Consider the following 54150-nt stretch of genomic DNA (forward strand, 5'->3'; position numbering starts at 1 on the left):
GGGAGACCTGATGAGGGTGCCTGTAACGGGAATAGAACACTGCCCCCGGGCACCACAATAAACTTCTAATAATTTGATTTTTTTTGCATAACTCCCCTAGTGTTCCAGAGATATCCACCCAAATACCCACCTTGTGAGCGTAAGCAGGCTAGCGACAATGGAGCAATGCAACCTTAACCGCTTCCGGATGTTTCAATAATCGATAGCTGCATCGTATCTTTTGGTTGCCCTGGGCAAATCGAAGATCCAGTAGATTGCCCACACTGTACGCGGTGGCGTCCACGGTCTTGCCTAAAGATTGTGGGGCCGCAGCCGCGAATGGCACATAAGCCGGTTGCTGGTTGAGGGACTGTTCCAAACTCTTGATCCCAGGTTTTGGCTAAAGCGGGTATTGTAGCCATTTAGGTCGAGAGCATTGAATACTTGTATGACCCACGGAGAACTCTCAAGAGCTTTTGTTGTCTCAGCCTCGGTGTCTTTGGCACGACAATACACTACCTCCTAATCATTGACCTAAAAGTAAAATCAATTCTCGCAAGCTGAGGAGCAACGCGCCAGAAAAGGACACAAGCCTGATCGATTAGGATCGCGCCGTGACTTGGCGGCTCTTCGCCCACCTCAAACGCATCCTCGGGATCGGACGGCTCCGATTTCGTGGCCCATGCGGTACAGATGACGAATTTCTCCTCTCCGCCACCGCCCAAATGCGAACTGTCGCGATGGCAGCTATCGCTCGCACTGCTAAGCTTTGCTTCGCGGAAGGCTACCTACGGGAAGAGGAAGTGAATTGACGCTGTTTAGTAGAGTGAATCAGATATTCCCTCAGCGACTGAAACGCCGCGTAGAGGATCGGGATCATCAAAAGACCTAAGGTACTGTCAACAATCATGCCAAAGAGTACAGGATAGCCAATAGATACGCGTGCCGCAGCTCCCGCGCCGCTGGACAATACAAGGGGCAATACGCCGATGATGAAGCACAGACCCGTCATGGTGACCGGGCGAAACCGGATTTCTGCCGCTCTCAGGGCGGCTTCACGGATACTGGTTCCGGACAACCTTTCTTGATTGGCGAATTCAACGACCATGATGGCTTTCTTGGCAGCCAATCCGATTAGCAACACCATTCCAATCTGAGCAAAAATGTTGCTCGTGATAAACGGGAAATAGGCAATGGGTACAAGCGCGCCTAATAATGCAAATATGGCTGAGGTGATAATCGACAGCGGCAGTATCCAGCTCTCATACAAAACAACAAGAAACAGGTAAGCCAAAACCAAGGCCGACAGCATGATGAAGGGGACCATGCCTTGAGACTTGACCTCTTGCTGGGTCACGCCCGACCATTCGATGCGAAAGCCGTCGGGCAGCGTTTTGTCGGCGATCTCTTGCATAGCCTGGATGCCCACGCCCGAACTGACACCATCTGCCAACTGCGCGCTTACAGAGGCCGCCGTGAACAGGTTGTATCGCGGGATCGCATCCGGTGCGAGAACCGGTTCGCTGCTCACGAAGTTTCGCAAAGGCAGGGACTCACCAGCGCTGTTTTTGACGTAGATGTTGTCCACATCATCCAGAGTTTGACGAAACTGCGCGTCGGCCGAGATGACCACCCAATAGACCCGTTCCGACAGGATGAAATTATCCACGAAGAAGGTGCTGAGATTGGCTTGCAATGCGGTGAAGATGTCCGAGACGCTTACGCCCAGTGTTTCGGCGCGATCCCGGTCCACAGACAGTCGATATTGCGGGGTCTGACCCGAGAAGCTGCCATGTGCGCGAACGAATTCTGGCGCGGCGTTCAGGGCTGTGACGAAGGCACTCATGACAGAATCAAGCTGAGCACCATCGCCCTTTTCAAGATCCAGAAGCTCGACCGAGATACCACCTGTCGATCCAAGCCCGTGGATTGTTGGGAAGGGAAACACGTAGCTTTCTGCCTCGGGCAGAGTAGCCAGTTGTTGGTCCAGATCCTGCATAATCGCATCCCAGTGCAGATCCGGGCTGGTGCGTTCGTCCCACGGCTTAAGCGTGATGATGGCCATTCCGGCATTGGATCGGACACCCGTCAGCATGCTGGCGCCGGACACTGTTGTCACGGTGTCCACACCGGATGCTTTTTCAATCACCTCGCCGGCTTTGGCCATAAAAGCCTGGGTTCGTTGAAGGGAAGCACCATCTGGCAGCGCCATGGCGGCCAGCAAAACACCGTTGTCCTCTTGCGGGATCAAACCGGTAGGAACGGTTTTGAAGAGGTAAATGGTAGCCCCTACAGAAGCGGCAAAGACAAGCAGCGAGAACGCGATGTACCTCAACATCAGCGAGACAAGCCGCATGTATTGCCGCCTGATCCAAAACACCGCCGCAGGCACAAACTGCAAGGGGCCAAATGGTTTCACTCCTGCTTTCAGTACCATGGCACAAAGCACTGGGGCCAGGGTCAGTGCGTTCACGGCAGACAGCACAAAAGCGAAGATGATCGTCGCGGCGAACTGGTAATAGATCGTTCCCGTCACTCCGGGAAAGAAACACACCGGAACAAATACGGCCGCCAGCACAAAAGTGGTCGCGATGATCGGGCGATTGACCTGTGACATCGCCTTGAGCGTGGCATCGCGCGGCTCAAGCCCCTCATCGGTCATGATCCGTTCGGCGTTTTCAATGATGATAATGGCGTCATCGACCACCAAAGTGATGGCTAGAACCAAGGCAAAAAGCGTGATCATGTTTGCGCTGAAGCCAATCGCGTAGATCAGCGCGACTGCACCCAATAAAGAAACGGGGATCGCAATTGCGGGAACGATGGTCGCCCTGAAACTGGCCAGAAAGAAAAACGTAACTGCGATCACCAATCCCGCAGTCAGCGCGAGCGTTTTCATAATGTCTTCGATCGAATCGCGGACGGCATCTGTCACGTCATACGTGATCTCGTATGAGACACCTTCGGGAAATTTCTTCGAAAGCTCATCCATCAGGTTGTGGATGCTGTCCGAAATCTCCAGCGCGTTGGCCGTGCTTTCCTGATGCACGGCAATTGCCGCCGTATCCTTTCCGTTCAGTTGCGAGGACCCGGCATAGGTGGCTGAACCAAGCTCGATCCGTGCCACATCCTCCAATCGGGTAATCGAACCATCATCGCCCGTTGAAATGATGATCCGACCGAACTCTTCGGCGTCTCGCAACAATCCTTCGGCCCTAAGCTTAAATTGAAAATCCGTACGCTCACCGCCAAATGGCGGGGCTCCGACCTGTCCGGCGGCGGCTACAACGTTTTGGCTTTCAATCGCATCGGCGATCTCTGAAGCGGTGATATTAAGCGCTGCCATGCGAACCGGGTTGATCCACACCCGCATGCTGTATTCCAACTGACCAAATTGCGAGACCCCACCTACTCCCTGCAAACGCTGTAAGGGATCGTGCAGGAAATCAGCCGCGTAGTTGCTGAGGTACAACTCATCCCGCAACCCGTCCGGCGAGGTCAGGTTGATCACAAGGATCATGTTGCCGGATTGCTTAGTCACCTCGATGCCTTGCTGTTGCACAACGGAAGGTAATTCCGCGCTTGCCAAAGCGATGCGGTTTTGCACTTCGACTGCCGCAACATTGGGGTCCGTTCCCAACGCGAAGGATACGCTCAGGTCGTAGCTGCCATCGTTCGCGCTTTTGGACTGCATGTACAACATGCCGTCGATCCCGTTCACGCGCTCCTCGATGGGCGTAGCCACGGATTCCTGAATGACTTGCGCATCCGCACCCGGGTATGTTGCGGTCACATAAATCTGCGGTGGCGTAATGTTCGGATATTCCGAGATTGGCATGAGCCGGACGCAGACCGCCCCAAAAAGAATCATCAGAATCGCGATGACAGCAGCGAAATGCGGGCGATTGATGAAGTAGTGAGAGATCAAGCCACGACCTAACTCTGACTATCGACCGGTTTCACGACCAATCCGTCGTGAATTTTCTGTAGCCCCTGCACGACCACCCGATCGCCGTTTTCAAGGCCAGAGTTCACTTGAGTTCTGGTTGCAGTTTGAGTGCCAATTTCAATATCTGTCCGGCGAACCGTGTTTTTGTCATCGACGGAGAACACGAAATAGCCTTGCTTGTCGAATTGCACCGCATTGCGCGGCACGGTCAAAACCTTGCTGTCGTCCGAACCGCTCAGCGCAACGATAACAAGCTGACCAGGAATGAGAAGCCCATCTGGGTTGGAGAACGTAGCCCTTAGCTCGACAGTATCGGTATCCTGCCTAACGACGTCGCCCACATAGGTGACATTGCCTTCCGTGTCGTAAGTCTGACCGTCAGCGAGTGTAATCTGCGTCGCCAGTTTGATGCCTTGCCGCGAAATCGATCCATTGTGACGTTCGCGCAGCAATATGGGCTCACTGATAAAAAAACTTACCAGAATAGGATCAACGCTTGTGACGGTCGCCAGAACACCGCTGTCGGAACCCACGATGTTGCCCGCATCGACTGCTGACAAGCCAATGCGCCCGTCCAGAGGGCTAACGATCTCAGTATGATCCAGATCGATCTGCGCTATTTCAAGTTTGGCCTGTGCCTGATCCACTGAGGCCTGAGCCTCGTCGAACGTAGCTTTTGCTGTGTCCAAAACGGACTGGGGCACATCACCTTTGTCGAATAATGTCTGTTGCCGATCGAGTTCCGTTTTGGCGCTGAGCGCAGATGCTTGAGCGCTTTTTAAAGAAGCCTGGGCGGCATCAACACTTACTGAATATTTCCTTTTCTCGATGCGGAACAGCACGTCGCCCTTGTTGACAGTGCCACCTTCGGAGAAATTGACCTCTTGCAGGACACCATCCACTCTAGCCCGAAGGTCGACACTTTGATCAGCGACGACACGACCCACAAATTCGTCCTGTTTCTGTAGATCCTGAAGAGTTGCCGGCGCAACAACCACACTGGGTGCCGGTGGTTTAGACTGCGCAGCTGCGGAACCCACCAAACCGATGGCGAACAAAGTGCAGAGTAGCTGGCTGGTTATCGTCATCCGATGCTCGCTTATTCGCAATTGCATGGCTGCAAGATTATTATTCATGGCCGTGCAAATCGACGCAACGCAAATCTACTTTGTGCGATTGATCTAATTGAGAGGATTCTACAGCGTGCGTCACTTAAGGCAGGTCACCGTCCGGCCCGGTATAGGGGGGGCGCCAAGAAAAGCTGTCGATGAACATTACCACGTCGTTCAAGGCCTGAATGTCATCCCCGTGAATTGTGTTGTAGCTGTATGTAACTTTTTCACCGTCGACTTTCGGGGATGAAATCTCGATGATCAGCACATAAGAACTCCCTTCGATCTCACCGGACAAAGCTGCATTTGGCGGGTCAACGTCAAAGCTGTTTTCGCCTTGGCTCCAGACATCAAAAAAATGGTCACGGGTGATTACACCGGCGCTGCGGTAGGGCCTGTCTGAGAAAACCGAAATCTCATCGTCGACGCCGTACAGAACAAGCTTTCCATCTTTGAGATCAGCTTTTGTGGCAGTTTCAACAAACAAATAGGTCTTGTTGTATGCTTCTTCCGTCAAAGCAATTGGCGGAACCAAAGCAATGGTTCCGGCCAAAGCAAGAAGTATCTTTTTCACTGTCTTTCTCCTTGGCCTAAGGTTTCAGAGTGGCGTGAACGCTGCCGCTATCCCTAGGACAAGCTGGGAAGTAAGTATTCCAAGTTGCGGCTAATTTCTTTTTTCCTTCACAAAAACATTTGGTTGGAATCTCAAGCTTCTGCCCAAACAGTGAACTTGAACGACGTTCACAAAGGATGAGTGATCTTCTCAATCTGATTGTGTGCCCAACACCCCGGAATCTGCATCCAACTTAATTGTATTGCCGCCTCCGGTAAAAGCATTTGCCGCAAGATCCCACCCGCCTTCGATATCTGCCCACGGACTTTCATCGATCACGAGATAGCTTTGCTCGAGGACGGGTACCGCGGAACCTTGCAGGATTGTGTAAGAAAAAGTCAGTGTGTCACCAGATTGCCGGGGGTCCGAAAGTTCGACAACTAGCGCGACAGGTTTGCCATCCGCCTGGCCCATCAGTGCCGCGTTTGGTGGATCATCGGCAAAACTGTCCTGCCCTTCACTCCAGACTTTGAGCAGTTCAGAACTTGGTATGACCCCAGCGGCGCGGTGCGGGCGATCTGCAAATACGATCATGTTTGCGTCCGGGCTTTCAAGTGTCAGTGTTCCGTTGTCCAGCGTTGCCACGCTGGCGTGCTGAACAAACAGAAAGCTGGCTTGGTCTTTCGTTTGTTCAGCAAATGCAGAAGTCGCAATGACCCCCGCTGCCAGAGTGGTGGCAATGCCTCTGCTCATGATGCCTGCCTTAAACATGCCTTTGACCTTTTTTCCGCGCAAAGTGTTTCAAACGCTAAGTGAGGTGTCTTCGGCACCCTCTGGAAAGGGTGCCGCGAAAGGTGAGCGCACTTAAGTATCTCAGTTTGACGAGACGCCCTGCGACAGGATTCCCATACCCACATCGCCATTCAGCTGCGTCGATTGTCCTGCGTCCCCGGTGGAAACGGCCGCCAGATCGGCCATTGTCTTGTAAAACTCCGCGAACGGGTTGTCGTCGATGACCAAATAGCTTTGTTCTATGGACTCGACCTCAGCACCTTCCAAGACCGTGTAACCGAAGACCAAGTTACCATCTTCCCGCATTGGGTTGGTCAGCTCAACAATTATCGAAACAGGTTGGCCTGCGGATTGCCCAACAAGCGCTGCGTTTGGCGGGTCCTCTGCAAAGCTGTTTTGCCCTTTGCCCCAGATCTTGATCAGTTCAGAGCTTGGTACCGCAACTGCAAGTCGGTGCGGACGATCAGCAAAAACGATCATGTTGGCATCTGCGTCGCGCAGCGTCAGCGTGCCGTCATCCAGGGATGCAGAAGGCGCATGCTGAACGAAGAAAAAGGTTTCCTGAGCAGGTTTTTCTTCTGCTACTGTAATCGCCGGCACCAGTCCGGCAACAAGTGCAGTAAGCGAACTCCCCAGCGCTTTCAGTGCCTGTTTCATAGGGTTCCCATCCAATTCATGTTCGTTTCGGCCCGATCGCAACCACCACGTTGTTGGGCTTCTGCGCAGCGCGCTCCACCTTTGCCAAAGGGTACTGAGCCGAACACAATACGACATATTGCTTCAAGCTTTGCATTTGCAGAAAGAGTGGAGCCATTTCCCTTTAGCGATCCTTCAAGCTTGCGAGCAGCACAACGCCGCCTGCCTATGCGCTATCAGCCAATACCTTTTGAATCACGTGCACGACGTCTCAAGTTTGCTTGCTGAGAGTGCCACTCAACAAACCAAAGGCCCTCACCTTCTGCTGTGGAAATGTTCCCTGGCGATAATGCTTCATTATTCCAAATTTCTGAGATGTGGCTGTAAACACCCTACCATGGCGATATCGTAACTCTTGAAAAAAGGCAGATAGTCATCCGCTGCGAATTGTAAGAAGCCTCGGCTGAACCAACACACACTGGGCGTTTGTTCGCAGGCTCTACCGCCCTAAAACGCAGATTGGCCGGGGGTAGGTGTTATGTGGAAGGTCCCACTTGTTTTTGCCAACGCGCCAAGGTTTTCAAAGAAGCCTTTGTTTGGTTTTTCGTTGGTCAGTGTTCGATGCAAGTGAATCGAATTGTGATAAGCATCCACTTCACCCGGTTTGTTGTATTCGGAGCCTAAAACATCGCTCGGTTTACAGTCGTACCGGCGACGGAAACTTCGAACAAAGCTTGATGTATCCAGAAAACCCAAACGAGTTGCGACAGATGTGACTGCCCCTCGTGTTGGCTGACTGCTGGCGAGCGTATCCCTTGCGTATTCCAGGCGGAGATTGGTCAAATAGGCCTGCAGTCCGCCGTCTGCGCGAAACAGGCGATATAGCGTCGATCGCGACATCCCGACCTCGACGCACATCTCATCAATATTCAAAGGCAGCGAGAGCGGGCGCGAGAAGATGTATTGTTCTGCGCGAATACGCTTGGCTCTTTCGATATGAACGTCTTCCGAATTGAGCTCCTCGCGATCCGTAATCGCGGCAACAAGCAGAGACGCGAACAGGTTGATTGCTGAAGCATCACATGTTTCCGATTTGTGCGATATTTCGTTCGCCAGATGCAAGAAATTGGCGATCATCAATCGCCCGACTGATGTTTTACTGTCAAAATGCGTCATTGGCCGCAGAGGATAGCGCGTGACTTGAAGGGCCGATTTCCTGAATGCCAAATAAGTGACCTTGGAGCGCTCGCAGTAACAATACCGGGTCGCAGACAAATCCATTACCGTGAGAGAGCCGGGCGCAACGCGGGTGGTTTCTCCATTCACTCTCGCGACCGTGTGTCCCTCATGCTGGTAACGGATTACAACACAATCGAATTCGTGATTGTTACCTACGAGTTCCGCCGGAGACATGGCCAACTGGCAGAACACGGCGCCCTCCAACTGACGAGAGAAAACGCTGAGTTCCAGATTCCGTCGAGAAACCAAGGGCCTGCCCAAGCGCCAGAAGTCCGCCATGAAATCGTCCCACGCATCGCGTCGTGCTTTTTCCGGGAGCATCGAGATATTCAGATCCGGTTCGAGGCTATCCATCTTCGTTCTCGTTTCGGCATAGGTTCAGCTAAAATACTTGTTCGTATCATACTTGCTTAAGGTTGAGCCGATCAACGTCGACTCGTTCTTAAATTTACCTACTAGAGCATCTCCGCCAAAATCTCCATCTTTCAAGCATTGAGGCGAAGGAGTGCTAAAAGTTGTCGGGTTCTACCTGGTTCCTATGCTTCGACACTGCTTTTTTCTACTAGCGGAAGATCCGTTGTGACAGTGTCTTACCAGAGAATTACGTTGTTGCAGCGATTTTCCGGTTTCGCAGGTCGCACCGCGACAATTCCGAACATTTACCCGCAACTCGAGATTTGAATTCGCTCGCGGCGAAATGTTGGTTTGGGTTTCACCTAGGTTCATCCTGATGAATGACCGCTATATGGGATTCCGGCGCAGCGCGGAAAACGATCCAAGGCGGGCGCGAGGATTGTCTGCGTCAGCATTCGCCGTGCTGTCAAAAGGCGGCTTTGATCCCGCAACTCTTCTATTACGCCTAAAGCTCAAATTGTCGCAGCCCTAAGATCTGGCAAGTTATTTCACCCCGTCGCGAATTGGCTCGCGGCTAAGTCTCCCCAATATAACTACCCGCAAAATTCAGGCCCGTGTCAGCGCCCAGAACCGCAAGGGTAGTGCGACGGCCGCTGCCAACAGACCCAGAGTATAGCCAATCCACACGCCGATCGCTCCCAGATCGAAAAGGAACCCCAGTGCATAACTCGCTGGCAAGGCAAGCGGCCAATAGGCTGTCAATGTAATAATCGTCGGCAAATTCATGTCCGACATTCCCCTCAGCGCACCCAACGCAGTACCCTGAACGCCATCCGCAACCTGTAGCATTGCCACGATGAAGAACAACGTGACCGCGAGGTCAATGACGCCTGGGTCATCCGACATGGTTTCCGCCAGCATCCGGCCCGCAGTAATGAAAGCGATGGCGGCGACCGCCTGCCAGAGAGTGACCATCACAAAAGACGCCTTTAAAATCGGTCTGAGCCTTTCCCGATTGCCTGCGCCGACCGCAAGACCCACTCGGATCGAGGCCGCACCTGCCATGCCAAGCGGGATCATATAGGCCAGCCCCGCAAGCGCATTAACGATTTGATGGGCGGCTAGCGCCTCGGCCCCCAACCATCCCATCATCAGACCCACCACGGCGTAGGCGCCGCCCTCACCTGCATAGCCAAGACAGAGCGGCAGGGCGTCTTTGGCCTGTGACCAGACATCCGCCAATGCAACCGTCACCCGTTGGCGAAAGGCGGCCAGCCCGGGTGCGCGTATCAATACATAGATCCCGGCAACCAGCGACGTACATTGCGAGAGTATGCTGGCCAGACCAGCGCCCAGAATTCCAAGATCAAAGATGTGAATGAAGGCATAGTTTGCGGGCACGTTGAAGAGGACGCCCAGATAGGACAGCGCAACAGCCGTCCAAGGCCGTCCAACGGCGTCGAACAGAGCTTTCAGCCCGAAAAACAGAGTGAAAGGCACGATCCAGATCGCCATCGACATCCAGTATGGCAGCAGGATAGCCAGAACCTCCTTCGGTTGCCCCAAAGGCCCCAGCAGCGGATAGAGCGCCATCATCACCAACGCCGCGCCGCCGCCGCCCAGAAGGCACAGCAACAGCCCGCTGCGCAACGCCAGCGCAACCCGCGCGGCATCGCGTGCACCTTCGGCTTGACTGATCTGTACGGAAATAGCCGTGATCACGCCCCAAAGAGCGGAAATCAGGATGATTAGAACGGCTGTGGTCACACCAGCCGCCGCCAGCGGGACCGTTCCCAGCGGAGAAATCATTGCCGTATCTACGACGCCGATCAATAGCGCTGCGGCCAGACTGACCATCAGCGGAACGGCCAATCGGATCAACGGCGTGAACTCGGCGCGAGTGGGCGCCTGCGAAATCAGGATTTGGTCTGTCATGGGTCACCTGCCGGAAAAGATCCGGCGAAAAAGTCGCGGTAAAAAGCTTTAGGCTCAGAATGAAGAGGGGCTGCTCAGCCCTGCGACGGGAACACCATGAAATTGGTCCTTTTGGGGGACAAGATAACAGGTAAGGTTCTAGGGGAAGAATTGTCCGGCGTCCAGATCGCTTTTGCAGGCTGTTTGTCGAACACTGCCAAGCTTAGGAATGAGCAAAGTTCACCGGAACGCGGTGAGGCTTTGGTCAAACGATCATTTAATTGGCAGCCACGTGGGCAAGGTCACGCAGAAATTTGGCACTTTGATCGTCGGCCGGAAAAAATAGTTCAATCTTCATATCGTCTAGCGTGACATCCGTGACTGTGCTGAACTGCGCAATGGTTCCAAACAGGGAAAGCCGCTGACCACCAAAGCGATAGATAGTAGAAATTGTCGGCCCAATCGCCGGGTCTCTGCGGGCGTGCCTCTGTAGCGATAAGGTGTGCGCCGCGGCGTCCAGTGCGGGTATGCCGCCTGCATTGGCGCTTTCAGCGCGCAGCCGCAACATCGTGTGATGCGCAACCTCGGGCCAGTTGTCGACAAGCTCAGGCATCAGTGGACTGGTCAGCAGGTCCAGCAGGCTTTGCCCCTCGCCGATCCCGAGTGGCTTGAACAGTCTTTGGGCACCGCTGTTGAGCATTACTATCGTCCAGAGCCGGTCTAATACCATTCCAGGGTAAGGGGCATGTTGCTGCAAAGTCCATTCGACAGCGTCCCGGATGGGCGACATCGCTGTGTCATCCATTGGTGTTGCCGCAAAACGTGGTGCGAAACCTTCGGCCCGCATCATTTGATTTCGGGTTTCGACCGGTAGGTTCATGACCTCAGACAGATGAAGGATCATGTCCGGGCTGGGCCGGGACCGCCCGGTTTCAAGGAAGGAGATATGGCGCGCGCTGACCTCAGCTTCGACCGCAAGGTCCAGTTGGCTCATCCTGCGTCGCTTTCGCCACTCTTTCAGCATGCCGGGATAGGGTGTCATGCGCCGAGCTTAACAAGGTACCCGACAGAAATCACTTACCTCTGAGGTAATTGATTTGCTCTCGTCGTAAGTCGCATGAAGAGCATATACCGAAAGGAGAAGGTCATGACCCAACAACAGTCAGCAATGCGTATTTCAGGCGGAGTTCTTGTTGCAACTGGGGTGCTCTTTGCTCTGGCCGCGCTGCCGTTTCTGCACCCCGTAGCGCATATCTTTCTGCAAATCGCGTATTGGCCAATTCACGCCGTTCCTGCGGAATTGACGGTTCCGTTGCCTTTACTGCTGGTTATCACCGGTGGCCTGACGGTCGGCCTGGGCGGAATGCACTGGGCGCTGGGAACATACGTTGCCCCGGTTTCGGCGGTGGCTGCGACCAAGACCGCTCAGATTACGGCATGGTCCTGGTTTTGTGCCGACAGTTTAGGCTCTATTCTAGTAGCGGCGCCCTTCAACGTCGTACTAAACCTGTCCTTTCTGGTGCTAATCTTGGTATCCTGCCGACCCGGCACAGCAAGCAAACACACAACATCCTGACGTGAAGTGGTACTCAATGGGTTTGAAAAGTACGACTGGCTATTTCAGAGTACCATTGATGGTCGATGCTACTTCAACGACAGTTTTATGTCGGACAGAGTCCTTCGCCATCTCCATACATGCCTGGTTGGGACATTCCTTTGACGCCTTTGTGGGTCAACTTTCCATTGTCGATTGTCCACCCTTTGTTCCACCTTTGGGCCCGCGCTTAAAAACCTAACAAATACAAGGGTACAAACTACCGGGACTATTTCTTGCGATACAACAAGATATAGTGCGAGACAAGTCGGGACACGCTTTATGTGGACCTAGGCTCCACCAAAACCTAACAATACAACTAGATAGCAAGCATTAGAGCGGTGTGACACACAGGTGTGACACAAAATGAAGCTGCATGCGTATCTCTCACTGTCCAGGCACGGCATTTATTACTTCCGTTGGCCGCTGCCCGACACACGACCAAATCCCCGTACTAGACCAAACACAACACGTAGGACCCTTCGCGTTTCGTTGCGTACAAGATGCCCCAAAAGAGGCTGGTACTCTGGCACGGCGTCTTGCAGTGTGCGGCGACACAATAACAAAGCACATAGAACACTCGGGCATGAACTACGGCGAACTACGCACAAAGGTTCATGAGCACTTCACGGAAGTACTAAAGAAGGCAAAGGCACGTCGGGATGAACTCGGCCCCTACACCGAACTAGAGAGAAAACGTATCGCCGACACCATCCGTCTTCATGAGGCAGACAACGAAGACTTTTGGGGCATGATGCAGAAGGGCTACGCAACATAGCAGTACCAATCCTTTTGCGATGCATCACCTACTCACAGTCGCAGCCATTGTCATCGAGTGTTCCCGCATTTCGCAACCCGGTTTGCAGGGTCCGAACCGACATTCCCAATGTTGCCGCTGTTTCCGGAATACCAAATTCGGAATCTGCAAAGTCAAAAGGCCGCTAAAAGCTGACCTTGTGTGCCTATAGTGAGATGAAAAGCTTGGCTGCTGCAATCACCGACATATGATGCTGGCTAGAGATATATGTACTGAATGGAGTTAAAGATGTGCTTTTCAGCTACGGCAAGTTTTGTCGCTGGGGGAATATTGTCCGTTGCCGGTGCAGCTACCATGATTTCTGCATGCAGACAGAAGTTGGGGCGTGGCCTAATATTCCTGTCATCTTTTCCGTTAGTTTTCGGTTTACAACAAAGTCTTGAGGGTTTGGTCTGGCTCGGGATGTCCGACCAATTGTCTTTGAGACTATTAACGATAGTAAACTATGGCTTCATTTTTTTCGCGTTTTTCTATTGGCCTGTTGCTGGCCCAACTGCAGGTTTTCTGATCGAAAAGCGAAAGTGGCGTAAACACTTATTCGGTGGACTTATCATTGGTGGTTTGGCTGTGGGAACTTACCTTATGCTAAAAGCAATCAATAACCCCGTACTTCCCACCTCTAGCGATGAATGGGGAGGGCATATTTTGTACCTACAAGGTATGACCCTTATCCCAAACATCCAATACATCTACTTCTTTACTGCATGTACTGCGCTAGCAGCCTCATCGAACCCCACCGCTTTCAAGTTTGGCCTAGCGCTTACAGCGTCGTTTCTCGTCACGCTCTTCGGTTATGAATTGTTTGTTCTACCTTCGGTGTGGTGTTTCTTCGCTGCGCTTTGCAGCATCGTCATTTCATATGACGTTCTTCGAGGTAAGACTGTACAATACATAGAGAAGCAGAGTGATGATCTCCGGGCCATTGTCTAACGGACGTATCACGGTTGCTGTCAGACTAATTCGAACCAATCTCAGTTTGCTGCGGAAACTGCGAACCTATCCGGTGATCGCGTACATTCGTGAAATTCAGCGTGCCAACGGGATAAATTGAGGACAGAACCATGAAAAAGATCATAATGCTCGCACTCATGGCTGCCCTTCCCAGCGGCGTACTGGCGCATTCCAAGGTCGAAGAAACAACCCCTGCCAACGGAGCCACAATAACTACTGTGCCCGCTGAAATTGGCCTCAACTTCTCTAAGGACATACGGCTGACACGGATAGAGATGGCCCATGAAAAACACTCGGCAGTAAGCCTAGATTTGGGCGACCAGACAAGTTTTGGTCAAGAGTTCACGATCCCTCTGCCGAGCAATGGAACCGGCACCTATGTCATCGAATGGCGTGGTTTAGGTGAAGACGGTCATGCCATGCAGGGCGAGTTTTCCTTTACCGTGGAATGAGCATGCCAGACATTTGGGGTATTGCCACGATCCTCGCAAAGCTGGGGCTCTACATCGGCTTTACGGGGTCCACCGGGCTTGTAATTGTTAGTTGCCTCTATTCCGGCGTTGTCGCACCGATAAACCTCGGGATAAAGCGCCAAGCTAGGGCTTTAGGATGGCTCGCTCTCGCCGCAACGGTTGTTGGTTTCATGCTTCGTGGAGCCGCCTTAACAGGCGGAGTTGACGGCATGGTCGATCCAGAGATGCTTGGTCTACTTTGGCAGACATCCGTGGGTGAGGTCCTTGTTTACCGCCTCGTAGGCGCAGTGATGATCCTTGTGGGGCTGTCTGTTCCTCGCGTTGGTCTACCGATTGCTCTGTTGGGTGGCACAGTGGCATTGTGGTCCTTTGCACAGATAGGGCACGTGCCCGAACTAGAGAGTTTTGGCGTTCAACTCTTGCTCCTGTTGCACCTGCTATCTGTAGCCTTCTGGGTGGGCATCTTTAGCCCGCTGCGGAGTATGGCTCTAACGCCTGAACACCTGACAGATGCTGCTGAACTAGGTCATAGATTTGGGCAAACTGCTGCATTGGTTGTACCGGCTTTGATCGGTGCGGGCCTATGGATTGCTTGGTTAATTGTCGGCAGTCTCCAAGGGCTCTTGTTTACTGGCTACGGGCGGGCACTGTTGCTCAAAGTGTTTCTTGTGGCGTTGCTGATGATCCTCGCCGCTGCAAACAAGCTCCGATTGGTTCCCGCCATGCAAAGTGGAAAGGCTAGGGCAGCGCGGCACCTCGCCCGATCTATCGAGGTTGAGGCAATAGTCGTATTAGTGGTTTTGGCGACGACGGCGACACTCACCAGCGTATTAACACTTCCGAATTAAGGTAGGTAGAGATGAACAAACACCTGTATGCACTCGCTATATGCAGTATTGGTACTAGCGTCGCTGCAGATCATGAGTTGATAGACAGAGACCTTGCGAATGGGCAGGAACTCTACGCAGAGCACTGTGCCTCATGCCATGGAGTTAATCTGGAAGGCCAACCCAACTGGCAAACACCCGACGATGACGGAGTGTTGCCCGCTCCACCACATGACGTGACAGGGCACACATGGCACCATGATAACCAGCTACTGTTCGAATATACCAAACTAGGTGGAGCAGACGCATTGGCAACACGTGGCATTAAAGACTTCAACAGGGGCATGCCCGGCTTTGAAAGCATTCTAACTGACGAAGACATATGGAACGTGCTGGCCTACATACGCTCCACTTGGCCCGACGATGTTCAGCAAATGCAGGCTAGCCGCAACCTGCCGCACCAGTAGAAGGCAGTAGTCCGGTGTAGGTTTGGGCATGCACAGTTCGACGTAGCAGGTTGCGCACTTCAAAGTGTGACAATAGGGTGAGACACACTACAAACCAACACACCACAATAGTGTTTACTATCAGTACATTAGGCGTTCGGCGGCGTTTCCCCTAGCCTCCACCAAAACCTAACAATACAACTGGATAGCAAGTATGAGAGCGATGTGACACTCAAGTGTGACACAAACGAAGCTGCATGCGTATCTTTCACTGTGCCGGCACGGCATCTATTACTTCCGTTGGCCGATAGGTTGAAGCTTAGCACCAGAATAGTCAGAGCTTTTGACGCGTGGAATTTGCGCTTGGTCGCCCGATGCAGCACATCGCGGTCATTTCCAGTGAACACATATGGTTGGCTGATCGATACATTGCAGTCAAACTACCTGATCCAGCCCGGTAATATTCCGCCGCTCCAAAATCACGGCGTTGCTATTTGGGGCCGATCAGGCATTCTGGACGGAATTAGAAGAGCAGTTCTTTTGTGCAGGTATGGATTATGCGCAGTGTCGTTACGCTGGCCGTTCTGGCCTTTGTTGCCCTGTCGTGCGGTCGCGGTGGCCCGCCGCCGCAGCGTCTTGAGCCTCAGGCTTTTGCGGATACGACCAGCCCGGCTTTGATCTTTCCAAAATTTGCGGATGCTGATCCGCATGAATGGGACGGGCGTCATCCCGGGCTTTACCCGGTGCATGGGTTGGATGTGTCGCGTTGGCAAGGGGCGATTGACTGGCGCACCGCGCGGGCCAATGGGGTGAGTTTTGTTTTCATCAAGGCGACCGAGGGTGGCGATGTGGCCGATCCGATGTTCGACACCCACCGTAAAGGGGCGCAGGCCGCAGGTGTGCCTTGGGGCGCCTATCACTATTACTATTTCTGCCGATCCGCGCGCGAGCAGGCGCGGTGGTTCATCAAGAATGTGCCGAAAGGCGCGGACCTTCCGCATGTGCTGGATATGGAATGGACACCGCATTCCAAGACCTGTCGGATCCGCCCCGATGGTCGCAAAGTACGGGCCGAGGCACAGCGATTTCTGGACATCCTCGAACGTCATTACGGGCGCAGGCCCATCGTCTACACGACCGTCGATTTCTTTGCCGACACGCAGATCGATCGCCTGCCCAAGACCGAATTCTGGCTGCGCTCCGTGGCCGGGCATCCGCGTCAGGTCTATCCCGGAACAATCTGGCGGTTCTGGCAATATACGGGCACCGGTCTGGTCCCGGGTGTCGACGGGCGTGTGGATATCAACACGTTCAACGGCCCACCCGAGATCTGGGCCCGGTGGAAGTCAGGCGGCTAGTCGGATTTGTCGCCCGCGTGTTTCGCCCAAAGGTCGGGACGGCGCGCGCGCGTGATCTCTTCTGACATTTTCTGACGCCATTCGGCGATGCGCCCGTGGTGGCCTGACATCAGAACCTCGGGGATGTCGCGCCCGTTCCATTGGGCCGGGCGGGTATATTGCGGATGTTCCAGCAGGCCCGAGGAAAAGCTCTCCTCCTCGGCGGAGGCCTGATTGCCCAAGACGCCGGGGATCAGTCGCACGGTGGCGTCGATCAGCGCTTGCGCGGCAATCTCACCACCCGTCATGACGAAATCGCCCAACGAGACTTCCTGGATGCCATAGTGCTCCAATACACGCTCATCCACACCTTCGAAACGTCCGCAGAGCAGGGTCATGCCATCGCAGCGCGCGAGGTTCTGCATCATTTGCTGATCCATTCTTCGGCCGCGCGGGCTGAGATAGATCAGGGGCCAGTTGCCGCGGATACCCGACATCGTGTGCTCAATCGCGGCGCCCAGAACATCCGCGCGCAGCACCATGCCCGCACCGCCGCCCGCAGGGGTATCATCGACATTGCGGTGCTTGCCGATGCCGAACTGGCGCAAGTCAACGGTTTCCAGTTGCCACAGGCCTTCCTGCAAGGCTTTGCCGGTCAGGCTTTCACCCAGAACGCCGGGGAAGGCGGTGGGAAACAGGGTGATGACCTTGGCCTTCCAAACCCCGTGCAGATCAGGCGTCGGGGTCATCAACTCGCGCGGCTTCAGCGTTGGCCGGATCGCCTTGCGGCCATGAGACTTGCCAAGAGGTTTGTCGGATGTTTCGGTCATCGGGTACGAGCCAGATCCTTTTGCGCGTTTTCAACCAAAGCCGTCTTTTGCAACTCCAGCGCCGCATCGTCCAGCCCCGAGCGGTTCAACTGCAACAATTCTTCCAGAAGATCTTCGGGCAGGCGCGGGTTCACGCGTGTTGGCGCAAGCAGTTTCGACTTAAGCTCTGGGGGCAGATCCAGAAACGCGGCAAACGGGTCGCCAGCGCCGAAGGCGCGATATTGCAGATCTTCCAGCCATTCTGTTTTGACCCGAGCGTTCTCTATGTGGTCGCGGATCTGCATCGCAGCCGTCTGCGGTGACGGAACCTCGGCCATCCGGTCACGATAGGTTTCGAAATCCTGCACCAGACGGGTGCGCAACAGGTCGTGCGACCACAGGCTGCGCAACCATCCGCCGCGCTGGCGCAGCGACAGGTAGAGGGTGATGTCGACCTCATCGCCTAGTCGCTGCTGGATCAGTTCGACCAGACAGGTGGCCAACTCGGGTGCAGCTTCATATCCCACCGCTACATTACGGCTGGGGCGCAGGCCCGAGAAATTCTCTTCACTCAGGATCAGACCGCGTTTCTCGCCGAAATCCAAACTGGCCAGAAAATCACGCATCTTTTCGCGAAATTCGGATAGGGTGCTTGGCAGGCCATAAACCGAGTGTCGTGTCGCCGCTTCGGACAGGCCGGTTTTGCGGGTCCGATAAGGCAAGACCAGCGCATGGCGGGGCCAGATCAGCTCGCGGTTTTCAAACAGAAAAGACTGTGCTGCAGTTGTGCCCGTCTTGTGCAGACCCAGATGCAGCAGCACGCGGCGCATTACAGCAGACCTTCGGGTGGGTCGGCGATGATACGGCCTTGGTCCAGATCGACAGTGGGTACAGCCTCGAGCGTGAAGGGCAGCAAGACGGTTGACTTCAACCCTGCGCCCTCAAGCTCCAGTAGATCCGCCGCGCCGTGGTTTTGAACTGCCTTGACCCGCCCCAGCAACGTACCGCCGGTGTCATAGACCGAAAGGCCGATCAGGTCTGTGTGATAGAACTCATCATCCGGCAGCGAGGGCAGTTGATCGCGGCGGGCATAGAGACGCAGGCCATTGATCGCGTCCGCCTGTTCCTTGGTTTCAATGCCACCCAGTCGGGCCGCAAACCCGTTTTTGATCGGGCGGGTTAGGACCAGCGGAAAGCGTTCGCTGCCGTCTTCGTTGCTCAAAGGCGAGTAGGTTTCGATATCCTCAGGCACAGCGCAAAAGCTTTTCACCCGCACCTCGCCGCGTACCCCGTAAGAACCGGCAATGCTGCCCACACAGATCAGATCACTCATTTGGCGCGCCCGTCGTCAAACATATTCCGTTTCGCCATTGCCCAAGCCCCTCGCAGGCTTCACGCTGATTGCTGCGTTCAAAGAACACGCCCACAATAAATGCGATCAGCAGCAGGATGGGAAGTCGTATCAATCCGAACATAGGATGTTATCGTTTCTCAATCGTTAGAGTGTTGGCGCGGTTTTCCCAGCCTGCGCGTTCAAGTTCGGGCGTGTCCGAGCTGCGTTCTGGCCAGCCGATGCAGAAATAGCCGATCAGGCTCCAGTCTTCTTCGACCTTCAGGTCGTGGCGCAGACGCTCTGGGTCGAGGATCGAAACCCAGCCCATGCCCAGCCCTTCGGACCGAAGGGTCAGCCAGAATAGCGTAATGGCGGAAACAACCGAATAACGTCGCATCTCGGGCATGGTGCTGGCACCCAGCCCGTGTCCCTTTGGCGTTGCCTCGTCACAGAAAACGGCCAGATGAACCGGTGCCTGTTTCATGCCCGAAAGCTTGAGGCTGCTGTATAGCTGCGCGCGTTCGCCGGTGTATCCGGTCAGGGCCTGTGCATTGGCGGCCTCAAAATTTTCAAGTGCCAGCGCCTTTGCGTGCACGGAGTCGACGCGAAGCAGCCGCCAGGGTTCACTAAGCCCCACAGAGGGCGCCAGTTGAAACGCGTCGAGGCAGCGCGTCAGCACTGCCTCGTCTATCGGGTCGGTGCGGAACCGGCGTACATCGCGCCGGAGCCGCATCAACAGATCGAACTGCGTGCGAAAATCGTCGGTGAAATCCTGATCTCGCACGCGCCCGCCTGCTTATTCTTCTGCTGCGACAGCTTCTTCTTCAGCCGGTGCAGCAGCGGCTTCAGCCGCCTCAGCAGCTTTGGCCGCTTTTTCTTCGGCGCGTTCCTGAGCTTTCTTGCCCGGGGTACCCTTGTTGGGGTTGTTACGCTCAGCCTTGTCACGGGCACCGGCAGCTTCCAGCATGCGGGCGATCCGGTCGGTGGGCTGAGCACCCTGATCCAGCCAGTACTGGATGCGCTCCATGTTCATTTTCACGCGCTCTTCGCTGTCTTTCGGCAGCAGCGGGTTGTAGGTGCCCAGCTTCTCGATGAAACGACCATCGCGGGGCATACGGCTGTCAGCCGCAACAATGCGATAGAAGGGACGTTTTTTCGAGCCGCCGCGGGCGAGACGAATTTTCATTGCCATGGTGGTATCTCCTTTGAATGGCGCATCCGGGGCAAGCCCGGTTTAGTTCTGGTGTTTCTTATGGTGTCGGATGACTTCCTGAATGATGAATTTCAGGAAAGCCTTGGCGAAAGCGGGGTCCAGATCGGCCTCTTTCGCCAGGTCTTCAAGCCGTGCGATCTGCGCGGCTTCGCGCGTGGGATCAGACGGGGGAAGGTCATGTGTGGCCTTGAGCTTGCCAACGGCCTGGGTGTGCTTGAACCGCTCGCCCAGTGTATAGACAAGGATCGCATCCAGCCGGTCGATGCTTTCGCGATGCTCTTTCAACAGCGTGGCAGCTTGGGTCACGGGGTTGGTCATTGGCCGGTCCTTTCGGTCGTCAGATCAATCTGCGGGTGACGCCAGATCTGGGCTGTTTTGCCCAGCAATGTGCCGTCGCACTCGTAGGTGGCGCCAAGACGTTCGGCCAATCCGCGCGAGCGGTCATTGGCGTGGGCGATATAGCTCATGACGCCGTTCAGACCCTGATGTCGGGCAGCATAGTCACGCGCGGCCTGCGCGGCCTCGAACCCAAAACCTTTGCCTTCGGCTTCGGCCATCAGTGCCCACCCCAATTCAGGCTCGGCCCAGCCGGGGGCAAAGATCATTCCGGCCCAACCAACGAACTCTCCGCTCGATTTCTCGGTCAGGTGCCACATTCCGAATCCGTTCAGCGCCCAGTGTCCCAAGCGTTTGGCCAGCGACTCCCAGCAACCGATCTCATCTTTTGGACCACCCACCATATGGCTGCGTTCGGTCGCAAAGAAGGCGGTCATTGCGGGCAGATCATCCTGATGCGGTGCGCGCAGGATCAAGCGGTTGGTCTCAATGGAAGGGATGGTGAAAGAGGTCATGCGTAAGCCTCCATCCCGCCATCACCGGGGTCGGGCAGATGACGATAGACCAATGTGACACCGTCTTGCTCAATGATCTCGCGTTCCAGCGTGGCGCCCAAACGTTCTGCAAGGCGCTGTGACCGATCGTTGCCCTTGGCGACAAAGCTGGCCAGCGTTTCCCAATTCAATCGTTGGAACGCAAAGCGCAGCGCAGCGCTAGCAGCTTCATGGGCAAAGCCGTGGCCTTCACCTTCCTCGGTGAAGATGAAACCAAGTTCCGGTTCAGGATCTTCGGGTTCAAACCCCAGGACGACGAACCCCAGCAATGCGCCATCCGTCTTCAAAGTGACAGACCACAATCCATGACCGCGAAGGGCCCAGATAGCGATCATCTGAGTGAAATCGTACCACGCATCTTCGCGCGACATCAGGGTCAGATAGCGTGCGCGCGGGCTGGCGACGATCCGGGCATAGGTGTCAAAATCCGACAATCGCGGTGCGCGCAGAACCAAACGCTCTGTTTCGAGTGTCGGGATAGCACCCGCCACCCGTTCGGCCAGTTCAGCCCCCTGGGCATTTGGCGCGACTTCGAACCCAAAGGTCATTGAAAGACCTCCGGGTTCACGCGTGAGCACAGCGATATGCAGCGGTAAACAGCCAATTACTTCTTCTTCCCAAAGCCGCTGAGCCCCGGTGGCAGAGCCATGCCGCCACCCAGGCCGGGCAGGCCGCCGGGCATCTTGCCGCCCATTGCCTTGGCCGCCTGTTCCAGCGCCTTGGGGTCCATGCCTGCCGCCATTTCTTCGGGCGAGGGGCCGCCTTTGCCGAACATGCCTTTCATGGCGTGTTTCAACATCTTGCCTTTGCCCATCTTGCCCATCTTCTTCATCATGTCCGACATCTGCCGGTGCATCTTAAGCAGCTTGTTGAGGTCGCTGACCTCCATCCCCGAACCAGCGGCGATGCGTTTCTTGCGGCTGGCTTGCAACAGCTGCGGATTGGCGCGTTCGCGTTTGGTCATCGATTGGATCATGGCGATCTGCTGGCGCAGGATTTTGTCGTCCAGACCGGCGGCATCCATCTGTTTGGCCATCTTGCCCATGCCGGGCATCATGCCCATCATGCCTTGCATCCCGCCCATCTGGATCATCTGTTCGAGCTGCATTTTCAGGTCGTTCATATTGAACTGACCTTTGACCATGCGCTTCATCATGCGCTCGGTCTGTTCAAGCTCCATCGTCTCCTGGGCTTTTTCGACCAGAGCAACGATGTCGCCCATGCCCAGAATACGGCCTGCGATGCGGTCCGGCTCGAAGGTTTCGAGCGCGTCCATCTTCTCGCCCAGACCGACAAAGCGGATGGGCTTGCCGGTGACCGCGCGCATGGACAGTGCCGCACCGCCGCGTCCGTCGCCATCCATCCGGGTCAGAACAACGCCCGAGATGCCGACCTTGGCGTCGAACTCCTCGGCCACTTCAACGGCGACCTGACCGGTCAGGCCATCGACCACCAGCAGAGTCTCGCGCGGATCGACCACGTTGCGGACCTGCTCGACCTCGTCCATCAGGACTTCGTCAATGTGGAGGCGGCCGGCAGTGTCGAGCATATAGACGTCATAGCCACCCAAGGTGGCCTGCTGCTTGGCGCGTTTTGCGATATCGACCGGTTTCTGGCCTGGCACGATCGGCAGGGTATCGACGCCCACCTGTGTGCCCAGTACCGCCAGCTGATCCATCGCCGCCGGGCGATAGACATCGAGCGAGGCCATAAGGACCTTCTTGCCCTCTTTCTCTTTTAGCCGCTTGGCAAGCTTACCGGTTGTGGTGGTCTTACCAGAACCCTGCAGACCGACCATCAGGATCGGGGCAGGCGGGTTGTCGATCTTGAGTGCACCGGGATCATCCTCGCCCCGGAGTGTATCGACCAGCGCGTCATGCACGATCTTCACGACCTGCTGGCCGGGGGTGATCGATTTGGTGACGGCTTGCCCAGTGGCTTGTTCCTGCACCTTCTTGACGAATTCACGCGCAACCGGCAGCGAGACATCCGCCTCCAGCAGGGCAACACGCACCTCGCGCAGCGCGGTTTTGACGTCCTCTTCGGACAGGGCACCCTGTTTGGTCAGCCGGTCAAAGACGCCAGAGAGGCGTTCGGATAGATTTTCAAACATGCCTTCGGCCTCCTATGCCGGTTATCTGGTGGCACCCCTTACGTAAGTGGCACCGGTTCAATCCACAATTACCCCCTCCCACCGAATTAGGTGCGGGGGACGTTCCAAATGGCTTGCCCCTAACCCACTGGCTTAGATGTGGAGGCAGGCCAACTGGCATTGCCCCCACGGGCGAAACTCGCTGGTGGGGGGCGATCCCTGAACGACTCAAGGGACCGGAAGGTCAAACGCTTCCGGATGTTTGGGCAGGGCTTTATGCGGATTGGCTGTCTGTGTCAACCTTGCGGGCCGGAAGCCAGCTGTTGACGGCATCAACCAGCCTTTGCGCCCCGCGTCCGCTGTAATAGGTCTCGACAATGGGATGGCGACCGGCGCTCATACCCTTGTCCAAAATCAGAACAGGCCGGTGGACCTTGGAAGAGCTGCCTCAGCGTGAGGTGCGCGATGTCTCAACCTCGGCATGGGAAAGATCCGAAAGCGCATGTTCAACTGTCTCATAGCCGAAAACGGATTGGCGGCGTATCAGGATTGTTTTGGATGGGCGGTCCATTATGACCTGAACCCGCCGGACCATGGCACAGAAGATTATGGCCCCCATGCCGCCACCAAAGAACGCGAACAAGATGCCGAACCAGACAGGCTTGTTGCCGTCGCTGACCATAAAGATACCCGCGCCCAGAAAGGCGAGGATAAAGCCAATAAGCATCAGGCCAATCAGCCAGGGAGTGTTGGACAGGATCAGTTGGTTTGGCGTATCGCGGAGTATCTTCATAGCAATGCGGTCAAAGAGTTGGGGGGAATAAAACCCGCCTTGCGGCGCGTGTCTCCGACGGAGGTATTTTTGAACAAAAGAAGAGAGGCCTAGAACCCTGCCAAAGCTTTGGTCAGGGCCGCAGTGACATGTGCGGCGGAGGGGTTGATGAAAAGATGGCCATCTGCCTCGAACACCGGATCGTCCAGGTGATCGGGGAAAGCCAGCGGGAGTTCGGTGCAGGCCAGGAGGATAGCGGTGCCGGGTGTTGCGTGTCGGTTGCAAAAGTCTAGCAAACGGGCATGAGCACCATCTGAAGCTCCACCATAGAAATCTGTGTCGATCATCGCCTGCATTTCGGCGATCTCTGTCTCAGGCAGGCGCGGGTTGGCGGCGATGCCGTGATTTGCCAGATGATCTGCATAGTTCGTCGCCTGCATCGTGACGGTTGTGCCTAGTACAAGAGCCTCGGAAGCACCAGTGGTCTTGGTCGCCTCGGCCGTGGCGTCGAAAATGCTGAGGATTGGCATGGAAACTCCCTGCCGGATCGCATGCAGGCGTGCATGGGGCGTGTTTGAGGCGATGATGGCGAAATCGCAGCCTGCACTTTGCAAGGTCAAAAGCGCGTTGCAGAACACGGCGTCAAATTCTGCCCAGCTGTCTTCGTCACCCGCGATGCCACGCAACGCGCGGGTTTGCGCCTGCACAACGGATTCGATTGTGATTGGCGGTATCGGCAAGGGTGAGCCGTGGCCGCGTTCGGCGAAATAACGTCCTGCGCCCTGGGCGATGGCGCGGTAGTAATCGACGGTGGAGGCCCATCCCACACCGCCCAAGATGCCGATCTTCTTCATGGGAAACGTCCAGGCTGCTCACTTCGATCCAAAGCGCAGACTGGACGCAAATTTGAGGGAGGTCAATCAGGCTGCCAGTTCAGATAGCGCTTGTTGCGCCTTGTTGAGCGAGCCTTCCGCATCCAGTGCCATTTGGTCAGCGGCGATCACATCAACATCCTGAATGCCGATAAAGCCCAACACGTGTTTGGCGTAATCGGTGGCAAAATCAATCTCGGACCCAACGGCAGTGCCGCCCGAGGCGATGGCCAGAATGGCGCGCTTGCCTTGCAGCAGCCCTTTGGGGCCGTTTTCGGAATACGCGAAGGTCAGTCCAGCGCGGGCGACCAGATCAATCCACGCCTTGAACGCGGCGGGGACGGAAAAGTTGTAGATCGGAAGGCCAATCACAACGGTGTCGGCGCGCTGCAATTCGTTGACCAGTTCATCCGACAGTGACAGGCGGTCTCGCTGGACATCGTCACGCTTATCAGCCGGGGTGAAATTCGCGGTGATCCAGTCTTCGGTCAGCAACGGCAAGGGTGTAGCAAGGTCGCGGCGAATGATGCGGGTTGCGTTGAGGTGCTTGACGATCTTATCGGACAGGTCTCGGGTGGTGGATCCTGTGCGCCGGGCCGAGGCGTCGATATGCAATACGGTCTGTGTCATCAGCTTTGTCCTGTGGTTGTGGTGATGCAGCTGATGTCAATATGATTGTTGCATTCACGAACAAAACCCAAGTATACCAACAGTTGCTGTTAGAATTTGCACAGCTTCCAGGATTTGCACGTTGAAAGAGATGCAATGGACAATTGGGACGAAGTGAGAACCGCTTACCACGTTGCACGGATGGGCACGGTCAGTGGCGCCGCTGATGTGCTGGGCGTGCACCACGCAACGGTTATCCGGCATATTGATGCTATCGAGATGCGGCTGGGTGTAAAACTGTTTCAGCGCCATGCGCGTGGTTACACGCCGACAGATGCCGGAGAGGATCTGCTACGCGTGGCCCAAGCCACCGAAGATCAGTTCAACCAGCTTGTCGGGCGTATGAAAGGGCGCGGTGACGATGTCTCGGGCGAGCTCGTGGTGACTTCGCTTGCTTCGTTGGCGCCGCTGATCGTACCGGCCTTGACCGAGTTTCAGCAGATGCACCCAGGCTTGATCGTGCGCTATCTGACCGGCGATCGCTTGTTCCGATTGGAATATGGCGAGGCGCATGTGGCAATCCGGGCCGGGTCGGTGCCCGACCAACCGGACAACGTGGTGCAGCCCTTCATTCCGCAGGAAATCGGCCTATATGCCAGCCGGTCCTATATCGAGAGAAATGGTGCCCCATCCAGCGTTGAAGACTTTCCCAACCACGTGTTTGTAAGCACTGATGATGAAAACAGCCGGGCACCGTTCTCGCGCTGGCTTCGGGAAACGGTTCCGGCAGACACCATAACGTTCCGGTGTACCAACAACTTCAGCATGCGCGAAGCGGTTGTGGCAGGCGCGGGGATCGGGTTCATGGCCCGGTGGGAGGCCGCGCGACATCCGGATCTTGTCGAGGTTATGGACCCGGTTCCGGATTGGTCCGGGAAACTGTGGCTGGTCACGCATGTCGATTTGCATCGCACCACAAAGGTACAGACCTTTTTGACCTTCCTGAAAGAAAAGGCAAAGGGCTGGGTTTCATGACGGATCAGGCCCGTGGCCACCTGGCCATGCTGGTTTTCTCCGGTCTGGTGGCCGGTAGTTTTTCTTTAGGATCAATTGTTGCAAATCAGATAGCGCCGTCCGCGATCACGGCGGCGCGCTTTGCGATCGCAGCGGTTTTGATCGGTGTCGCCGCATTGGTGACGACAGGCCTGCCTCGTAGCGCGGCGCAAGCCCCGTGGCGATACGCGGTGCTTGGTGGCCTGTTCGGGACCTATTTCGTGCTGATGTTCTATGGCCTCAAGACAGCCAAGCCCGTCAGCGCGGCAGCAGTGTTCACCTTGACACCGGTGATGTCTGCCGTTGCGGGCTGGGTATTGTTGCGACAGGTTACGACACCGCGCATGGCTTTGGCTTTGTCCATTGGTGCTGTCGGAGCCCTTTGGGTGATTTTTCGCGCGGATTGGCAGGCCTTTCGCGCATTCGAAGTCGGGACGGGTGAGATCATCTTTTTCTGGGGCTGCGCTGCGCACGCGGTCTATACTCCGATGGTGCGTAAACTGAATCGCGGCGAGCCCGCGGTTGTGTTCACCTTCGGTACATTGATCGCAGGCTGTGTCATGCTGACCGTCTTTGGATGGTCTGACATTCGCCAGACCGATTGGGCCAATCTTCCCCCTATCGTCTGGATCACTCTGATGTATCTTGCGGTTTTTGCCACCGCCTCAAGCTTTGTGCTGGTTCAATTCGCAGCGCTGCGCCTGCCTTCGGCCAAGGTTATGGCCTATACCTATCTGATCCCCAGTTGGGTGATTTTGTGGGAGATCGCCTTGGGCCGTCCAGCGCCCACGGTGCTGATCCTGGGTGGTGCCGTTATGACAGTGGTGGCTTTGTTGCTTTTGTTGAAAAGTGATGCGCAGGTGTCCGGTGAGAAAACTGTTACAACAAGCTGAAGGGATCCGGGCGCGTATCGACCGCTAAGATCGACCGCGAAAAGCTTACGTCAAATCATATGCCAACTGCAGAATTTGTTGAGCCAGATCAAGGCGACCTTTGTCCAGTTTACCTATCTTGAGTTAATGGGAGAGGAGGACAAATATGTTCAGTCATATCATGTTACCCGTCGATCGAAATTTGCCACCTGAAGTCCGAAAAGCAGCGGATATCGCCGCAGAAATGGCCAAATGGCAACATGCGAAAATTACCCTGGTCAGCGTGTCGGGTGTTCATATGGGCACCGCCTCTAAATCCGAGGCCGAGTTTGATGCCGAACTTGCTGCATTTACGGAAAATCTGGCAACAAACAGCGGTGCGGAAGTCATCGTTCGCAAGATTCATTCGGTCGATGTGGCAGCCGAGGTTGACAGAGACCTGACGCGAACAGCCGAGGAAATCAATGCCGATTTGATCGTGGTTGGAACTCACGCACCGCGAATTACCGACTATATCTTTTCAAGCCATGCCGGATATCTTGCCAAGCACGCAAAAATGTCGGTCCTGGCCGTGCGGTAGACGCGTTCAGCTTTCGTCGGTGGGCAGTTCGACCTCTAAAAACCGCTCGAAGGCGTCCAGGTTCACCGGTTCGAACTGCCCGAACCCCTGCATCCAAACCGAAGCCGCGCGCAGCGCGTCGGGTTCCAGCTTGCACCATTTGACGCGCCCCCGCTTTTCCTGAGAAATCAGCCCCGCCCTGGTCAAGATAACCAGATGTTTCGAGATCGCGGCCAGTGACATCTCGAACGGCTCCGCCACGTCGGTGACCGCCATATCGTCCTCCAGCAACATCGCCAGGATGGTGCGGCGGGTGGGGTCGGCAAGGGCCGCGAAAACGGTGTCGAGATCATTGGACATGAGCAGGCTCAACCACAGTGCTTGGGTTTGGTCAACCATTTGGTTGAATATGCGGTTTCAGGCCTTTGGCGCGTCGCCGCCGCAAACTGGCACCGTTTGCTCTTCTGAGGGAGTGGGAAATAATTATGTTTTTCAAGGATTTAACGTGTGGCAATCTGGCGGCTCAATGGCGTTGACTCTGGGCGGCTTCACCCTTAGCACCTAGCCTCAAGACAGCGCGAGGAAACCGTCCGTGACCGATGACGACCAAAAGCAGCGTATGGCGCAGCTTGAGGCCAAGATCGACGCGGCGAAAAAGGCCAATGAGCCCAAGACCCGCGCTGATGCTGACATATCCGGGGGCGAGCTTGCCTGGAGGATGGTCATCGAAATGGTATCCGGTCTGGGGATCGGATTTGGCATCGGATACGGGCTGGACAGCCTGTTCGGGACGATCCCGATCTTTCTGGTGCTGTTCACATTGCTGGGCCTTGTCGCGGGCGTGAAGGTTATGCTCCGCAGCGCGAAAGAGGTTCAAGAGAAACAAGCGGCAGCAACGGCTGCCGAGAAGGACGAGAGGGACTGAACGTGGCAACTGAGACCACCGCAGCAGAGGGCAGCAGCCTGGTTTTCCACCCAATGGACCAGTTCATCGTCAAGCCGTTGTTCGGCGACGGTGCGGTTGGCATGTTCACGATCACCAACGTGACCCTGTGGTTGTTCCTGGCTATCGTTGCCGTTGTTCTGTTGCTGGTTCTGCCCACGTCGAAGCGCGCTATTGTCCCCAGCCGGACCCAGTCGATTGCAGAGCTGACCTATGGGTTCGTCTACAAGATGCTGGAAGACATCTGTGGCAAGGACGGCGTCAAGTTCTTCCCCTATGTCATGACCTTGTTCATGTTCATCGTCAGCGCGAACTTCCTGGGCCTGATCCCGACTTCGTTCACCACCACATCGCATTTCGCTGTTACCATCCCGCTGGCGCTGGCCGTGTTCCTGACCGTCACCGTCTTGGGCTTCGTCAAGAACGGCACTGCGTTCTTGGGCCTGTTTTGGGTTTCCAGCGCGCCTCTGGCGTTGCGGCCCATCCTGGCCGTGATCGAGCTGATCTCGTACTTTGTGCGTCCGGTCAGCCATTCCATCCGTCTTGCCGGTAACGTTATGGCGGGCCACGCCGTGATCAAGGTTTTCGCAGGCTTTGCCGCGGTTGCCGTGATTTCGCCCGTGTCGGTCCTGGCGATCACCGCAATGTATGGTCTTGAGGTCCTGGTGGCCTTCATTCAGGCCTACGTATTCACCATTCTGACCTGTGTTTACCTCAAGGATGCGCTGCATCCGTCGCACTAAGGTCCGAACACCCAACATCGAAACTTCCAATTCGTAAGGAGATACATCATGGAAGGCGATCTCGCACATATCGGCGCAGGCCTGGCAGCAATCGGTTCCGGCGCAGCCGCAATCGGGGTGGGCAACGTTGCAGGCAACTTCCTGGCCGGCGCTCTGCGCAACCCTTCGGCGGCTGCATCGCAGACCGCAACCCTCTTCATCGGTATCGCGTTCGCAGAAGCCCTGGGGATCTTTGCATTCCTGGTCTCGCTGCTGCTGATGTTCGCCGTATAATCTGCGGAACCTGATCCTTACGCGCAGGTGGGCCCACGCCATAGTGGCCCGCCTGTTGTAAAGACAACGTTCCGACGGAGGACATCATGGCGACTGAACCCATTGCCAAAGAAGTGGCTGGCTCGTGCGTTGACTCCTATGGCTCTGCCATCGGGATGCCACAGCTCTGCTTCGATTGGTTTCCCAACCAGATTTTCTGGCTGGTCATTACGCTGGTCGTCATCTTTCTGGTCCTGTCTCGCGTGGCTTTGCCGCGTATCGCGGCAATCCTGGCGGAACGTCAGGGGACCATTACAAATGACCTGGCTGCGGCCGAAGATCTGAAGGCCAAGGCGGTCGAGGCCGAAGAGGCCTATAACAAGGCGCTGGCTGATGCCCGTGCCGAAGCGCAGCGTATTGCTGCCGAAGCACGCGCCGAAATCCAGGCTGGTCTGGATGACGCGATTGCCAAGGCGGATGCGGAAATCGCTGCAAAAGCGGCCGAATCGGAAAGGGCTATTGCCGACATCCGAGCCGGCGCGCTGGAAAGCATTCAAGTGGTTGCCAAGGACACGGCGGCTGAACTGGTAACCGCGCTGGGCGGCGAGGCAGATGCCAAAGCCATCGACAGTGCTGTAGACGCGCAGATGAAAGGATAAGTGACATGCGGAACACTCTTGCCCTTATCCTGACCTTCGGCGCAGCCAGCCCGGCCTTTGCAGCCAAAGGCCCGTTCTTTTCGCTAGCCAATACCGACTTTGTGGTCCTTCTGGGCTTCATCGTCTTCATCGCGATCTTGTTCTACTTCAAGGTCCCCGGCATGATCGGTGGTCTGTTGGACAAACGTGCCGAAGGCATCAAGTCCGAGTTGGACGAGGCGCGCGCGCTGCACGAAGAAGCCCGCAGCCTGTTGGCCTCGTATGAGCGCAAGCAACGCGAAGTGCAGGGTCAAGCCGATGCCATCGTGGCCGCTGCCAAAGAAGACGCGGCGCTGGCCGCGGAACAAGCCAAGGTCGATCTGGAGAAATCCATCGAGCGTCGCCTCGCAGCTGCGCAGGACCAGATCGCATCCGCCGAGGCGTCTGCTGTGAAAGAGGTTCGCGATCAGGCGATCTCGGTCGCGGTTTCGGCAGCCAACGCGGTCTTAGCCAAGCAGATGACAGCGACCCAGGCCAACAAGCTGATCGACGCATCCATCGCGGATGTTGGAGAAAAGCTGCACTGATCTGGCGCCACATACGAACGAAACGAACCCGGTCCAATGACCGGGTTTTTTCTTGTACTAATTTCTTCAGGTTCTGGAACAGCTGATCAGCGACCGATGAACATCAACTGCTCCGGTTGACCTGTTGCAGGCGTTGCTGTGCGATGGCTTCGTTTCGGTTGGCTTTCTGGTAGTCGGCCATACACCGCTCCACATAGCTCAGGTGCTGTTCCACGGCCTGACGCGCGCCTTTGGGGTCGCGTTCTTGCAAGGCCGTGTTGATGGCGCGGTGCTGGTCCAGGATTGCGTCGCGGGTGGTGCGCTGATGGAACATCATTTGCCGGTTATAGAACACGCCCTGACGCAGCAGGTCGAACATCGAACGCATCATATGCAGCATCACAACGTTATGGCTGGCCTCGATGATCGCCATGTGAAACTGAGCGTCCAGTTGGGCCTCATCTTCTGCCGAATTGTCGGCATGGGCGGCCTCCATTTTGTCCATCAAGGCTTGGATAACACGCAAATCACTGTCTGAACCCAATCGCGCTGCGCGTTCGGCGGCCAGCCCCTCCATGTCCCGTCTGAACGAGAGATAGTCGAACACCGCTTCGTCATGGCTTCCGAACAGACGGATCAGCGCTGGGGAGAAGGCAGAGCCCAAAACTTCGGCCACGTAGATGCCGGAACCCGCTTTTGCGGTCAGCAAACCCTGCGCCTGCAATTCCGAAATCGCTTCGCGCAGCGACGGGCGTGAGACCCCAAGGCGCTCGGCCAGTTCGCGTTCTGCCGGCAGGCGCTCGCCCGGGCGCAAAATGCCCCGCAGGATCAGAAGTTCGATCTGCCGCACCACGGCAAGCGACAGCTTTTCGGTTTGAACTTTTTGAAAGGGCATCCGGTCTTCATTCGAAATTGGTCAAATCATATGACCACGTTAAGCGGCGGTGTTCAAGACATCGGGCGTGTTGGAAATTTAGGTCATAAATATTGACTTATATAGGGTTCTGAGTAACTTGACCTGAAACGTCAGGGCAGAGGAGGCCTGAGTCGATGGATCACCTTTTTGCAACCCGTATGTCCCGCATGAAAGCGTCGGAAATACGTGAGCTGTTGAAGCTGTTGGAGCAACCGGACATCGTGTCTTTTGCCGGTGGCATCCCCGATCCGGCCTTGTTTCCGGCCGAGGCTTTTGCGCAAGCGTTCCAGGCGTCTTTGACCCCTGACCAGCAAACTCAGGCGCTGCAATACTCCGTCAGCGAGGGGTATCCCCCGCTGCGCCAATGGTTGGCCGAACACATGGGCCAGATGGGTATCCCCTGCGATATCGATAACATCCTGATCACCTCAGGCTCGCAACAGGCGCTGGACTATCTGGGCAAGCTGTTCCTGTCACCGGGCGACACGGCCCTGGTTGGATGGCCCACCTATCTGGGCGCAATCAACGCCTTTAGCGCTTATGAGCCACGCTTTGACCAACTGAGCGTCGACGGCAATATAGGGGCTGCACAATACAGGGCCGCCGCTGGCGAAGGTGCCGTCAAATTCGCCTATCTCTCGGCTGATTTTGCCAACCCTACAGGGGAAACCACTGATTTGCGGGGCCGTAATGCTGTGTTGGATCTGGCCGAGGATCTGAATTGTGCCGTGATCGAAGACGGGGCCTATCAGGCGCTGCGCTATGATGGTGAGCCGATCCCACCCGTGCTGGCGCTTGAGATCGCGCGCAAGGGATCCATCGAGGCGTGCCGGACGATCTATTGCGGCAGTTTCTCGAAAACCCTTTCCCCAGGGTTGCGCCTGGGTTGGGTGGTTGCGGCCAAGTCGACCATCTCGCGGTTGGTGTTGCTGAGACAGGCGGCTGATCTGCATTCGTCCACCATCAACCAGATGGCCGTGCATAAAGTGGCCGAAAGCTGTTTTGAAACACATATTCCCAAGCTGCGCAGCGCTTACAGCGCCCGTCGTGACGCCATGCTTGCAGCTTTGGACGAGCATATGCCCGAAGGGGTCGCATGGACTCAGCCGGAAGGTGGCATGTTTGTCTGGGTGACTTTGCCGAAAGGAACCGATGGTGCGGAACTGCTGGAGAAAGCGCTGAAGACGGTCAAGCTTGCCTTTGTTCCGGGGCAGGCGTTTTTCCCTGATGGCAGCGGGGCAAATACGATCCGGCTGAGCTTTTCCAACTCGGATGAAGATACGATCCGCGAGGGTGTCCGCCGGTTGGGTCAGGTATTGCGGGCGTAGTGCCCGAAAGGTTCTATTAACCAAATTCGCGCACAAAAGCGGGCATGATCCGCTTTGTCGCAATTTTCCTGCTGGCAGCCTGTTCCGCAGGCACGCCGCATTTCCGGGACCTACCTGCCACGCGCGTGGCTGTGAATGGCAGCGTCTTTGACGTGCGCGTGCGCGGGCATCTGGCCGAGGCCGTGCGGGTCAACACCCAATACGCGCCCCGTCTTGGGCCCATACGCCAACGGGCGGGCTTGGCGATGATGCAGGTTTCGGGCTGCCCCATCCTCGATGTGTTGGGCGACGCCGCTGTAACTGTCGGTGTGCTGGGTTGCGACCGTGAGGCCGGGGAAAAGCTGTTGCTGGCGGCGATATCGCGTCGCAATTACGAATGCATCAACTTCGGCCGCTCAGAGGATCTGGGCTATGACCTGTTCGAGTGTTCACCCTATTGAAACACGCGTGTTCTTGCGTATTTCGCCAAGATATTGTGGATAAGTGCCACTGGCAGGCCATATCCTGCGGGTTCCCGTTGACTCTGGCCCTGTCGGTTGCGCAGACTTCGGAGCTACAGGAATCATGGGACCCGTTCGTCATTGCGTTTTAGCAAACTCAAATTGACCGGCTTCAAAAGCTTCGTTGATCCGACCGATCTGATCATCGCGGACGGGCTGACCGGTGTCGTCGGCCCCAATGGGTGCGGCAAGTCGAACCTGCTGGAAGCGCTGCGCTGGGTGATGGGGGAAAACCGCCCGAAATCCATGCGCGGTGGCGCGATGGAAGATGTGATCTTTGCCGGGGCCGCCACACGGCCCGCGCGCAACTTTGCCGAAGTGGTCCTGACCATGGACAATTCGGAACGCCTCGCACCTTCGGGGTTCAACGATAATGACCAGCTTGAGATTGTGCGCCGCATCACCCGCGACGTGGGCAGCGCCTATAAGACCAATGGCAAGGATGTGCGCGCGCGCGATGTGCAGATGCTGTTCGCCGATGCCTCTACCGGTGCGCATTCGCCTGCCTTGGTGGGACAGAACCGCATTGCCGAGCTGATCAACGCCAAACCCCGCGCCCGGCGCCGCATTCTGGAAGAGGCCGCCGGGATTTCGGGGCTCTACCAACGTCGCCACGAGGCGGAGTTGAAGCTGAAAGGCACAGAAGCCAACCTGACCCGTGTTGATGACGTGCTGGAGCAGTTGGGCGGGCAACTGGCGCAATTGGCGCGTCAGGCCCGACAGGCGGCCCGGTATCGTGAGATCGGAACCTTGCTGCGGCAGGCCGAGGGGATGCTGCTGTATCGCCGTTGGAAAGAAGCCGATATCGCGCGCCAGAAAGCCGAAGACAAGCTGCGGGACCGTATCACCGAAGCGTCGCGTGCCGAAGCGCAGGCGCGCGCGGCCTCTGCCAAGCGTGCCGAGATCGAAGAGACTTTGCCACCATTGCGCGAGGAAGAGGCTATCGCCGCTGCAGTCCTGCAACGCCAGCAGGTCGAACGGGATCAACTGACCGATCAGGAATCCCGCGCGCGGCAGACCATCGAGACGCTGACCAACCGCATCAAGCAGTTGGGTCATGACATCGAGCGTGAGACGGGTCTGAACCGCGATGCGGGTGAGATGATCGAGCGTTTGGAATGGGAAGCACGCGAACTGGCCAAAGCGGCCGAGGGTCAGGACGAAAAGCTTGCCGAAGCGGCTGAGGTTGCGCGCGAGGCGGCCTCGGTCTTGCAGCAGCGTGAGGACCATTTGTCTCAAGAGACGGAAGACCTGGCCCGGCTTGTGGCGCGACACCAATCGGCGCAGCGTTTGGTCGAAGACAGCCGCAAGACACTGGCCCGGTCTGAGGGGGAGGAAGAAAAGGCGCGCCTGGCAGTGGAGGATGCCAAATCGGCGGTGAACCGCGCGGGTGAGGCCTATGCGACGGCACAGAAGGACGAAGACGCGGCGCGGAGTGCGGCAGACGCTGCGGAAACCGCGCTGACGGCGGCTGATGAGTTGCGCAACGAAACGCAGGCGCGCGAGGCAGACGCGCGGGCCAAACGGTCAGAGGCGGAAGGCGAGTTGGGCGCGATCCGCGCTGAAACGACGGCATTGGCCAAATTGGTCGAGCGGGACACTGCCGAAGGCGGTCAGGTTCTGGACCTGTTGCGCGTGGTGCCGGGGTTTGAAAAGGCGCTTGGTGCCGCTTTGGCCGATGACTTGCGCGCCCCTCTGGTCGAAGGAGATGGACCGTCGGGTTGGGTGGAATTGAGCGGCTATGATGCTGATCAACCGTTGCCTGACGGTGCCGAACCACTCGCACTGCATGTCTCGGGCCCCGACCGGTTGAGCCGTCGTATTGCGCAAATCGGACTTGTGGATGCGGATCAGGGCGCGCGCTTGCAATCGGCCTTGAAGCCTGGTCAGCGTCTGGTGTCGCGTTCGGGGGATTTGTGGCGCTGGGACGGGTTCCGCGCCTGGGCCGAAGATGCGCCCAGTGCAGCCGCGCTGCGGTTGGAGCAGTTGAACAAGCTGGAAGCATTGAAGCAAGAGCTTGCGCGGACCGAAGCGCAGGCCGAAGGCGCGCGCGCGGCGCATGAGACATTGTCGCAGAAACTGGCTGAAGTGACCGAGGCAGACCGCAAAGCGCGTGAGGCCCGGCGCGCTGCCGATCAACGTATGGCCGAAGCAGCCCGTGCGCTCAGCCGCGCCGAGGCAGATCGTAATCTTGCGCAGGGCAAGCTTGAGACCCTGTCATTGGCCGTCGACCGCCACAAAGAGGATGCCATGTCCGCGCGCGCGCAGCTGCGCGAGGCCGAAAACGCGCTGACGGGTCTGGGTGATCTGGACACAGCGCGCAGCCAGTTGGAAGACATCAAACAAACGGTTGAGGCGGCGCGGATCACCATGCTGACCCATCGCTCGACCCATGACGAACTGCGCCGCGAAGGCGAGGCACGCACGCGCCGTAGCCAGGAGGTCACCAAAGACCTCAGCGGTTGGCGGCACCGGCTGGAAACGGCGGAAAAGCGGATTTCGGAACTGGCAGAGCGCAAGGAGAGTTCGGAAGCTGAGCTGTCGCAGGCGATGGCTGCACCTGACGAGATCGCCGCACAGCGCGCCGAGTTGAACACTTTGATCGAAACCGCCGAAGCCCGCCGCAAAGAAGCTGGTGATCGTTTGGCCGAAGCCGAAGCGCAGCAGCGCGACGCGGTTCTGGCCGAACGTGAGGCAGAACGGCTTGCCTCGGAAGCTCGCGAAATGCGCGCAGCCGCCGAGGCGCGAAGCGAAGCGGCGAAAGAAGGTGTTGTTGCAGCCGCCGAACGGATCGCCGAAGACCAACAGCTGACCCCCAACCAGTTGCTGAACCAATTGGATGTGAACCCCGACCAGATGCCCGCCGCAGATGCGCTGGAGGCTGAAGTCAACCGCCACAAGCGTCAACGCGATGCGATGGGGGCGGTGAACCTGCGCGCCGAAGAAGACAGCAAAGAGGTGCAGGAGGAGTTCGACACGCTCACCAGCGAAAAGGCCGATCTGGAAGAGGCGATCAAGGCGCTGCGCAGCGGCATTGCCAGCCTCAACCGCGAAGGGCGCGAACGTCTGCTGACCGCGTTTGAGCAAGTGAACTCGAACTTTGCGATGCTGTTCAAGCACCTGTTTGGCGGTGGCGAGGCCAACCTAGTCATGGTCGAAAGTGACGATCCGCTGGATGCCGGGCTTGAGATCATGTGTCAGCCGCCAGGTAAAAAGCTGTCGACCCTTAGCCTGCTGTCGGGTGGTGAGCAGACCCTGACCGCCACGGCGCTGATCTTTGGCGTCTTCCTGGCGAACCCAGCCCCGATCTGCGTGCTGGACGAAGTCGACGCTCCTCTGGACGACGCCAACGTGACCCGGTTCTGTGACTTGCTGGATGAGATGTGCCGCCAGACCGACACCCGGTTCCTGATCATCACCCACCATGCGGTAACCATGGCCCGGATGGACCGGCTGTTTGGTGTGACGATGCAGGAACAGGGCGTCAGCCAGTTGGTGTCGGTCGATCTGAAGAAAGCCGAGCAGATGGTGGCATGAACCATCACCACAACGTTATGAGCGGTTTCCGATCGCTTAGGCTAAGCTGATCTCATGACCCGATTTCTGTTCCTTGCCCTAATTGTCGCCTCACCCCTAAGCGCCGCGGAATGGCCCACCAAACCCGGCGATGTGCCCCTGTCGGTGCAAGATTTGGAGGCACTGGCAGGCCGTACGCTGACTTTCTATGACGATGGTCAATCGAAATTCTCGGCCGGTGGGGCCTATTCCTATACCTATGCCAGCGGGGAATCTGCCTTTGGCACCTATTCCATCGCCGAGGACGGGAGCATCTGTATCGACTATCGCAATGGGTTCAGTCGCTGCGACCTCTATGTCCGCAGCGGTGATCGGTTGATCCTGATTGACCAAAAAGGGGATCGCTATCCGGTGCGGCCGGAGTGACACAGGGTTTAACAACGCACCCGGCGCGTGGAATCTGGACAGTTGCGCATCGAAGGTGGTGCACATTGCCACCGGAAGGATCTAAGCAGTGACGAATGACAGCGATGAACGGCTTGCGCGGGCAAAGAGGCGCGCATCACATGGGCGGCAGCAGGATGAAGGCGTTCTGGTCATCCGTACCATCGCTATGCCAGCCGATACCAATCCGGCAGGGGATATCTTTGGCGGGTGGTTGATGTCGCAAATGGATCTGGCGGCTGGAAACATGGCGGCGCGGGTGGCGCAGGGACGGGCGGCCACGGTGTCTGTCGAGGCGATGCAGTTTCTTCAACCGGTCAAAGTGGGGGATGAGGTGACGCTCTACGCCACACTGGTGAAAGTGGGCCGTACATCCATCCGCGTTCATGTGGATGTCTGGGCCCGTCCCCGGCAATCGGACAATGGGCAAAAGGTAACGGATGCGGATTTCGTGTTTGTTGCCCTGGATGAGGACGGAACATCGCGCCCGATTGACCTGGAGGCTTGAGCGAGGTGCCCCGCTAGAGACGGTTCAGCAATTCGGTCGTGGGCCACGCATCTGCGGGCAAACCCAGCCGGACCTGCTCGGCCTGCACAGCCGCCCGCGTTCCCGCACCCAGAATGCCGTCGATCTTGCCGACGTCATGGCCACGGGCTTGCAGCTTGGTCTGCAATTGCTTCATTTGCCCCCCAGAGAGCCCCGGAGCGGGATTGCCTGCGTCATAGATCTGAGCTCCCTCTAGCCGTGTGCCGAAATAGGCAGCGGTCAACACATAGACAAAGCTTTGGTTCCATTCGAAATAGACGTCGAAATTCGGGTACGCCAGAAAGGCAGGCCCTTGGTGCCCTTGCGGCAGGATCAGGGAAGCGGGCAGGTTGCTGAGCGACCCGTTGCGCGCCTGTACACCCATGGCCTGCCAGTCTGAGACCGGGCGCGGTTTTCCGGGGCCAGACAGCGACCAATCCATCTGCGCAGGCACGGTAACCTCTTGCAGCCAGGGTTGACCCGGCTTCCAGCCCAGATGCGACAGCATCTTGGCCCCTGACAGCAGCGCATCCGGGGCAGAGGTTTTCAGCGACACCTTGCCGTCACCATCCCCGTCGATGCCGTTCTCCAGAATGTCGCGGGGCAGCATCTGGACCATGCCGATCTCACCCGCCCAGGCACCCGTTGTGCGGGCAGGGTCGAAATCACCGTTCTGATAAAGCTCGATCGCGGCAAAAATCTGAGGCCGGAAGAGCTCGGGGCGGCGACAATCATGGGCCAGGGTTACCAGCGCGTTGCGGGTGTTGAAATCGCCTTGAAACGATCCGTAGTCAGTCTCGAACGCCCAAAAGGCCAATAAGACACCGCGTGACACACCATATTCGCGTTCGATCCGGTCAAACTCCGCGTCATACTTGCCCGACATCGCCTTGCCTCGATCAATCCGGTTGGCCGAGATCAGGCGGCGGGAAAACTCGATGAACGGTTTTTGGAACACGCCTTGTGCGCGGTCTGCTTTCAACACGGCACCGTCCTGTTGCACACCTTTGAAAAACGCGTCGACGGTTGCTTTGTCAAAGCCTTGCTGAACAGCCTCGGCCTTCAACCCTTTGACGAAGCTGTTAAACCCACCGCCACATTGGGCCAGGGCAGGGGTGGCAAGCAGGGTGGCGGCGATCAGGCCTGTAAGAAAGCGCATCAAGATGTCCCGTCAGAAAATCAGTGTGATCCCAACCCACACTGACAGCGCGCCAAGCGCAAGCCCCCAAACCTGCCAAAGCATGGTACAAGCGCGAAAAACCTCATGCGGGCCGATCTCACGCTGGGCGTCACCATTGACCCAGGCCAGATCGCGCATCGTGCCATCATAGCTTCGCGGCCCGGCCAGCGCGATCCCGAGCGCGCGGGCCATAGCGGCCTCGGGCCATCCGGCATTGGGTGAGATATGGCGTCGCGCGTCGGCAACGATCTCGCGCCAGCGCGACCATGTGCCCGACAGCGACATGATCATCACGCAGGTCAGGCGCGCGGGGATCAGGTTTAGCAGGTCGTCACATCGGGCAGCGGCCCAACCGAAGGACGCGTATTTTTCGCTGCGGTACCCGATCATGCTGTCGGCTGTGTTGACAGCCTTGTAGATCAGGATCCCGGGCAGCCCGCCCAGCAGAAACCAGAATGCAGGTGCGATGACCCCATCGCTGAGGTTTTCTGCGGCACTTTCGATGGCCGACCGCGCGACCTGAGGCTGGCTCATGGCGCGCGTATCACGTGAGACGATCATGGCGACCCGACCGCGTCCTTCTTCTAGCGAAATCTGCAGTCCGTTGGCGACATCGCGTACGTGCGTGACCAGCGATTTCTGGGCCAGAAGAATGGCGCAAACGAGGATTTCGACGATTGGTCCCAATTGTGCCAACAGGGCTCCGATACCCCAGCCGCAGATGATCAACAGAGCTAGTACCGCAGTTCCTTTCACGCGTTTGCCTGATCCGCGATTCAAGCGCTGGTCTAGCCAGCCAATACAGGTGCCGATGAGAACGGCGGGGTGGCGAATGCGAGACCAAAGCCAGTCCGGCTCGCCCAACGCGGCATCGAGGCACATCGCGGCGATCAGCAAAAGCGCGGTGGTCACAGCGCGGCCTCAAGCCGGTCCCAAGAATCTGAGGGTGGCAGGCCCAGGCGCAGGTAGGTGTCGGAATAGGGGAAGATCCGGCTCCAGATATGTGCTTGGGCCAGGCGGTCTTGCCACGCGAACGCCCTGTCGACGCGATACAGGCGAAAGAGGCTGGTGCCTCCTACGACTTGTGCTCCGTGTGCGGCCAACATCGCATCCAAACGGTCTGCGTCTTGGCTCAGGCGAGCGCGTGTCTCCTCGGCCCAGCTCAGGTCGCGCAAAGCGCGCTCTCCGATGCGCAAGGCAGGGCCCGAAACGGCCCACGGTCCTGTCAGGTCATTGAGCCAATCGATGACACTTGGTTGACCAATGGCAAAGCCCAGGCGCAGACCCGCAAGCCCCCAAAACTTGCCAAAGCTCTTTAAAACGATCACTCCCGGTCGCTCGGCCAATTGGATCAATGTCTTGTCCGGCGTCACATCGCAAAAGCTTTCATCGATCACGGTCAGCGCGGCATCCGCGTCACTGGCCGTCCACAGGCGGCCATCTGGGTTGTTGGGGTGCACCAGAACCCGCGCTTCCGCCGGGCCTGCTTCCTGAACGTTCCATCCATGCGCCACAAAAGCTGCAGCATGTTCGTTATAGGTGGGTGTTGTGATCCGCACACGCCCCGGGTCCGCCAGTGCGGGAATGCGCGCGATCAGAGCCGAAGCGCCAGGTGCGGGTAGAATTGCAGCCTGATCCGGTACGTTCCAGAAGGCGCGGGCCGCGCCGCTTATGGCCTGGAAAGCATCATGGTCGGGTAGCGCCGTCAAATCCGCGCCAGACAGTTCGCCGATCGGATAAGCATGAGGATTGATGCCTGTCGATAGGTCAAGCCAGTCCCCGCGGATGCCACCATAACGCTCCATCGCAGCGGCGAGCCCACCGCCATGGTCGCGTGTTGCGCGTGGGTTCAAACTGTCAGAGTGGTTCATCGTACAATTCGTTGGATTTGGCCGGATTTTCCCGTTTCAAGCGGATTTTCGCCGTTCGGGCAAGCAAATCCGCGCGAGCAGGGCCAGTGACAGGTCATGTTAACACTTTGTTAAGGATTTGGCTGGATCACGGACCTTGGGGGTCGGCATAACGCATCATATCACGTGCCGAGGTAGTTGCAAATGAAAGTACTGATTGTTGAGAGTAATCCTGACCTCGGTCGGGTTTGGAAAAGGCATCTGGAGAGACAGGGTGCCGAGGTCACTTTGGTGGGAACTCAGGAAGCCGCGATTCTTGCACTTTACGGAACGGATTTCGAGATCATCGTGCTGGACCTGGTTCTCGAGACCGGCAGCGCTCTGGCTGTTGCCGATTTCGCAAGCTATCGCCGACCAGAGGCGCGCGTCATCTTTGTTACCAACACAACCTTTTTTTCGGACGGGTCAATCTTTTCCCATAGCGCCAATGCCTGCGCCTATGTTCAAAGCAGTACCCCGCCCGAAGACTTGGCCGCGATGGTCGAGCACTATGCCGCGGGGCGCTGATCCCGCATGTGTGGTTCCAGGTAATCCAACTGTGGATTGACCGGAATGATCCGGTGCGGATTGATGCTTTCGTGGCTAAAGTGATAGTGACGCACGATGTGGTTCATATTCACCGTCTCGGCCACGCCCGGCCACTGATACAATTCGCGCGTATAGGCCCATAGGTTCGGGTAATCGATCAGACGCTTGCGGTTGCATTTGAAATGCAGGTGATAGACCGGGTCAAACCGGATCAGGGTTGTGAACAGGCGCCAATCTGCTTCGGTCACGCGCTCGCCCATCAGGTAGCGGTTTCGCACCAGGCGATCTTCCAGCCAGTCCAAGGTCTCGAACAACGGCGCAACCGCATTGTCATAGGCCTCTTGCGATGTGGCAAAGCCGGATTTGTAGACGCCGTTGTTGACGTTCGAATAGATGCGGGCGTTCACCTCTTCGATTTCGTCGCGCATCGCTTCGGGCCAATAGTCGTCGGTGTTTCCGGTGATCCTGTCAAAGGCTGAATTGAACATGCGGATGATTTCCGAGCTTTCGTTCGACACGATCGTTTCCTGCACCTTGTCCCACAGGATCGGAACGGTCACGCGCCCGGAATAGGTAGGATCAGCTTTGGTATAGATCTGATGCGCGAAGTCGAGCCCATAGAGATCGTCGCCTGTGGCACCGTTTTCGTCGGTGTCAAAAGTCCAGCCTTGTGTCAGCATGTCGGGATGAACAACCGAGACGGAGATATGATTGCTCAGGTCTTTGAGTTCACGGAAGATCAGTGTGCGATGCGCCCAGGGACAGGCATGGCTGACATAGAGGTGATACCGTCCGCTTTCCGCCTTGAACCCGCCTTTGCCCGAAGGTCCGGCGGCCCCATCGGCTGTGATCCAGTTGCGAAACTGAGCTGCAGATCTTTTGAAAGCGCCATTATTGGATTTGGTGTCATACCACTGGTCGTGCCAGATGCCGTCAACAAGCAGCCCCATCTTTCGTCCTCCGATTGGTTGAAGTCGAACCTAGGTCTTGGCTTTGTGTTTTCCTACCGGAATTGACGCGCAGATTGCCTGCAGCGATGCACACAGTCGAAAAGGTCCTGCGCGTGTTCATTGGATTCTTACCTGGATGGGGTCAAAATAGAGTGCGCTTGGGGAGTTTTTTGAATGAGTACCTATGTTTCAAAAGAAATTCACGCTGAATTGGACGCTGCGCGAATCGCATCCTTGAAAAAAGCCAGTCGCCTTCGTGTCGAATTTGGCGACAATGCCTATAAAATCCTTTCATTGTGGAAAGATGGCTTTGCGGTTGAGGCGGCATCAACACCGCGCCTGCGCGGATTGGTCGACATTTTTGATGGGGCAAATCACCTGTATCAATGCCTGATCATCGCGGATGAAGAACAGGCGGGTGAAATGCGCTACGAATTCAAACGCAGCACGGCGGCGCATGACAAAGCGCCGTTGGATTTCTATCGCGCGCCCGACGCACCGATTGCTTTGCTGGAATCCGACGAATAGGGGTCGGAAGACGCTTCGGGGCGAAGGTGTCGCCACCCTAAGCTTTGAGTGATTCCGCCGTACTCGCCAGCCCAACTTTTTGGCTCAGGGTGTGATTTTTGAACCTAGACTGTTCGCGCGCATTTCATCACTGGATCCGTTTCCGGAAGGCCAGCACCTATTCTTCATCAGGCCCCATATATGAACGACCGTTGTCGGGAAACGCCTGCCAAGGCGCTTTGCGCGGCTCGCCACCGGTGAAAGCAGCTTCAGTGAATGCTTGATTGATCTCCGACTCGGCAAGCAAGCCGGCAGAATACCGTTTTTGATCTTCCATTTTTTGCCGTGGAATGCTGTCGCTGCCTTATTGCAAATCGCCGAATGCCTGTTTCAACCGAACGCAGGCCTCTTCCACCCGCGCGCGCTGCGTGGCGAGGTTGAAACGCTCGAACGTTTCTCCGCCCGGGCCAAAACCCGGGCCGGATGAGGTGGCGATACGCGCATCTTCACGCAGGCGTTTCACAAACTCGGCATGGTTCATCCCGGTGCCCGAAAAATCGACCCAAGCCAGATAGGTTGCCTGGAGCGGCATCGACCAGAGCCCAGGGATTTCGGCAATGGTGGCATCGAACAGCTTGCGGTTTTCATCCAGATGCGCGACCTGAGCATCCGCCCATGCCGCCCCTTCCGGGGAATAGGCGGCCGTGATCATCGCCACGCCCAATGCGCTGGGATCATAGTCCAGCGTCTGCAACCGGTGGCGCATTTCCGCGCGCAGTTTCGGGTCTGGGATGATCATATTCCCGGTGCGCTGACCGGCGATGTTGAAGGTTTTCGATGCGGCGGTCAGGGTCACTGTCCAAGGGCGTGCCTCGGGGGCAGCGATATCCATCGGCACAAACGTGTTTCCGGGATAGACAAGGTCGTGATGAATCTCGTCCGATACCAGTATCAACCCGTTCCGCTTGGCAAAACCCGCCACCGCGCGCAGCTCATCCGCGGTCCAGACCCGGCCCGAAGGGTTCTGCGGAGAACACCACAGCAACAGCTTTTCGGACCCGTCCAGGCGCTGTTGCGCATCCTCCAGATCCAGCGCATAGCTGTCGCCATCGCGCACCAAGGGGCATTCGACCAGACGTCGACCGGCCTTGTTCACCTTATGCGCAAACTCATGATAGACAGGCGAGAAGATCACCACGCCATCGCCCGGTGCGCTCCAGACGTCCAGCGACAAGGCAATCGCGTTGCCCAAACCTTGCGAGGTGAGAATCCAATCCGTGTCGATCTGCCAGTTGTGACGCGTGTTCATCCACCACTGCACCGCGTTCAAGTAGTCCGGGTGTATCCACGAATATCCAAACGCGCCGTGTTCTGCGGCCGCGCGCACGGCCTCGATCACGCAAGGGGCGGTCGCATAGTCGGAATCTGCCGTCCACATGGCCAAGCCATCTTCGGGCGACACGCCATAGAGACGCTCCATCTTGTCCCATTTTGAAGAGTTGGTGCCCCGGCGGTCGATCAGGTCGTTGAAAGTCATGTCATCTCCATCTGTCGGGGCGAAAGCTAACCACAAATCGATCGGGTGCAAGGGGGCCGTTGCGGTGACGGGCGCGATGGCCTAAATCAGCCTCATGAAACGCAATATCCTGATCCATCCTGACCCCCGCCTGAAAAAGGTTTGCGCGCCGGTGGCCGATATCACCGACGAACTGCGTAGCCTGGCCGATGACATGTTGGAAACGATGTATGACGCTCCGGGCATCGGCCTCGCGGCACCTCAGATCGGGGTGCTGGACCGGCTGATCGTGGTGGATTGCGTCAAAGAAGAAGGCGAGTCTCCGCGCCCGTTGATCATGTTCAACCCCGAGATCATCGCGTCATCGGATGAGACGAATGTCTACGAAGAAGGCTGCTTGTCGATCCCCGAGCAATATGCCGAGGTCACGCGCCCCAAGGTGGTGGATGTCGCCTGGCTGGACCGTGACGGAAACGCGCAGCAAGAGACGTTCGACGGGTTGTGGGCCACATGTGTGCAGCACGAGATTGATCATTTGAACGGCAAGCTGTTCATCGACTATCTCAAACCACTCAAGCGTCAGATGATCACGCGCAAGATGCAAAAGCTCAAACGTGAACGGGCGCGCGCATGACGGTGCGCACATGCCTGCCTTGGCCTGACAAACGCCTGCGCACCAAGGCCGAAAAAGTATCCGAGATCACCGATGAGATCCGTGCCATCTGGGACGATATGATCGACACGATGGAGGCGATGCCAGGCGTTGGACTGGCAGCGCCACAGATCGGGGTGATGTTGCGATTGGCGGTTGTTGACGGATCGACGCAGCGCGGCAAGGCGGTGCGTCTGGCCAATCCCGAGATCCTGCACAGCTCAGTCGAGCTGCGTGAACATGATGAGGCCAGCCCAAACCTGCCGGGTGTCTCGGCCAAGGTGAAACGCCCTCGCGCGGTGACCGTGCGGTTTCTGAACGAACAGGGCATGATCGACCGCCGCGACTTTGTCGGGATCGAAGCCACCAGCGTGCAGCATCAGATCGACCATTTGAACGGGCGGATGTATTTTGACCGGCTGAGCAAGGTCAAGCGCGACATGCTGCTGCGCAAGGCCAAGAAACAGGGGTAGCGATGCGTGTTATCTTCATGGGAACGCCGGAATTCTCGGTGCCGGTGCTGGATGCGCTGATCGAGGCCGGGCACGAGATCGCCGCCGTCTATTGTCAGTCGCCGCGTCCTGCCGGGCGGGGTAAGAAAGATCGTCCAACGCCGGTGCATGCGCGGGCTGCAGCCTTGGGGTTAGAGGTGCGGCATCCGACCTCTTTGAAATCCCCCGAAGAACAAGACCGTTTTGCTGCAGTGAAAGCTGATGTGGCCGTGGTGGTCGCCTATGGGCTGATCTTGCCGCAACCCATTCTGGATGCGCCCAGCCAAGGGTGTCTGAATATCCATGCCAGCCTGTTGCCGCGCTGGCGCGGGGCGGCACCGATCCACCGTGCGATCATGGCCGGTGACGCGCAGACCGGGATCTGTATCATGCAGATGGAGGCCGGGCTGGACACCGGGTCCGTTCTGCTGCGTCAGGCCACTGATATCGGGGCTGAGGAAACCACCGCCCAGCTACATGATCGCCTGTCGGATATGGGGGCGGCGCTGATTGTTCGGGCCTTGGCCCAATTGCCGGACCTGACCCCGGAACCTCAACCCGAGGCAGGCGTGACCTATGCCAGCAAGATCGACAAAGCCGAAGCGCGCATCGACTGGTCAGCACCCGCCTCCGAGGTGGATCGAAAAATCCGCGGGCTGTCTCCGTTTCCTGGCGCGTGGACTGAAATCGAGGGCGAGCGGATCAAGTTGCTCTCCTCTCGGCTGGCCGAGGGGCAGGGATCGGTGGGAGAGGTGCTGGATGACCAGCTGCGCGTGGCCTGTGGGGAAGGTGCGGTTGAGTTGTTGCGCTTGCAACGGGCGGGCAAAGGCGCGCAGGATAGGGAAACTTTCTTGCGAGGGTGGCCGATCCCGGTCGGCACCCGTCTTTCGTCGGAGTAGACCGCCATGTTCATGGTCCTGATGGGCACTGTCGTGATTGCCGGGATTGTGGGCTATCTATCCGAGAAGACCGGGTTCACCCATAACGGGTACCTGCCGTCGATCATCATATGTGTCGGCGGCGCGTTCCTGTTCTATTTCGTCCGCATCATGTTTGGCATCAGCTTTGGACCGCCGGGACTTGATGCGGTGCTGTCTTCGATTGGTGCGCTGATCATCGTCCCCACGCATTGGAGAAAATGACATGCCCATCGTCGTGTTGATCATCATCGGAGCCGCAGCCGGTTTTCTAGCCACACGCCTGATGCGGATCGAAGCAAGCATCCCGGCCACGCTATTGATCGGTATTGTCGGCGCCCTTTTGGGTGGGGTGATCCTACGTTCGCTTGCCTCGGTGATGGGCTGGATGTCCGGTTTCGTCGGTGCGGTTCTGGGCGCTTTGCTGGTGATCTGGATCTGGAAAACCTACCTGCGGCGCTAAGCCGATGGTGGGCGCCCTTTGTAAACCGGTAGTTGCCAGCCAAACAACAAGGATCCGGCCCTGAGCCCCCAACAGACCAAAGCGCAGAGGCCAAGCGCGGGTAGAGCATCCAAACCCAACCGGGTCGCCATGACAGCCGTCACTGCCCCTGCAAAAGCGCAGGTCACGTAAAGTTCACTTTGTTTCAGCACCAACGGCACTTCATTGCAGACCACATCGCGCATCAAACCACCCAGGCAGCCGGTGGTCACACCCATCAGCACGACAATCACCCCCGACTGATCCAGTGACAGGGCTGCGCCTGTCCCCGCCGCGACTGCGATGGACAGGGCAAAACTGTCCAGCCAGATCAGCCAGCGGTAACGGCTTTCAACCAGATGTGCGGTGAAGAACACCAGAACGGCTGCTGCACAGGCGATCAGGACATAGTTGGGTTGACACACCCAGAAAACCGGATGTCGGTCCAGCAGCAGATCTCGTACCGTGCCACCGCCTACCGCCGTCAGGCAGGCGATGAACGCAAATCCCACAAGGTCCAGCTGCGCCCGGCTGGCGACCAGCGCCCCGGTCAGGGCAAAGACCAGAACCGATGCGTAATCCAGCAGCGACAGCTCCGTCATGCTTCTGACTTTTTGGGTTTGAACGGGGCCATACCGGCACGCGCCAATTCGTCGGCGCGCTCGTTTTCGGGATGACCTGCATGACCTTTGACCCATTCCCATGTCACATCGTGCCGCTCTTGCGCCGCATCCAGACGCTGCCAAAGGTCCACATTCTTGACGGGTTTTTTGTTCGAGGTTTTCCAGCCGTTCCGTTTCCAGCCGAAAATCCAGCCGGTCACACCGTTTTTCACATAGGCGCTGTCAGTCACGATGGTGATGGTGGACGCGCGCTCCAGCGTTTCAAGCGCGCTGATCGCGGCGAGAAGCTCCATCCTGTTATTGGTGGTTTCCGCCTCGCCGCCGTTCAGTTCGCGTTCCTTCAGAACGGTCTCGCCTTGCATGGCGCGCAGCAAGACTCCCCAGCCCCCGGGGCCCGGATTGCCGGAACAGGCCCCATCGGTATAGGCAAAAAGCTCAGGCATAGGTGTGCAATCCGATCCAGTCCGACTCCGAGCCATCCAGGCCCGTTCCGCGACCGGTGCGTTGGCTGACTACCGTGAAACCGGCATCCTTCATGTAGGTCTTCAATTCATCCTCGGAATAATAGCTATAGAACCGCCCCAGCCGATCCGGGCCTTCACCTTGGCCCAATTTCATCGCGATAAAGAAGATGCCACGGGGTTTCAACGCATTCTGAATAGCGGCCAGATGGCTGGGAAATTGCGCCCGTGCGGCGTGGAGCAGGCTGAAATTGGCCCAAATCCCATCATACAGGCCTGCAGCGTCAAGGTCTGCGAATCCGGCTTGTCGGGCTGTCACGCCGGGATGGGTCGAGGCAAGTTCGACCATGCGGGCTGAGGCATCTGTCGCGTCCACAACCAATCCGGCTTGGGCCATAAGCGCGGCCGAGGTTCCCGGCCCGCATCCAAGATCCAAGACGCGTCCACCTGCGGGAATTGCAGCGATGAACTCGGAAACCCGAGGATCGGCTGCGTTGTCCTCATTGGTAAGCTGCGCATATTTTTCGGCTTGAGCGTCATAGACGGCAATGGTGTCTTGATCGGTCACAGGTACACTCCGACGGCCAGGCACAAAACAACGACGGTGGTGAGCAACAGGCGCAGTTTCAGCCACCAACGCGGTGCCAGCCCCCATTGCCAGAATAGGGCATCCAGGATCAGAAGGCCGACAAAGCCGGTCATCAGGTTCAGGCCGGCAGCCACAGGTCCACCTCCTGTCATGAAAAACGCCCACAGGGCAGGCAGCACTGACAGGCCATAACAGATTGTCGCCTTGGTTCCCGCGGTTTTTGTGGCGAAGCCCCAGAGAACCCCGGACATAAAGCTGAGGATGACCGAGCCATAGAACAGCTGCACATAAGGCCCGACCATCCGTGGCCCCAAGGCACGGCTGCCCCAGGCCTGAAGATCGTTATTCAAAAGAGTCAGCGCCCCCCAAACAAAGGGTATCAGGCCCGCCAATGCCAAGAACAGGGGGGCACGGGGAATGCCGTTCATGCAGGTTCTCGCAAAACGCGCGGGACTTTGAATTCGACGTTTTCGGTTGCGGTTTCCACAGGTGTAACGGTGACGTCGTAATGGGCGCGAAACGCGTCGACGACCTCGTTTACGAGGACCTCGGGGGCTGAGGCACCGGCGGTGATCGCGACGCTGGAAATCCCCTCAAGCGCGCGCCAGTCAATATCTGTCGCGCGCTGAACAAGTTGCGCATAATTGCAGCCTGCGCGCGACGCGACTTCGACAAGGCGGCGCGAGTTCGACGAGTTGGGCGCGCCCACTACCAGCAATGCATCTGATTTTGGCGCCACGGCTTTTACCGCTTCCTGCCGGTTGGTGGTCGCATAGCAGATATCTTCCTTGTGTGGGCCGACAATGGCCGGGAAGCGATCTTGCAGCGCGGCGATGATGTCCTTCGTGTCATCCACCGAAAGCGTGGTTTGGGTGACAAAGGCTAGCTTTTCCGGGTTGCGGACCGTCACGGTTGCGACATCTGCGACGGTTTCTACCAGCAGCACCTCACCCTCGGGCAGTTGTCCCATGGTGCCAATAGTCTCGGGGTGGCCTTTATGGCCGATCATGATCATCTGTAGCCCGGCATCCGAATGGCGTTGCGCCTCGACATGCACTTTCGATACCAAAGGGCAGGTGGCATCGACAAACACCATTTGGCGCTGAGACGCCTCCGCGGGAACCGACTTCGGAACCCCGTGCGCCGAGAACACGACGGGCCGGTCGTCAGGACATTCATCCAATTCTTCGACAAAGACCGCGCCTTTGTCGCGTAGGCTGTCGACCACGAATTTGTTGTGCACGATCTCATGGCGCACATAGACGGGCGCCCCCCATTTCTCGATTGCCATTTCGACAATCTTGATCGCGCGATCCACACCGGCGCAGAACCCGCGCGGGGCGGCAAGGTACAAGGTCAGGGGGGGCTTGGTCATCATCTGTCTCCTTACGAGGCAGTTAGGTCTTTTACCTGCCTTGGTCCAGACAGGAGCGCGTCATTTGTTTGACATGAATCGTAGATAAGAAACAGGTGTTTGATCACCAAGTCTTAGTTAAAGAAACGCGGCCAGGGCAAATGCTCTGACCGCGTTTATTTTTTTCGCTTGTGTGGGCCAGAAAAGCTTAGCTGCCTCCGGCCACTGCTACGCCGCGCGTATCGGTTGGCATTTCGCGAGGTGGGCGGCCAATGACGTCGCGCAGATCTTCCAATTCGATGAAATTATCTGCCTGGCGGCGCAACTCATCCGAGATCATCGGGGGTTGGCTGCGAATGGTCGACACGACCGAGACCCGAACGCCTTGACGTTGCAGGCTGGCAATCAGCGGGCGGAAATCCCCATCGCCCGAGAACAGCACAATGTGATCAACGCGTGGTGCAAGCTCCATGGCGTCGACGGTCAATTCGATGTCCATGTTGCCTTTGACTTTCCGACGCCCCATCGCGTCGGTGTATTCCTTGGCTGGTTTGGTCACCATGGTGAAGCCGTTGTAGTGCAACCAATCTACCAAAGGCCGGATCGGCGAATATTCGTCGTTTTCCAGTAGTGCGGTGTAGTAGAATGCCCTAAGCAGTTTGCCTCGGCGCATGAATTCCTGGCGGAGGAGTTTGTAGTCGATGTCGAACCCAAGCGCTTTGGCGGCGGCATAGAGGTTCGATCCATCGATGAACAGCGCTAGCCGTTCGTCTTTGTAGAACATAAAAAGACCCTTTCGGTACAAGACATCGTGCCGTGAGATCCGTGAGTGAGAAAAAATTGGTCAGCACAATGATGAGCCTAAAATAAGTCATTTGGCTGTTACCGCAAGTATTCTCTGAACCGAATATGGAGGTATCCTTGGTTAATAATACTTTAGATACCGTTGTGGCCCTTGGGGCTAATCTCAGTTTGAGATCGCAAAGCCCCGAGATGACACTTGAACGTGCAGTTGACGCAATGGAAACTTCTGGTTTGGTGATTCGCGCCAGAAGTCGTTTTTACAAGACACCGTGTTTTCCCGCCGGTTCCGGGCCTGATTATGTGAATGCTGCCGTTCTGGTCGGTAGCGAACTGCCATCCCGGTCTGTTTTGGACATATTACACGAAATAGAGAACCGGTTTGGACGACAACGACAGCAGCGTTGGGGAATGCGAACACTTGATTTGGACATGGTGTGCTGCGGCGATCAGGTCTCACCAAGCCTCAAAGAATACAATCATTGGCGTCTGCTGCCCTCGACAGAACAAATGAAATCGGCGCCCGAACAGTTGATATTGCCGCATCCGCGCTTGCAGGACCGGGCATTTGTGTTGGTTCCGATGGCGGATATTCTGCCCGATTGGACTCATCCCGTTTTGGGCCAAACCGTGCGGCAGATGCTGGACAACCTGCCCGACGAAGACATCTCGGCTATTCAGCCCCTGTGATCTGCCGGTTGGCCGTATTTCTTGCTTGTAAAGGCCGGGATTCGCGCTTAGATAAACCCCTTCTTGCCACGGATGAAGTTACGGAGAGCGCCCAATGGCCCGCGTTACGGTTGAAGATTGTGTAGACAAGGTCCCGAACCGGTTCGAACTGGTTATGCTTGCAGCCCACCGGGCACGCGAGATTTCCGCTGGTGCGTCGATCACCGTTGAGCGTGACAACGACAAGAACCCTGTTGTTTCGTTGCGGGAAATCGCAGACGAAACCCAAAGCGCAGATGAGCTTCGCGAGCGTCTGATCGAGTCGAACCAGACCCAGATCGAAGTTGACGAGCCGGAAGAAGATCAGATGGCACTGCTTATGGGTGCAGATTCGGACAAGCCTGTCGAAGACGACATGTCCGAAGAAAAGCTCCTGCGTGCCCTGATGGAGGCACAGGGCCAGGGCTAAGCCCCAGTATGAAGGTGCGGACCGGATGATTTCTGCTGACGACCTGATTGCGCTGGTCCGCAACTACAACCCGAAAACGAATGTTGACCGCATCACCCGGGCCTATGAGTTCGGGAAACAGATGCACGAGGGGCAGTTTCGCCATTCCGGCGAGCCCTATTTTACCCATCCCGTTGCTGTTGCCGCCATCCTGACCGAACAACGTCTGGATGATGCGACGATCATCACGGCTTTGCTGCACGACACGATCGAAGACACCAAGGCCAACTATGGGAAGGTGGCGGACCTGTTCGGCGATGAGGTTGCCAAGCTGGTCGATGGCGTTACCAAACTGACCAATCTGCAACTGTCCAGCCGAGAAACCAAGCAAGCCGAAAACTTCCGCAAATTGTTCATGGCCATGTCCAAGGATCTACGGGTGATCCTGGTCAAGCTGGCCGACCGTTTGCACAACATGCGCACGATCAAGGCGATGCGTCCTGAAAAGCAGGTTCAAAAAGCGCGCGAAACGATGGACATCTACGCGCCACTTGCCGGCCGCATGGGGATGCATTGGATGCGCGAAGAGCTGGAAGATCTCGCTTTCCGCGTGTTGAACCCGGAAGGTCGGCAATCGATCATTCGTCGGTTTATCACCTTGCAACGCGAAACCGGCGACGTGATCCACCGGATCACTGGTGACATGCGGCACGAGTTGGATAAGGCCGGGATTGAGGCCGAGGTCTTTGGGCGCGCTAAAAAGCCCTATTCGATCTGGCGCAAGATGCAGGAAAAGGATCAGGGCTTTTCGCGGCTATCTGACATCTATGGTTTTCGGATCATCACCGGGTCTGAGGAAGATTGTTATCGTACGCTGGGCGCGATCCATCAACGCTGGCGCGCGGTGCCGGGACGGTTCAAGGACTACATCAGTCAACCGAAGTCGAACGGTTATCGTTCGATCCACACCACGGTATCTGGGCGTGACGGCAAACGCGTCGAGGTGCAGATTCGCACCCGCCAGATGCATGACGTGGCCGAAACAGGCGTGGCTGCGCACTGGTCTTATCGTGACGGCGTTCGCTCGGAAAACCCGTTTGCGGTCGATCCCGCCAAATGGATTGCCAATCTGACCGAACAGTTCGACAGCGAAGAGGATCACGAAGATTTCCTCGAAGCCGTCAAACTGGAGATGTACTCGGACCAGGTGTTCTGCTTCACGCCCAAAGGGGATGTTGTGAAACTGCCACGTGGGGCAACTCCGATTGATTTTGCCTATGCCATCCACACACGCATCGGGCACGCTTGTGTGGGTGCCAAAGTTGACGGTATCCGCGTTCCGCTTTGGACCCGTCTGAAAAACGGTCAATCCGTCGACATCATTACGGCTGATGGGCAGACGCCGCAGGTCACCTGGCTTGAGATAGCGGTGACCGGCAAGGCGCGCACGGCCATCCGCAGGGCGCTGCGCGAGGTGGACCGCGAACGCTTTATCAAGCTGGGTAAGGAATTGGCACGCTCGGGTTTCGAACATGTCGGGCGCAAAGCAACGGACAAGGCGTTGGACACCGCCGCGAAACACTTGCGCTTGAACGACCGGCATGAGCTTCTTGCGCGCTTGGGCAGCGCTGAGCTGACAGCGCATGATGTGGTC

At 57.0% G+C, this 54150-nt stretch carries 66 protein-coding genes and 1 pseudogene (1 of these 67 only partly in view); 31 read left to right on the forward strand and 36 right to left on the reverse strand.

Annotated features, from left to right (window positions below; translation table 11 throughout):
* Positions 1-605: 605 nt before the first annotated feature.
* Positions 606-791: pseudogene (locus GOW40_RS22260) on the forward strand (hypothetical protein); the annotation flags it as partial.
* On the opposite strand, the gene GOW40_RS19565 reads toward GOW40_RS22260, so the two are convergent.
* The 8 genes from GOW40_RS19565 to GOW40_RS19600 form a co-directional block, all read right to left on the reverse strand.
* The gene (locus tag GOW40_RS19565; protein ID WP_171130658.1) at positions 764-3907 is read right to left on the reverse strand and encodes an efflux RND transporter permease subunit; all 3144 of its coding nucleotides are present in this window, start codon (positions 3905-3907) and stop codon (positions 764-766) included. The pseudogene GOW40_RS22260 and the gene GOW40_RS19565 sit on opposite strands and share 28 nt — an antisense overlap.
* A gap of 8 nt (positions 3908-3915) precedes the next feature.
* Complete coding sequence (locus tag GOW40_RS19570; RefSeq protein WP_171130656.1) at positions 3916-5064, reverse strand: efflux RND transporter periplasmic adaptor subunit; 1149 nt, start codon at positions 5062-5064, stop codon at positions 3916-3918.
* A gap of 76 nt (positions 5065-5140) precedes the next feature.
* Positions 5141-5614 (reverse strand): hypothetical protein, encoded by a 474-nt coding sequence (locus tag GOW40_RS19575; RefSeq protein WP_171130655.1) that lies wholly within the window; start codon positions 5612-5614, stop codon positions 5141-5143.
* Between the two features lie 189 nt (positions 5615-5803).
* Positions 5804-6364: a hypothetical protein gene (locus GOW40_RS19580; RefSeq protein WP_171231133.1), complete on the reverse strand. Its 561-nt coding sequence runs from the start codon at positions 6362-6364 to the stop codon at positions 5804-5806.
* A 102-nt stretch (positions 6365-6466) separates the two neighbouring features.
* On the reverse strand, positions 6467-7042 hold the full coding sequence (locus GOW40_RS19585) for a hypothetical protein (RefSeq protein WP_171130651.1): 576 nt from the start codon (positions 7040-7042) through the stop codon (positions 6467-6469).
* Between the two features lie 486 nt (positions 7043-7528).
* Positions 7529-8614: an AraC family transcriptional regulator gene (locus GOW40_RS19590; RefSeq protein ID WP_171130649.1), complete on the reverse strand. Its 1086-nt coding sequence runs from the start codon at positions 8612-8614 to the stop codon at positions 7529-7531.
* Positions 8615-9220: 606 nt separating this feature from the next.
* Complete coding sequence (locus GOW40_RS19595) at positions 9221-10549, reverse strand: MATE family efflux transporter (RefSeq protein ID WP_171130647.1); 1329 nt, start codon at positions 10547-10549, stop codon at positions 9221-9223.
* A gap of 256 nt (positions 10550-10805) precedes the next feature.
* Positions 10806-11570 (reverse strand): helix-turn-helix transcriptional regulator, encoded by a 765-nt coding sequence (locus GOW40_RS19600; RefSeq protein WP_171136762.1) that lies wholly within the window; start codon positions 11568-11570, stop codon positions 10806-10808.
* A 105-nt stretch (positions 11571-11675) separates the two neighbouring features.
* Between GOW40_RS19600 and GOW40_RS19605 the strand changes: the two genes are divergently transcribed.
* The 7 genes from GOW40_RS19605 to GOW40_RS19635 all read left to right on the forward strand — a co-directional run bounded on the left by GOW40_RS19605 (position 11676) and on the right by GOW40_RS19635 (position 16994).
* Positions 11676-12104: a hypothetical protein gene (locus tag GOW40_RS19605; protein WP_171130643.1), complete on the forward strand. Its 429-nt coding sequence runs from the start codon at positions 11676-11678 to the stop codon at positions 12102-12104.
* Between the two features lie 604 nt (positions 12105-12708).
* A complete protein-coding gene (locus GOW40_RS19610; protein ID WP_171102673.1) occupies positions 12709-12900 on the forward strand; it encodes a hypothetical protein in 192 nt (63 codons plus the stop codon).
* A 255-nt stretch (positions 12901-13155) separates the two neighbouring features.
* Entirely contained in the window at positions 13156-13869 is a 714-nt protein-coding gene (locus GOW40_RS19615) for a DUF6629 family protein (protein WP_217352330.1), read from the forward strand.
* 131 nt (positions 13870-14000) lie between these two features.
* Positions 14001-14342 carry a copper resistance CopC family protein gene (locus GOW40_RS19620; protein ID WP_171130639.1) on the forward strand — a complete coding sequence of 114 codons (342 nt, stop codon included), beginning with the start codon at positions 14001-14003 and terminating at the stop codon, positions 14340-14342.
* The gene (locus tag GOW40_RS19625) at positions 14339-15211 is read left to right on the forward strand and encodes a copper resistance D family protein (RefSeq protein ID WP_254444522.1); all 873 of its coding nucleotides are present in this window, start codon (positions 14339-14341) and stop codon (positions 15209-15211) included. Before GOW40_RS19620 ends, GOW40_RS19625 begins: the two co-directional genes overlap by 4 nt.
* Positions 15212-15222: 11 nt before the next feature.
* Positions 15223-15657 carry a cytochrome c gene (locus GOW40_RS19630; RefSeq protein WP_171130634.1) on the forward strand — a complete coding sequence of 145 codons (435 nt, stop codon included), beginning with the start codon at positions 15223-15225 and terminating at the stop codon, positions 15655-15657.
* Between the two features lie 536 nt (positions 15658-16193).
* On the forward strand, positions 16194-16994 hold the full coding sequence (locus tag GOW40_RS19635) for a GH25 family lysozyme (RefSeq protein WP_171130632.1): 801 nt from the start codon (positions 16194-16196) through the stop codon (positions 16992-16994).
* On the opposite strand, the gene trmD is transcribed toward GOW40_RS19635, so the two are convergent.
* The 14 genes from trmD to GOW40_RS19695 form a co-directional block, all read right to left on the reverse strand.
* Positions 16991-17803 carry a tRNA (guanosine(37)-N1)-methyltransferase TrmD gene (gene trmD / locus GOW40_RS19640; RefSeq protein WP_171130630.1) on the reverse strand — a complete coding sequence of 271 codons (813 nt, stop codon included), beginning with the start codon at positions 17801-17803 and terminating at the stop codon, positions 16991-16993. The genes GOW40_RS19635 and trmD overlap by 4 nt on opposite strands.
* Positions 17800-18612, reverse strand: a complete 813-nt coding sequence (locus GOW40_RS19645) for a hypothetical protein (protein ID WP_171102686.1) — start codon at positions 18610-18612, stop codon at positions 17800-17802. The genes trmD and GOW40_RS19645 overlap by 4 nt, the downstream gene beginning before the upstream one ends.
* Positions 18612-19115, reverse strand: a complete 504-nt coding sequence (gene rimM / locus GOW40_RS19650; protein ID WP_171130628.1) for a ribosome maturation factor RimM — start codon at positions 19113-19115, stop codon at positions 18612-18614. Before rimM ends, GOW40_RS19645 begins: the two co-directional genes overlap by 1 nt.
* The gene (locus GOW40_RS22080; RefSeq protein WP_217352331.1) at positions 19108-19257 is read right to left on the reverse strand and encodes a hypothetical protein; all 150 of its coding nucleotides are present in this window, start codon (positions 19255-19257) and stop codon (positions 19108-19110) included. The genes rimM and GOW40_RS22080 overlap by 8 nt, the downstream gene beginning before the upstream one ends.
* A 6-nt stretch (positions 19258-19263) precedes the next feature.
* Entirely contained in the window at positions 19264-19899 is a 636-nt protein-coding gene (gene bluB, locus GOW40_RS19655; RefSeq protein WP_171130626.1) for a 5,6-dimethylbenzimidazole synthase, read from the reverse strand.
* A gap of 12 nt (positions 19900-19911) precedes the next feature.
* On the reverse strand, positions 19912-20307 hold the full coding sequence (gene rpsP, locus GOW40_RS19660) for a 30S ribosomal protein S16 (protein ID WP_171102692.1): 396 nt from the start codon (positions 20305-20307) through the stop codon (positions 19912-19914).
* A gap of 42 nt (positions 20308-20349) precedes the next feature.
* Positions 20350-20646 carry a chorismate mutase gene (locus tag GOW40_RS19665; protein WP_171130624.1) on the reverse strand — a complete coding sequence of 99 codons (297 nt, stop codon included), beginning with the start codon at positions 20644-20646 and terminating at the stop codon, positions 20350-20352.
* On the reverse strand, positions 20643-21179 hold the full coding sequence (locus tag GOW40_RS19670) for a GNAT family N-acetyltransferase (RefSeq protein ID WP_171130622.1): 537 nt from the start codon (positions 21177-21179) through the stop codon (positions 20643-20645). Before GOW40_RS19670 ends, GOW40_RS19665 begins: the two co-directional genes overlap by 4 nt.
* Entirely contained in the window at positions 21176-21766 is a 591-nt protein-coding gene (locus tag GOW40_RS19675; protein ID WP_171130620.1) for a GNAT family N-acetyltransferase, read from the reverse strand. Before GOW40_RS19675 ends, GOW40_RS19670 begins: the two co-directional genes overlap by 4 nt.
* Positions 21767-21822: 56 nt before the next feature.
* The gene (gene ffh / locus GOW40_RS19680) at positions 21823-23331 is read right to left on the reverse strand and encodes a signal recognition particle protein (protein WP_171130617.1); all 1509 of its coding nucleotides are present in this window, start codon (positions 23329-23331) and stop codon (positions 21823-21825) included.
* Positions 23332-23584: 253 nt separating this feature from the next.
* Complete coding sequence (locus GOW40_RS22370) at positions 23585-23710, reverse strand: hypothetical protein (RefSeq protein ID WP_256367878.1); 126 nt, start codon at positions 23708-23710, stop codon at positions 23585-23587.
* Between the two features lie 48 nt (positions 23711-23758).
* The gene (locus GOW40_RS19685; RefSeq protein ID WP_254444523.1) at positions 23759-24103 is read right to left on the reverse strand and encodes a DUF4407 domain-containing protein; all 345 of its coding nucleotides are present in this window, start codon (positions 24101-24103) and stop codon (positions 23759-23761) included.
* Between the two features lie 89 nt (positions 24104-24192).
* Entirely contained in the window at positions 24193-24936 is a 744-nt protein-coding gene (locus GOW40_RS19690) for an aspartate/glutamate racemase family protein (RefSeq protein WP_171130615.1), read from the reverse strand.
* 66 nt (positions 24937-25002) lie between these two features.
* Positions 25003-25584, reverse strand: coding sequence for an FMN-dependent NADH-azoreductase (locus GOW40_RS19695; RefSeq protein ID WP_171130613.1), 582 nt, complete (start codon positions 25582-25584; stop codon positions 25003-25005).
* Between the two features lie 135 nt (positions 25585-25719).
* Here GOW40_RS19695 and GOW40_RS19700 point away from each other — a divergent pair, with 135 nt between their 5' ends.
* From GOW40_RS19700 to GOW40_RS19710, 3 genes are all read left to right on the forward strand, one after another.
* Entirely contained in the window at positions 25720-26598 is an 879-nt protein-coding gene (locus GOW40_RS19700; protein WP_171102716.1) for a LysR family transcriptional regulator, read from the forward strand.
* Positions 26595-27509, forward strand: coding sequence for a DMT family transporter (locus GOW40_RS19705; RefSeq protein WP_171130610.1), 915 nt, complete (start codon positions 26595-26597; stop codon positions 27507-27509). Before GOW40_RS19700 ends, GOW40_RS19705 begins: the two co-directional genes overlap by 4 nt.
* A gap of 145 nt (positions 27510-27654) precedes the next feature.
* Positions 27655-28068, forward strand: a complete 414-nt coding sequence (locus tag GOW40_RS19710; RefSeq protein ID WP_171130608.1) for a universal stress protein — start codon at positions 27655-27657, stop codon at positions 28066-28068.
* Positions 28069-28074: 6 nt separating this feature from the next.
* Here the strand turns inward: GOW40_RS19710 and GOW40_RS19715 are convergent, their stop codons facing one another.
* Complete coding sequence (locus GOW40_RS19715) at positions 28075-28407, reverse strand: metalloregulator ArsR/SmtB family transcription factor (RefSeq protein ID WP_171130607.1); 333 nt, start codon at positions 28405-28407, stop codon at positions 28075-28077.
* 232 nt (positions 28408-28639) lie between these two features.
* On the opposite strand from GOW40_RS19715, the gene GOW40_RS19720 reads away from it, so the two are divergent.
* The 5 genes from GOW40_RS19720 to GOW40_RS19740 all read left to right on the forward strand — a co-directional run bounded on the left by GOW40_RS19720 (position 28640) and on the right by GOW40_RS19740 (position 31210).
* Positions 28640-28972 (forward strand): AtpZ/AtpI family protein, encoded by a 333-nt coding sequence (locus GOW40_RS19720; RefSeq protein ID WP_171102723.1) that lies wholly within the window; start codon positions 28640-28642, stop codon positions 28970-28972.
* A gap of 2 nt (positions 28973-28974) precedes the next feature.
* On the forward strand, positions 28975-29733 hold the full coding sequence (locus tag GOW40_RS19725) for a F0F1 ATP synthase subunit A (RefSeq protein ID WP_171102725.1): 759 nt from the start codon (positions 28975-28977) through the stop codon (positions 29731-29733).
* 48 nt (positions 29734-29781) lie between these two features.
* Positions 29782-30006 (forward strand): F0F1 ATP synthase subunit C, encoded by a 225-nt coding sequence (locus tag GOW40_RS19730; RefSeq protein WP_005981269.1) that lies wholly within the window; start codon positions 29782-29784, stop codon positions 30004-30006.
* Between the two features lie 86 nt (positions 30007-30092).
* Positions 30093-30644 carry a F0F1 ATP synthase subunit B' gene (locus GOW40_RS19735; protein ID WP_171130605.1) on the forward strand — a complete coding sequence of 184 codons (552 nt, stop codon included), beginning with the start codon at positions 30093-30095 and terminating at the stop codon, positions 30642-30644.
* Positions 30645-30649: 5 nt separating this feature from the next.
* Complete coding sequence (locus GOW40_RS19740; protein WP_171102729.1) at positions 30650-31210, forward strand: F0F1 ATP synthase subunit B; 561 nt, start codon at positions 30650-30652, stop codon at positions 31208-31210.
* 103 nt (positions 31211-31313) lie between these two features.
* Here the strand turns inward: GOW40_RS19740 and GOW40_RS19745 are convergent, their stop codons facing one another.
* Entirely contained in the window at positions 31314-32084 is a 771-nt protein-coding gene (locus GOW40_RS19745) for a FadR/GntR family transcriptional regulator (RefSeq protein ID WP_171130603.1), read from the reverse strand.
* 155 nt (positions 32085-32239) lie between these two features.
* Here GOW40_RS19745 and GOW40_RS19750 point away from each other — a divergent pair, with 155 nt between their 5' ends.
* The 5 genes from GOW40_RS19750 to GOW40_RS19770 all read left to right on the forward strand — a co-directional run bounded on the left by GOW40_RS19750 (position 32240) and on the right by GOW40_RS19770 (position 38401).
* Positions 32240-33433, forward strand: coding sequence for a PLP-dependent aminotransferase family protein (locus tag GOW40_RS19750; RefSeq protein WP_171130601.1), 1194 nt, complete (start codon positions 32240-32242; stop codon positions 33431-33433).
* Between the two features lie 44 nt (positions 33434-33477).
* Positions 33478-33873, forward strand: a complete 396-nt coding sequence (locus tag GOW40_RS19755) for a hypothetical protein (RefSeq protein ID WP_171130599.1) — start codon at positions 33478-33480, stop codon at positions 33871-33873.
* A gap of 141 nt (positions 33874-34014) precedes the next feature.
* Positions 34015-37470, forward strand: coding sequence for a chromosome segregation SMC family protein (locus GOW40_RS19760; protein WP_171130597.1), 3456 nt, complete (start codon positions 34015-34017; stop codon positions 37468-37470).
* A 54-nt stretch (positions 37471-37524) separates the two neighbouring features.
* A complete protein-coding gene (locus GOW40_RS19765) occupies positions 37525-37875 on the forward strand; it encodes a hypothetical protein (protein WP_171130596.1) in 351 nt (116 codons plus the stop codon).
* Positions 37876-38062: 187 nt separating this feature from the next.
* Entirely contained in the window at positions 38063-38401 is a 339-nt protein-coding gene (locus tag GOW40_RS19770) for an acyl-CoA thioesterase (protein WP_171131213.1), read from the forward strand.
* A gap of 13 nt (positions 38402-38414) precedes the next feature.
* On the opposite strand, the gene GOW40_RS19775 is transcribed toward GOW40_RS19770, so the two are convergent.
* The 3 genes from GOW40_RS19775 to cobD are packed head-to-tail and all read right to left on the reverse strand — an operon-like array spanning position 38415 to position 41470.
* On the reverse strand, positions 38415-39578 hold the full coding sequence (locus GOW40_RS19775) for a lytic murein transglycosylase (RefSeq protein WP_171130594.1): 1164 nt from the start codon (positions 39576-39578) through the stop codon (positions 38415-38417).
* Between the two features lie 12 nt (positions 39579-39590).
* Complete coding sequence (gene cbiB / locus GOW40_RS19780; RefSeq protein WP_171136765.1) at positions 39591-40511, reverse strand: adenosylcobinamide-phosphate synthase CbiB; 921 nt, start codon at positions 40509-40511, stop codon at positions 39591-39593.
* Positions 40508-41470, reverse strand: a complete 963-nt coding sequence (gene cobD / locus GOW40_RS19785; RefSeq protein ID WP_171130590.1) for a threonine-phosphate decarboxylase CobD — start codon at positions 41468-41470, stop codon at positions 40508-40510. The genes cbiB and cobD overlap by 4 nt, the downstream gene beginning before the upstream one ends.
* Before the next feature lie 183 nt (positions 41471-41653).
* On the opposite strand from cobD, the gene GOW40_RS19790 reads away from it, so the two are divergent.
* Positions 41654-42016, forward strand: a complete 363-nt coding sequence (locus GOW40_RS19790) for a response regulator transcription factor (RefSeq protein WP_171130588.1) — start codon at positions 41654-41656, stop codon at positions 42014-42016.
* On the opposite strand, the gene GOW40_RS19795 is transcribed toward GOW40_RS19790, so the two are convergent.
* Entirely contained in the window at positions 41998-42987 is a 990-nt protein-coding gene (locus GOW40_RS19795; protein WP_171130586.1) for a glutathione S-transferase family protein, read from the reverse strand. The two genes, GOW40_RS19790 and GOW40_RS19795, sit on opposite strands and share 19 nt — an antisense overlap.
* 174 nt (positions 42988-43161) lie before the next feature.
* On the opposite strand from GOW40_RS19795, the gene GOW40_RS19800 reads away from it, so the two are divergent.
* Complete coding sequence (locus tag GOW40_RS19800) at positions 43162-43515, forward strand: hypothetical protein (RefSeq protein ID WP_171130584.1); 354 nt, start codon at positions 43162-43164, stop codon at positions 43513-43515.
* 157 nt (positions 43516-43672) lie between these two features.
* Here GOW40_RS19800 and GOW40_RS19805 read toward each other — a convergent pair whose 3' ends face one another.
* Complete coding sequence (locus tag GOW40_RS19805) at positions 43673-43831, reverse strand: hypothetical protein (RefSeq protein WP_171130582.1); 159 nt, start codon at positions 43829-43831, stop codon at positions 43673-43675.
* A gap of 27 nt (positions 43832-43858) precedes the next feature.
* The gene (locus GOW40_RS19810; RefSeq protein ID WP_171130580.1) at positions 43859-45031 is read right to left on the reverse strand and encodes a MalY/PatB family protein; all 1173 of its coding nucleotides are present in this window, start codon (positions 45029-45031) and stop codon (positions 43859-43861) included.
* A 94-nt stretch (positions 45032-45125) separates the two neighbouring features.
* On the opposite strand from GOW40_RS19810, the gene def (GOW40_RS19815) reads away from it, so the two are divergent.
* Genes def (GOW40_RS19815) through GOW40_RS19835 form a run of 5 tightly spaced genes read left to right on the forward strand, consistent with a single transcriptional unit; the run spans position 45126 to position 47533 of the window.
* Complete coding sequence (gene def / locus GOW40_RS19815) at positions 45126-45644, forward strand: peptide deformylase (protein WP_171130577.1); 519 nt, start codon at positions 45126-45128, stop codon at positions 45642-45644.
* Positions 45641-46135 (forward strand): peptide deformylase, encoded by a 495-nt coding sequence (gene def, locus GOW40_RS19820; protein WP_171102754.1) that lies wholly within the window; start codon positions 45641-45643, stop codon positions 46133-46135. Before def (GOW40_RS19815) ends, def (GOW40_RS19820) begins: the two co-directional genes overlap by 4 nt.
* 2 nt (positions 46136-46137) lie before the next feature.
* A complete protein-coding gene (fmt, locus tag GOW40_RS19825; protein WP_171130575.1) occupies positions 46138-47052 on the forward strand; it encodes a methionyl-tRNA formyltransferase in 915 nt (304 codons plus the stop codon).
* A gap of 6 nt (positions 47053-47058) precedes the next feature.
* Positions 47059-47295, forward strand: a complete 237-nt coding sequence (locus GOW40_RS19830) for a hypothetical protein (protein ID WP_170400813.1) — start codon at positions 47059-47061, stop codon at positions 47293-47295.
* A gap of 1 nt (position 47296) precedes the next feature.
* Complete coding sequence (locus tag GOW40_RS19835; RefSeq protein WP_171130573.1) at positions 47297-47533, forward strand: GlsB/YeaQ/YmgE family stress response membrane protein; 237 nt, start codon at positions 47297-47299, stop codon at positions 47531-47533.
* Here the strand turns inward: GOW40_RS19835 and GOW40_RS19840 are convergent.
* From GOW40_RS19840 to GOW40_RS19865, 6 genes are all read right to left on the reverse strand, one after another.
* The gene (locus GOW40_RS19840) at positions 47530-48153 is read right to left on the reverse strand and encodes a trimeric intracellular cation channel family protein (protein ID WP_171130570.1); all 624 of its coding nucleotides are present in this window, start codon (positions 48151-48153) and stop codon (positions 47530-47532) included. The two genes, GOW40_RS19835 and GOW40_RS19840, sit on opposite strands and share 4 nt — an antisense overlap.
* On the reverse strand, positions 48150-48617 hold the full coding sequence (rnhA, locus tag GOW40_RS19845; RefSeq protein WP_171130568.1) for a ribonuclease HI: 468 nt from the start codon (positions 48615-48617) through the stop codon (positions 48150-48152). The genes GOW40_RS19840 and rnhA overlap by 4 nt, the downstream gene beginning before the upstream one ends.
* Positions 48610-49203, reverse strand: a complete 594-nt coding sequence (locus tag GOW40_RS19850; protein WP_171130566.1) for a class I SAM-dependent methyltransferase — start codon at positions 49201-49203, stop codon at positions 48610-48612. The genes rnhA and GOW40_RS19850 overlap by 8 nt, the downstream gene beginning before the upstream one ends.
* Positions 49200-49652 (reverse strand): DUF3429 domain-containing protein, encoded by a 453-nt coding sequence (locus GOW40_RS19855; RefSeq protein WP_171130564.1) that lies wholly within the window; start codon positions 49650-49652, stop codon positions 49200-49202. Before GOW40_RS19855 ends, GOW40_RS19850 begins: the two co-directional genes overlap by 4 nt.
* Positions 49649-50599 (reverse strand): 4-hydroxy-3-methylbut-2-enyl diphosphate reductase, encoded by a 951-nt coding sequence (gene ispH / locus GOW40_RS19860; protein ID WP_171231134.1) that lies wholly within the window; start codon positions 50597-50599, stop codon positions 49649-49651. The genes GOW40_RS19855 and ispH overlap by 4 nt, the downstream gene beginning before the upstream one ends.
* A 187-nt stretch (positions 50600-50786) precedes the next feature.
* Positions 50787-51362, reverse strand: a complete 576-nt coding sequence (locus GOW40_RS19865) for an NYN domain-containing protein (RefSeq protein ID WP_171102769.1) — start codon at positions 51360-51362, stop codon at positions 50787-50789.
* Positions 51363-51487: 125 nt separating this feature from the next.
* On the opposite strand from GOW40_RS19865, the gene folK reads away from it, so the two are divergent.
* From folK to GOW40_RS19880, 3 genes are all read left to right on the forward strand, one after another.
* Positions 51488-52069 carry a 2-amino-4-hydroxy-6-hydroxymethyldihydropteridine diphosphokinase gene (gene folK, locus GOW40_RS19870; RefSeq protein ID WP_171130560.1) on the forward strand — a complete coding sequence of 194 codons (582 nt, stop codon included), beginning with the start codon at positions 51488-51490 and terminating at the stop codon, positions 52067-52069.
* 94 nt (positions 52070-52163) lie between these two features.
* A complete protein-coding gene (rpoZ, locus tag GOW40_RS19875) occupies positions 52164-52517 on the forward strand; it encodes a DNA-directed RNA polymerase subunit omega (RefSeq protein ID WP_171102774.1) in 354 nt (117 codons plus the stop codon).
* Between the two features lie 25 nt (positions 52518-52542).
* Positions 52543-54150: the 5' portion of a bifunctional (p)ppGpp synthetase/guanosine-3',5'-bis(diphosphate) 3'-pyrophosphohydrolase gene (locus tag GOW40_RS19880; protein ID WP_171102776.1), read on the forward strand. It continues 525 nt past the right edge of the window; the window shows 1608 of its 2133 coding nt (coding positions 1-1608); it begins with the start codon at positions 52543-52545; its stop codon lies off the right edge, out of view.

The organism is Ruegeria sp. HKCCA6707 (assembly GCF_013033515.1).
GTDB lineage: Bacteria > Pseudomonadota > Alphaproteobacteria > Rhodobacterales > Rhodobacteraceae > Ruegeria.

Excerpts from the sequence above, each read along its gene's own strand:
- GOW40_RS19570 (WP_171130656.1), bottom strand. The coding sequence starts at position 5,064 with ATGAATAATAATCTTGCAGCCATGCAATTGCGAATAAGCGAGCATCGG.
- GOW40_RS19580 (WP_171231133.1), bottom strand. The coding sequence starts at position 6,364 with ATGTTTAAGGCAGGCATCATGAGCAGAGGCATTGCCACCACTCTGGCA.
- GOW40_RS19585 (WP_171130651.1), bottom strand. The coding sequence starts at position 7,042 with ATGAAACAGGCACTGAAAGCGCTGGGGAGTTCGCTTACTGCACTTGTT.
- GOW40_RS19590 (WP_171130649.1), bottom strand. The coding sequence starts at position 8,614 with ATGGATAGCCTCGAACCGGATCTGAATATCTCGATGCTCCCGGAAAAA.
- GOW40_RS19595 (WP_171130647.1), bottom strand. The coding sequence starts at position 10,549 with ATGACAGACCAAATCCTGATTTCGCAGGCGCCCACTCGCGCCGAGTTC.
- GOW40_RS19600 (WP_171136762.1), bottom strand. The coding sequence starts at position 11,570 with ATGACACCCTATCCCGGCATGCTGAAAGAGTGGCGAAAGCGACGCAGG.
- GOW40_RS19605 (WP_171130643.1), top strand. The coding sequence starts at position 11,676 with ATGACCCAACAACAGTCAGCAATGCGTATTTCAGGCGGAGTTCTTGTT.
- GOW40_RS19610 (WP_171102673.1), top strand. The coding sequence starts at position 12,709 with ATGAACTACGGCGAACTACGCACAAAGGTTCATGAGCACTTCACGGAA.
- GOW40_RS19615 (WP_217352330.1), top strand. The coding sequence starts at position 13,156 with ATGGAGTTAAAGATGTGCTTTTCAGCTACGGCAAGTTTTGTCGCTGGG.
- GOW40_RS19620 (WP_171130639.1), top strand. The coding sequence starts at position 14,001 with ATGAAAAAGATCATAATGCTCGCACTCATGGCTGCCCTTCCCAGCGGC.
- GOW40_RS19625 (WP_254444522.1), top strand. The coding sequence starts at position 14,339 with ATGAGCATGCCAGACATTTGGGGTATTGCCACGATCCTCGCAAAGCTG.
- GOW40_RS19630 (WP_171130634.1), top strand. The coding sequence starts at position 15,223 with ATGAACAAACACCTGTATGCACTCGCTATATGCAGTATTGGTACTAGC.
- GOW40_RS19635 (WP_171130632.1), top strand. The coding sequence starts at position 16,194 with ATGCGCAGTGTCGTTACGCTGGCCGTTCTGGCCTTTGTTGCCCTGTCG.
- trmD (WP_171130630.1), bottom strand. The coding sequence starts at position 17,803 with ATGACCGAAACATCCGACAAACCTCTTGGCAAGTCTCATGGCCGCAAG.
- GOW40_RS19645 (WP_171102686.1), bottom strand. The coding sequence starts at position 18,612 with ATGCGCCGCGTGCTGCTGCATCTGGGTCTGCACAAGACGGGCACAACT.
- rimM (WP_171130628.1), bottom strand. The coding sequence starts at position 19,115 with ATGAGTGATCTGATCTGTGTGGGCAGCATTGCCGGTTCTTACGGGGTA.
- GOW40_RS22080 (WP_217352331.1), bottom strand. The coding sequence starts at position 19,257 with ATGTTCGGATTGATACGACTTCCCATCCTGCTGCTGATCGCATTTATT.
- rpsP (WP_171102692.1), bottom strand. The coding sequence starts at position 20,307 with ATGGCAATGAAAATTCGTCTCGCCCGCGGCGGCTCGAAAAAACGTCCC.
- GOW40_RS19665 (WP_171130624.1), bottom strand. The coding sequence starts at position 20,646 with ATGACCAACCCCGTGACCCAAGCTGCCACGCTGTTGAAAGAGCATCGC.
- GOW40_RS19670 (WP_171130622.1), bottom strand. The coding sequence starts at position 21,179 with ATGACCTCTTTCACCATCCCTTCCATTGAGACCAACCGCTTGATCCTG.
- GOW40_RS19675 (WP_171130620.1), bottom strand. The coding sequence starts at position 21,766 with ATGACCTTTGGGTTCGAAGTCGCGCCAAATGCCCAGGGGGCTGAACTG.
- ffh (WP_171130617.1), bottom strand. The coding sequence starts at position 23,331 with ATGTTTGAAAATCTATCCGAACGCCTCTCTGGCGTCTTTGACCGGCTG.
- GOW40_RS22370 (WP_256367878.1), bottom strand. The coding sequence starts at position 23,710 with ATGAGCGCCGGTCGCCATCCCATTGTCGAGACCTATTACAGCGGACGC.
- GOW40_RS19685 (WP_254444523.1), bottom strand. The coding sequence starts at position 24,103 with ATGAAGATACTCCGCGATACGCCAAACCAACTGATCCTGTCCAACACT.
- GOW40_RS19690 (WP_171130615.1), bottom strand. The coding sequence starts at position 24,936 with ATGAAGAAGATCGGCATCTTGGGCGGTGTGGGATGGGCCTCCACCGTC.
- GOW40_RS19695 (WP_171130613.1), bottom strand. The coding sequence starts at position 25,584 with ATGACACAGACCGTATTGCATATCGACGCCTCGGCCCGGCGCACAGGA.
- GOW40_RS19700 (WP_171102716.1), top strand. The coding sequence starts at position 25,720 with ATGGACAATTGGGACGAAGTGAGAACCGCTTACCACGTTGCACGGATG.
- GOW40_RS19705 (WP_171130610.1), top strand. The coding sequence starts at position 26,595 with ATGACGGATCAGGCCCGTGGCCACCTGGCCATGCTGGTTTTCTCCGGT.
- GOW40_RS19710 (WP_171130608.1), top strand. The coding sequence starts at position 27,655 with ATGTTCAGTCATATCATGTTACCCGTCGATCGAAATTTGCCACCTGAA.
- GOW40_RS19715 (WP_171130607.1), bottom strand. The coding sequence starts at position 28,407 with ATGTCCAATGATCTCGACACCGTTTTCGCGGCCCTTGCCGACCCCACC.
- GOW40_RS19730 (WP_005981269.1), top strand. The coding sequence starts at position 29,782 with ATGGAAGGCGATCTCGCACATATCGGCGCAGGCCTGGCAGCAATCGGT.
- GOW40_RS19735 (WP_171130605.1), top strand. The coding sequence starts at position 30,093 with ATGGCGACTGAACCCATTGCCAAAGAAGTGGCTGGCTCGTGCGTTGAC.
- GOW40_RS19740 (WP_171102729.1), top strand. The coding sequence starts at position 30,650 with ATGCGGAACACTCTTGCCCTTATCCTGACCTTCGGCGCAGCCAGCCCG.
- GOW40_RS19745 (WP_171130603.1), bottom strand. The coding sequence starts at position 32,084 with ATGCCCTTTCAAAAAGTTCAAACCGAAAAGCTGTCGCTTGCCGTGGTG.
- GOW40_RS19750 (WP_171130601.1), top strand. The coding sequence starts at position 32,240 with ATGGATCACCTTTTTGCAACCCGTATGTCCCGCATGAAAGCGTCGGAA.
- GOW40_RS19755 (WP_171130599.1), top strand. The coding sequence starts at position 33,478 with ATGATCCGCTTTGTCGCAATTTTCCTGCTGGCAGCCTGTTCCGCAGGC.
- GOW40_RS19765 (WP_171130596.1), top strand. The coding sequence starts at position 37,525 with ATGACCCGATTTCTGTTCCTTGCCCTAATTGTCGCCTCACCCCTAAGC.
- GOW40_RS19770 (WP_171131213.1), top strand. The coding sequence starts at position 38,063 with ATGCCAGCCGATACCAATCCGGCAGGGGATATCTTTGGCGGGTGGTTG.
- GOW40_RS19775 (WP_171130594.1), bottom strand. The coding sequence starts at position 39,578 with ATGCGCTTTCTTACAGGCCTGATCGCCGCCACCCTGCTTGCCACCCCT.
- cobD (WP_171130590.1), bottom strand. The coding sequence starts at position 41,470 with ATGAACCACTCTGACAGTTTGAACCCACGCGCAACACGCGACCATGGC.
- GOW40_RS19790 (WP_171130588.1), top strand. The coding sequence starts at position 41,654 with ATGAAAGTACTGATTGTTGAGAGTAATCCTGACCTCGGTCGGGTTTGG.
- GOW40_RS19795 (WP_171130586.1), bottom strand. The coding sequence starts at position 42,987 with ATGGGGCTGCTTGTTGACGGCATCTGGCACGACCAGTGGTATGACACC.
- GOW40_RS19800 (WP_171130584.1), top strand. The coding sequence starts at position 43,162 with ATGAGTACCTATGTTTCAAAAGAAATTCACGCTGAATTGGACGCTGCG.
- GOW40_RS19805 (WP_171130582.1), bottom strand. The coding sequence starts at position 43,831 with ATGGAAGATCAAAAACGGTATTCTGCCGGCTTGCTTGCCGAGTCGGAG.
- GOW40_RS19810 (WP_171130580.1), bottom strand. The coding sequence starts at position 45,031 with ATGACTTTCAACGACCTGATCGACCGCCGGGGCACCAACTCTTCAAAA.
- def (WP_171130577.1), top strand. The coding sequence starts at position 45,126 with ATGAAACGCAATATCCTGATCCATCCTGACCCCCGCCTGAAAAAGGTT.
- def (WP_171102754.1), top strand. The coding sequence starts at position 45,641 with ATGACGGTGCGCACATGCCTGCCTTGGCCTGACAAACGCCTGCGCACC.
- fmt (WP_171130575.1), top strand. The coding sequence starts at position 46,138 with ATGCGTGTTATCTTCATGGGAACGCCGGAATTCTCGGTGCCGGTGCTG.
- GOW40_RS19830 (WP_170400813.1), top strand. The coding sequence starts at position 47,059 with ATGTTCATGGTCCTGATGGGCACTGTCGTGATTGCCGGGATTGTGGGC.
- GOW40_RS19835 (WP_171130573.1), top strand. The coding sequence starts at position 47,297 with ATGCCCATCGTCGTGTTGATCATCATCGGAGCCGCAGCCGGTTTTCTA.
- GOW40_RS19840 (WP_171130570.1), bottom strand. The coding sequence starts at position 48,153 with ATGACGGAGCTGTCGCTGCTGGATTACGCATCGGTTCTGGTCTTTGCC.
- rnhA (WP_171130568.1), bottom strand. The coding sequence starts at position 48,617 with ATGCCTGAGCTTTTTGCCTATACCGATGGGGCCTGTTCCGGCAATCCG.
- GOW40_RS19855 (WP_171130564.1), bottom strand. The coding sequence starts at position 49,652 with ATGAACGGCATTCCCCGTGCCCCCCTGTTCTTGGCATTGGCGGGCCTG.
- ispH (WP_171231134.1), bottom strand. The coding sequence starts at position 50,599 with ATGACCAAGCCCCCCCTGACCTTGTACCTTGCCGCCCCGCGCGGGTTC.
- GOW40_RS19865 (WP_171102769.1), bottom strand. The coding sequence starts at position 51,362 with ATGTTCTACAAAGACGAACGGCTAGCGCTGTTCATCGATGGATCGAAC.
- folK (WP_171130560.1), top strand. The coding sequence starts at position 51,488 with ATGGAGGTATCCTTGGTTAATAATACTTTAGATACCGTTGTGGCCCTT.
- rpoZ (WP_171102774.1), top strand. The coding sequence starts at position 52,164 with ATGGCCCGCGTTACGGTTGAAGATTGTGTAGACAAGGTCCCGAACCGG.